This is a genomic window from Rhodococcus sp. IEGM 1306, from assembly GCF_036541985.1.
GTDB lineage: Bacteria > Actinomycetota > Actinomycetes > Mycobacteriales > Mycobacteriaceae > Rhodococcus_F > Rhodococcus_F qingshengii.
In genome coordinates, this window is the sequence record NZ_JAZHFF010000009.1 from 78,051 (window position 1) to 135,495 (window position 57,445).

53 protein-coding genes (1 of these 53 running past the window's edge) are annotated in these 57,445 nt (G+C 63.0%); 28 read left to right on the top strand and 25 right to left on the bottom strand.

Annotated elements, in window-relative coordinates:
- The coding region (locus V3587_RS23610; RefSeq protein ID WP_317829767.1) for an isopeptide-forming domain-containing fimbrial protein at positions 1-1,611 on the top strand (1,611 nt) is incomplete at its 5' end.
- 79 nt (positions 1,612-1,690) lie between these two features.
- Here V3587_RS23610 and V3587_RS23615 read toward each other — a convergent pair.
- Positions 1,691-3,772: a PhoX family protein gene (locus V3587_RS23615; RefSeq protein ID WP_058039323.1), complete on the bottom strand. Its 2,082-nt coding sequence runs from the start codon at positions 3,770-3,772 to the stop codon at positions 1,691-1,693.
- A 234-nt stretch (positions 3,773-4,006) separates the two neighbouring features.
- On the opposite strand from V3587_RS23615, the gene V3587_RS23620 reads away from it, so the two are divergent.
- The 7 genes from V3587_RS23620 (at position 4,007) to V3587_RS23650 (ending at position 9,494) form a co-directional block, all read left to right on the top strand.
- A complete protein-coding gene (locus V3587_RS23620; protein WP_223304396.1) occupies positions 4,007-4,243 on the top strand; it encodes a hypothetical protein in 237 nt (78 codons plus the stop codon).
- The gene (locus tag V3587_RS23625; RefSeq protein ID WP_064442868.1) at positions 4,240-5,178 is read left to right on the top strand and encodes an ABC transporter ATP-binding protein; all 939 of its coding nucleotides are present in this window, start codon (positions 4,240-4,242) and stop codon (positions 5,176-5,178) included. The genes V3587_RS23620 and V3587_RS23625 overlap by 4 nt, the downstream gene beginning before the upstream one ends.
- On the top strand, positions 5,175-5,966 hold the full coding sequence (locus V3587_RS23630; protein WP_003946064.1) for an ABC transporter permease: 792 nt from the start codon (positions 5,175-5,177) through the stop codon (positions 5,964-5,966). Before V3587_RS23625 ends, V3587_RS23630 begins: the two co-directional genes overlap by 4 nt.
- Before the next feature lie 21 nt (positions 5,967-5,987).
- Complete coding sequence (locus V3587_RS23635; protein WP_007735262.1) at positions 5,988-7,130, top strand: sensor histidine kinase; 1,143 nt, start codon at positions 5,988-5,990, stop codon at positions 7,128-7,130.
- Positions 7,127-7,741 (top strand): response regulator transcription factor, encoded by a 615-nt coding sequence (locus V3587_RS23640; protein WP_003946002.1) that lies wholly within the window; start codon positions 7,127-7,129, stop codon positions 7,739-7,741. Before V3587_RS23635 ends, V3587_RS23640 begins: the two co-directional genes overlap by 4 nt.
- Before the next feature lie 152 nt (positions 7,742-7,893).
- Positions 7,894-8,301 (top strand): YciI family protein, encoded by a 408-nt coding sequence (locus V3587_RS23645; protein WP_283377368.1) that lies wholly within the window; start codon positions 7,894-7,896, stop codon positions 8,299-8,301.
- 8 nt (positions 8,302-8,309) lie between these two features.
- Positions 8,310-9,494 carry an RNA polymerase sigma factor gene (locus tag V3587_RS23650; protein ID WP_064113042.1) on the top strand — a complete coding sequence of 395 codons (1,185 nt, stop codon included), beginning with the start codon at positions 8,310-8,312 and terminating at the stop codon, positions 9,492-9,494.
- Here the strand turns inward: V3587_RS23650 and V3587_RS23655 are convergent.
- From V3587_RS23655 to V3587_RS23705, 11 genes are all read right to left on the bottom strand, one after another.
- Positions 9,480-10,226 (bottom strand): amino acid ABC transporter ATP-binding protein, encoded by a 747-nt coding sequence (locus tag V3587_RS23655; protein ID WP_003946070.1) that lies wholly within the window; start codon positions 10,224-10,226, stop codon positions 9,480-9,482. The two genes, V3587_RS23650 and V3587_RS23655, sit on opposite strands and share 15 nt — an antisense overlap.
- Positions 10,227-10,230: 4 nt before the next feature.
- On the bottom strand, positions 10,231-12,048 hold the full coding sequence (locus tag V3587_RS23660; protein ID WP_003946057.1) for an ABC transporter substrate-binding protein/permease: 1,818 nt from the start codon (positions 12,046-12,048) through the stop codon (positions 10,231-10,233).
- 151 nt (positions 12,049-12,199) lie between these two features.
- Positions 12,200-13,114 carry an SMP-30/gluconolactonase/LRE family protein gene (locus V3587_RS23665; RefSeq protein WP_030537653.1) on the bottom strand — a complete coding sequence of 305 codons (915 nt, stop codon included), beginning with the start codon at positions 13,112-13,114 and terminating at the stop codon, positions 12,200-12,202.
- A gap of 31 nt (positions 13,115-13,145) precedes the next feature.
- Positions 13,146-14,345, bottom strand: a complete 1,200-nt coding sequence (gene zigA, locus V3587_RS23670) for a zinc metallochaperone GTPase ZigA (RefSeq protein WP_283377369.1) — start codon at positions 14,343-14,345, stop codon at positions 13,146-13,148.
- A 98-nt stretch (positions 14,346-14,443) separates the two neighbouring features.
- A complete protein-coding gene (gene nthB / locus V3587_RS23675; protein ID WP_042450645.1) occupies positions 14,444-15,082 on the bottom strand; it encodes a nitrile hydratase subunit beta in 639 nt (212 codons plus the stop codon).
- Positions 15,083-15,108: 26 nt separating this feature from the next.
- Complete coding sequence (gene nthA, locus V3587_RS23680; RefSeq protein WP_042450854.1) at positions 15,109-15,732, bottom strand: nitrile hydratase subunit alpha; 624 nt, start codon at positions 15,730-15,732, stop codon at positions 15,109-15,111.
- A gap of 73 nt (positions 15,733-15,805) precedes the next feature.
- The gene (locus V3587_RS23685) at positions 15,806-17,371 is read right to left on the bottom strand and encodes an amidase (protein WP_030537651.1); all 1,566 of its coding nucleotides are present in this window, start codon (positions 17,369-17,371) and stop codon (positions 15,806-15,808) included.
- A 114-nt stretch (positions 17,372-17,485) separates the two neighbouring features.
- Positions 17,486-18,892, bottom strand: coding sequence for a substrate-binding protein (locus V3587_RS23690; RefSeq protein ID WP_054187255.1), 1,407 nt, complete (start codon positions 18,890-18,892; stop codon positions 17,486-17,488).
- A gap of 44 nt (positions 18,893-18,936) precedes the next feature.
- Positions 18,937-19,305: an ArsR/SmtB family transcription factor gene (locus V3587_RS23695; RefSeq protein ID WP_007735244.1), complete on the bottom strand. Its 369-nt coding sequence runs from the start codon at positions 19,303-19,305 to the stop codon at positions 18,937-18,939.
- Positions 19,306-19,420: 115 nt separating this feature from the next.
- Positions 19,421-20,482 (bottom strand): aliphatic aldoxime dehydratase, encoded by a 1,062-nt coding sequence (gene oxdA / locus V3587_RS23700; RefSeq protein ID WP_007735242.1) that lies wholly within the window; start codon positions 20,480-20,482, stop codon positions 19,421-19,423.
- A 204-nt stretch (positions 20,483-20,686) separates the two neighbouring features.
- Entirely contained in the window at positions 20,687-21,667 is a 981-nt protein-coding gene (locus V3587_RS23705; RefSeq protein WP_283377370.1) for a helix-turn-helix domain-containing protein, read from the bottom strand.
- Positions 21,668-21,843: 176 nt separating this feature from the next.
- Between V3587_RS23705 and V3587_RS23710 the strand changes: the two genes are divergently transcribed.
- The 3 genes from V3587_RS23710 to V3587_RS23720 are packed head-to-tail and all read left to right on the top strand — an operon-like array spanning position 21,844 to position 25,723.
- The gene (locus tag V3587_RS23710) at positions 21,844-22,479 is read left to right on the top strand and encodes a TetR/AcrR family transcriptional regulator C-terminal domain-containing protein (protein ID WP_030537647.1); all 636 of its coding nucleotides are present in this window, start codon (positions 21,844-21,846) and stop codon (positions 22,477-22,479) included.
- 36 nt (positions 22,480-22,515) lie between these two features.
- Positions 22,516-24,021, top strand: a complete 1,506-nt coding sequence (locus V3587_RS23715; protein ID WP_030537646.1) for a class I adenylate-forming enzyme family protein — start codon at positions 22,516-22,518, stop codon at positions 24,019-24,021.
- 10 nt (positions 24,022-24,031) lie between these two features.
- Positions 24,032-25,723, top strand: a complete 1,692-nt coding sequence (locus tag V3587_RS23720) for an acyl-CoA dehydrogenase family protein (protein WP_211921817.1) — start codon at positions 24,032-24,034, stop codon at positions 25,721-25,723.
- Here V3587_RS23720 and V3587_RS23725 read toward each other — a convergent pair.
- Positions 25,720-26,598, bottom strand: coding sequence for a LysR family transcriptional regulator (locus V3587_RS23725; RefSeq protein WP_003946037.1), 879 nt, complete (start codon positions 26,596-26,598; stop codon positions 25,720-25,722). The two genes, V3587_RS23720 and V3587_RS23725, sit on opposite strands and share 4 nt — an antisense overlap.
- A 146-nt stretch (positions 26,599-26,744) precedes the next feature.
- Between V3587_RS23725 and V3587_RS23730 the strand changes: the two genes are divergently transcribed.
- From V3587_RS23730 to V3587_RS23740, 3 genes are read left to right on the top strand one after another with little or no spacing between them, the layout of a single operon-like run.
- The gene (locus V3587_RS23730) at positions 26,745-28,115 is read left to right on the top strand and encodes an MFS transporter (RefSeq protein WP_283377371.1); all 1,371 of its coding nucleotides are present in this window, start codon (positions 26,745-26,747) and stop codon (positions 28,113-28,115) included.
- Positions 28,115-29,830, top strand: coding sequence for an acyl-CoA dehydrogenase family protein (locus V3587_RS23735; RefSeq protein ID WP_065456433.1), 1,716 nt, complete (start codon positions 28,115-28,117; stop codon positions 29,828-29,830). The genes V3587_RS23730 and V3587_RS23735 overlap by 1 nt, the downstream gene beginning before the upstream one ends.
- On the top strand, positions 29,827-31,056 hold the full coding sequence (locus V3587_RS23740; RefSeq protein ID WP_261256227.1) for a CaiB/BaiF CoA transferase family protein: 1,230 nt from the start codon (positions 29,827-29,829) through the stop codon (positions 31,054-31,056). The genes V3587_RS23735 and V3587_RS23740 overlap by 4 nt, the downstream gene beginning before the upstream one ends.
- Here the strand turns inward: V3587_RS23740 and V3587_RS23745 are convergent.
- Positions 30,978-31,772 (bottom strand): LLM class F420-dependent oxidoreductase, encoded by a 795-nt coding sequence (locus V3587_RS23745; RefSeq protein WP_030537640.1) that lies wholly within the window; start codon positions 31,770-31,772, stop codon positions 30,978-30,980. The two genes, V3587_RS23740 and V3587_RS23745, sit on opposite strands and share 79 nt — an antisense overlap.
- A gap of 284 nt (positions 31,773-32,056) precedes the next feature.
- Here V3587_RS23745 and V3587_RS23750 point away from each other — a divergent pair, with 284 nt between their 5' ends.
- Both V3587_RS23750 and V3587_RS23755 read left to right on the top strand, forming a co-directional pair.
- Complete coding sequence (locus V3587_RS23750; protein WP_007735229.1) at positions 32,057-32,665, top strand: ClpP family protease; 609 nt, start codon at positions 32,057-32,059, stop codon at positions 32,663-32,665.
- Positions 32,666-32,669: 4 nt separating this feature from the next.
- On the top strand, positions 32,670-33,257 hold the full coding sequence (locus tag V3587_RS23755) for an ATP-dependent Clp protease proteolytic subunit (RefSeq protein WP_003945993.1): 588 nt from the start codon (positions 32,670-32,672) through the stop codon (positions 33,255-33,257).
- On the opposite strand, the gene V3587_RS23760 is transcribed toward V3587_RS23755, so the two are convergent.
- From V3587_RS23760 to V3587_RS23770, 3 genes are read right to left on the bottom strand one after another with little or no spacing between them, the layout of a single operon-like run.
- Positions 33,258-33,626: a helix-turn-helix domain-containing protein gene (locus V3587_RS23760; RefSeq protein ID WP_003946041.1), complete on the bottom strand. Its 369-nt coding sequence runs from the start codon at positions 33,624-33,626 to the stop codon at positions 33,258-33,260.
- 58 nt (positions 33,627-33,684) lie between these two features.
- On the bottom strand, positions 33,685-34,182 hold the full coding sequence (locus V3587_RS23765; RefSeq protein ID WP_042450620.1) for a TIGR04338 family metallohydrolase: 498 nt from the start codon (positions 34,180-34,182) through the stop codon (positions 33,685-33,687).
- Positions 34,179-35,003 carry a DUF2786 domain-containing protein gene (locus tag V3587_RS23770; protein WP_030537724.1) on the bottom strand — a complete coding sequence of 275 codons (825 nt, stop codon included), beginning with the start codon at positions 35,001-35,003 and terminating at the stop codon, positions 34,179-34,181. The genes V3587_RS23765 and V3587_RS23770 overlap by 4 nt, the downstream gene beginning before the upstream one ends.
- Positions 35,004-35,117: 114 nt before the next feature.
- On the opposite strand from V3587_RS23770, the gene V3587_RS23775 reads away from it, so the two are divergent.
- The 6 genes from V3587_RS23775 (at position 35,118) to V3587_RS23800 (ending at position 42,214) form a co-directional block, all read left to right on the top strand.
- Entirely contained in the window at positions 35,118-36,191 is a 1,074-nt protein-coding gene (locus V3587_RS23775; RefSeq protein ID WP_003946073.1) for an ABC transporter ATP-binding protein, read from the top strand.
- A gap of 170 nt (positions 36,192-36,361) precedes the next feature.
- Positions 36,362-37,651 (top strand): ABC transporter substrate-binding protein, encoded by a 1,290-nt coding sequence (locus tag V3587_RS23780; protein ID WP_007735225.1) that lies wholly within the window; start codon positions 36,362-36,364, stop codon positions 37,649-37,651.
- A 20-nt stretch (positions 37,652-37,671) separates the two neighbouring features.
- Positions 37,672-38,847 carry a carbohydrate ABC transporter permease gene (locus V3587_RS23785; protein ID WP_007735224.1) on the top strand — a complete coding sequence of 392 codons (1,176 nt, stop codon included), beginning with the start codon at positions 37,672-37,674 and terminating at the stop codon, positions 38,845-38,847.
- Entirely contained in the window at positions 38,844-39,680 is an 837-nt protein-coding gene (locus V3587_RS23790) for a carbohydrate ABC transporter permease (RefSeq protein WP_003946046.1), read from the top strand. The genes V3587_RS23785 and V3587_RS23790 overlap by 4 nt, the downstream gene beginning before the upstream one ends.
- Before the next feature lie 22 nt (positions 39,681-39,702).
- Complete coding sequence (locus tag V3587_RS23795; RefSeq protein ID WP_019746112.1) at positions 39,703-39,912, top strand: hypothetical protein; 210 nt, start codon at positions 39,703-39,705, stop codon at positions 39,910-39,912.
- A gap of 112 nt (positions 39,913-40,024) precedes the next feature.
- On the top strand, positions 40,025-42,214 hold the full coding sequence (locus V3587_RS23800; protein WP_158171299.1) for a transglycosylase domain-containing protein: 2,190 nt from the start codon (positions 40,025-40,027) through the stop codon (positions 42,212-42,214).
- Between the two features lie 24 nt (positions 42,215-42,238).
- Here V3587_RS23800 and V3587_RS23805 read toward each other — a convergent pair whose 3' ends face one another.
- Positions 42,239-43,537, bottom strand: a complete 1,299-nt coding sequence (locus V3587_RS23805) for a T3SS (YopN, CesT) and YbjN peptide-binding chaperone 1 (protein WP_118605734.1) — start codon at positions 43,535-43,537, stop codon at positions 42,239-42,241.
- A 139-nt stretch (positions 43,538-43,676) separates the two neighbouring features.
- Entirely contained in the window at positions 43,677-44,735 is a 1,059-nt protein-coding gene (locus tag V3587_RS23810) for an SDR family oxidoreductase (RefSeq protein ID WP_042926153.1), read from the bottom strand.
- Between the two features lie 91 nt (positions 44,736-44,826).
- Between V3587_RS23810 and V3587_RS23815 the strand changes: the two genes are divergently transcribed.
- Both V3587_RS23815 and V3587_RS23820 read left to right on the top strand, forming a co-directional pair.
- Positions 44,827-45,138: an ArsR/SmtB family transcription factor gene (locus tag V3587_RS23815; protein ID WP_007735219.1), complete on the top strand. Its 312-nt coding sequence runs from the start codon at positions 44,827-44,829 to the stop codon at positions 45,136-45,138.
- Positions 45,139-45,288: 150 nt separating this feature from the next.
- Complete coding sequence (locus V3587_RS23820; protein ID WP_161120454.1) at positions 45,289-46,680, top strand: amidase; 1,392 nt, start codon at positions 45,289-45,291, stop codon at positions 46,678-46,680.
- On the opposite strand, the gene V3587_RS23825 is transcribed toward V3587_RS23820, so the two are convergent.
- Positions 46,672-47,403 (bottom strand): MBL fold metallo-hydrolase, encoded by a 732-nt coding sequence (locus V3587_RS23825; protein WP_003946042.1) that lies wholly within the window; start codon positions 47,401-47,403, stop codon positions 46,672-46,674. The two genes, V3587_RS23820 and V3587_RS23825, sit on opposite strands and share 9 nt — an antisense overlap.
- A 115-nt stretch (positions 47,404-47,518) precedes the next feature.
- On the opposite strand from V3587_RS23825, the gene V3587_RS23830 reads away from it, so the two are divergent.
- Complete coding sequence (locus V3587_RS23830) at positions 47,519-48,064, top strand: hypothetical protein (RefSeq protein WP_231914970.1); 546 nt, start codon at positions 47,519-47,521, stop codon at positions 48,062-48,064.
- On the opposite strand, the gene V3587_RS23835 is transcribed toward V3587_RS23830, so the two are convergent.
- From V3587_RS23835 to V3587_RS23845, 3 genes are read right to left on the bottom strand one after another with little or no spacing between them, the layout of a single operon-like run.
- A complete protein-coding gene (locus tag V3587_RS23835; RefSeq protein ID WP_007735215.1) occupies positions 48,032-48,691 on the bottom strand; it encodes an enoyl-CoA hydratase-related protein in 660 nt (219 codons plus the stop codon). The two genes, V3587_RS23830 and V3587_RS23835, sit on opposite strands and share 33 nt — an antisense overlap.
- Complete coding sequence (locus tag V3587_RS23840) at positions 48,688-49,347, bottom strand: TetR/AcrR family transcriptional regulator (protein ID WP_003946066.1); 660 nt, start codon at positions 49,345-49,347, stop codon at positions 48,688-48,690. Before V3587_RS23840 ends, V3587_RS23835 begins: the two co-directional genes overlap by 4 nt.
- 43 nt (positions 49,348-49,390) lie before the next feature.
- On the bottom strand, positions 49,391-50,578 hold the full coding sequence (locus V3587_RS23845; protein WP_042450600.1) for a CaiB/BaiF CoA transferase family protein: 1,188 nt from the start codon (positions 50,576-50,578) through the stop codon (positions 49,391-49,393).
- 282 nt (positions 50,579-50,860) lie between these two features.
- Here V3587_RS23845 and V3587_RS23850 point away from each other — a divergent pair, with 282 nt between their 5' ends.
- The 3 genes from V3587_RS23850 (at position 50,861) to V3587_RS23860 (ending at position 55,304) form a co-directional block, all read left to right on the top strand.
- Positions 50,861-51,976, top strand: a complete 1,116-nt coding sequence (locus tag V3587_RS23850; RefSeq protein ID WP_283377372.1) for an XdhC family protein — start codon at positions 50,861-50,863, stop codon at positions 51,974-51,976.
- 102 nt (positions 51,977-52,078) lie between these two features.
- Positions 52,079-53,722 carry a PucR family transcriptional regulator gene (locus V3587_RS23855; protein ID WP_283377373.1) on the top strand — a complete coding sequence of 548 codons (1,644 nt, stop codon included), beginning with the start codon at positions 52,079-52,081 and terminating at the stop codon, positions 53,720-53,722.
- A 148-nt stretch (positions 53,723-53,870) separates the two neighbouring features.
- Entirely contained in the window at positions 53,871-55,304 is a 1,434-nt protein-coding gene (locus tag V3587_RS23860) for a uracil-xanthine permease family protein (protein WP_003946008.1), read from the top strand.
- An 87-nt stretch (positions 55,305-55,391) separates the two neighbouring features.
- Here the strand turns inward: V3587_RS23860 and V3587_RS23865 are convergent, their stop codons facing one another.
- Entirely contained in the window at positions 55,392-56,903 is a 1,512-nt protein-coding gene (locus V3587_RS23865) for a carboxyl transferase domain-containing protein (RefSeq protein WP_007735211.1), read from the bottom strand.
- Positions 56,900-57,445 carry the end of a CaiB/BaiF CoA transferase family protein gene (locus V3587_RS23870; protein ID WP_007735210.1) on the bottom strand. Its footprint extends 681 nt past the window's final position, so the window shows 546 of its 1,227 coding nt (coding positions 682-1,227); its start codon lies off the right edge, out of view; its stop codon occupies positions 56,900-56,902. The genes V3587_RS23865 and V3587_RS23870 overlap by 4 nt, the downstream gene beginning before the upstream one ends.

The following is a 57,445-nucleotide window of genomic DNA, read 5'->3' on the forward strand; positions in this document are numbered from 1 at the left end:
CAGGTGAAGATCAACGATGGTGTTGCCGGCGGGGTTCTGATCAACAACAAGGTCACCGGTACTGCGAAGCCGCCGACGGGTCCGGAGATCACTCCTCCGCCGGTGACGACCGAGCATCCGGTGAAGGTTCCGGGGTTCACGGTCGCGAAGGCTGCGGATCCGGTGTCGGGTACCAATGTTGCTGCGGGTCAGACGATCACGTATACGGTGACCGGTTCCAACACGGGTAACACGACCCTTGATCCGGTGGTGTTGACCGATGATCTGTCGAAGGTTCTCGACAACGCGACGTTGGTGGACGGTTCGCTCAAGGCGACTGTCGACGGTGTCGACGGTGCTGCTCCGACCCTGTCGGGCACCACGCTCACCTGGACCGGTGCATTGGAAGCCGGTAAGTCGGTTGTCCTGACCTACCAGGTGAAGATCAACGATGGTGTTGCCGGCGGGGTTCTGATCAACAACAAGGTCACCGGTACTGCGAAGCCGCCGACCGGTCCGGAGATCACTCCTCCGCCGGTGACGACCGAGCATCCGGTGGATGGCACACCCGCGATCGAGGTACTGAAGTCCTCTGTTCCGTCCACCACGAACCGTGTGGTTGGTGGCCAGGAGATCACGTACACGCTCACGTTCAAGAATGTGGGTACCGCGGATGGTGAGGTCAGCTTCTACGACGATCTCACCGACGTTCTCGACGATGCAGTAATGACGAAGGATCCGGCTACCACTTCCACGCTGGTCGTTTCGGGTGTCGTCGACAACGTCTTCACGGTCACCGGAAAGCTGGCCAAGGGCGAGACCGCGACAGTGACGTACACCGTCAAGGTCAATCCTGAGATCGGAACGTTGTCAGGTCCCGGATTCACTCCGGGTGTCCTGAACAACTACCTGGTGGTTGGTGGCGAGAAGCCGCCAGTGGACTGTGTCCCGGGCGACGCTCTCTGCACCGAACACCCGATAGACCCGCCGGAGACCACCACTACGGTGCCGCCGACGACCACCACGACGCCGCCGGTCACGACGGAGCCCTGTGTTCCTCCGACGACGACCACGCGGATGGTTCCGACGACAACGGTTGCGACGACGACGGCTAGCGCGATCACTGCCGGTGACGCTGATGTGACCGGTACGGAGGAATCCACCACCGCGGAGGAGACCACCACAGAGGAGACCACGACAGAAGAAGTTGTCGCGGAAGAGATTGTGGATCCGTGTGGCGTGACGACAACGACGCCGCCGACGACAACGCCGCCGGTCACAACAGTTCCGCCGACCACGACGGTTCCGAACACGACGGTGCCGGTTACACCGACGATCATCATTCCCCCGATCGTCGTTGTGCCTCCGATCGTCGTACCGCCGACGGTTCCGGGTCAGCCGGTTCCGAGCACGGTTCCGGGACAGCCGAAGCCGCCGACAGCAAACCCGGGTCAGCCGGGTCAGCCGAAGCCGTCTGCTCCTCAGGGCGGGACGATCAACTCGGGTGGTGGCGCTGGTGAGAGTGGCGTGAACACCGGGTTGCTCGCAGCAGGTGGATTGGTTCTGCTGCTGGCGCTGGGAACGGGTGTTGTTCTCCTGACGCGTAAGCGTCGCGAGGACGGTGACAACTGATTCTCTTGAGAATCTGAGGTAAACGACGTGGGGCAGATCGCAGAGTATGCGATCTGCCCCACAGTCGTTTTCGTGTGTGTTACGAGCCGAGCCGAGATCCGTCCTTCTTCCAGGCTGCAACTACCGACGGGCGAGGCTGGGCGGAACCACCGTCGGGCCAATGGGATGCGGGGCTTTCTATGCTGGCGTCGTCGGTCTCGCCGGGGTGCTGGACGCAGACGATGACGCGCTTCTCGTCCACGATGGGGCCGCAGGTTTCGGCGCCGACGGGAACGGTGAGGAACTGCTTTGTCTCACCGCGGTTTTCGCCTTCGAGGACAACGCTGAACAGCCCGTCGTTGGACTTGAGTGCGTTGCCGTCGGTGGAGATCCACAGATTGCCGTGCGGGTCGAAGGCAAGGTTGTCCGGGCATGAGATGGGGCTGACCTTGCTCTTGTCGAACCCGCCGAAGTAAGTATCGGCTGTGGCCGGATCTCCGCAGACGAGAAGAAGATTCCAGCCGAAGGTGGTGCCGGCGTGGTCGTCGGTGATTTCGAGGACCTGGCCGTTCTTGTTGTTGTTCCTCGGGTTCGCCTCGTCGGCCGCGGCGCCACCGTCGACTCCGCGCTTGGTGTTGTTGGTCAGTGCGACGTAAACCTTGCCGCTCTTCGGGTTTGCCTCGAAGTCCTCGGGGCGATCCATCTTCGTTGCCCCGACCTTGTCACCGGCCTGGCGGGTGAAGACGGCGACCTCTTCGGCGCTCATACCGTCTACCAGCGATTCGCCCTTGCCGTCTTCGCCGGTGCGCAGGATGGCTACCCACTCGCCGGTTCCGTCGAACTTGCCGTCCGACGGAAGTTTGCCGCTGCCGTCGATCTCGCCGGCGGAGTTTCCGCTGAGCTTTGCGACGTACAGTGTTCCGGCGTCGAGCAGAGTCATGTTGTGGCGCATGGCTGCTTGACTCTTGCCGTCCTGCATCTTTCGGCTGGAGACGAACTTGTACATGTAGTCGAAGCGCTCGTCGTCGCCGCTGTAGGCGACGACGGTGCCGTCCGCCGTGATGTAAATGGTGGCGGCTTCGTGCTTGAAACGTCCGAGCGCTGTGTGCTTGATCGGAGTCGACGACGGATCCCAGGGATCGATCTCGACGACGTATCCGAATCGGTTGACCTCGTTGGGTTCTGCGACCAGATCGAACCGCTTGTCGAAGCGTTCCCACTTGCGCTCGGAAGCGGCGCCGGCAAGACCGTAGCGCTTCAGTCGCGCTGCGACCGTGGGATCGGTGACACCCTCGGCGTTCGCGAAGTACTGGTTGAAGTTCTCTTCGCCGGAAAGCACTGTGCCCCAGGGGGTGACGCCGCCGGCGCAATTGTTGAGGGTGCCGAGCACTTTGGTTCCCGTGGGATCGGCACTCGTCTTGAGGAAGTCGCTACCTGCAGCGGGGCCGGTCACGACAAATTCCGTGGTTCCGGTGATGCGGCGGTTGTTCGATCCGATCTCCGGTACGAGCTTGCCGTTGTCGGATTCGCCCTTGACCTGGACGACCGACAGTCCGTGGCTGGCGAGGCCGATCTTGAACTGCTCCTCGGTAGGGTTCTCCGCATCGTAGCCGCGGAACATCGCCGGCTCGGTGGAGTATTCGTGATTGACCACGAGTAGGTAGGTGTTGGGCTGCCCGTCGACCGGGAGCAATCCGGCGAAGTCGTTGTTGAATCCGAACTGCAGTTCCTGCGCTGCCGCAGTCTGCTTGTCGAAGTCGAAAGCCGGGGCGCCGGCGAGAACGGCGTCACCCCAGCGAATCACGACGGCTTGATCGTATCCGTCAGGGACGGTGACCTTGTCTTCCTTGTTGGGCGCGACGGCGCCGAAGTTCGTCCCCGCTGGTGTTGATCCGCTGCTGCTGCCGCTCGTCGATCCGGTTCCCGGTTCGGCACTTGCGGATTCGTCCGAACAGGCAACGAGGGCGCTGCCCGCTCCCACCGCGAGCACTGCCATGCCGCTGCCCCGGAGCAAGCCGCGACGACTCAGCGCTGTGCGTGCGATGTCGCGGAAGTACTCGCCGCCCGAGGTGTTGGGGACCTCGTGAGAGCACGCGTTTCCGCACTTGTACTGGCAGGTGATCGACGCGCGTGCAGACACGCCGTCGTGTTTGACGAACAAGGCCAAAGGCTTGATAGCCACCGTGAACTCCCGAGATTCGATGTACGGACTTCGGGAACCGTAGAAGCTCGAAGCAAGGGTAAAGGAACGTAAAAATGAACGGCAAAACAACGAGGTGACCCTTACCCGCGGTTTACGACGCGTCCCCGCGGGGACGTCGCATGACATTTGTCATCGCTGATCCGTGACGGTGTCACCGCAGGTGATGACGCTGTGCACTGTTTTCGGCTCTGACTTCCCGCGAAGCTTGGATGCATGAGAGAACCACATGAGGGAAGCCTCCTGACGGACCTGATGGACATCGGACCCGCACCCACGATGGGCCGCGAACTTGTAGTGATCGTGGTGAACATCGCGATCGTCGGAGTGGTGTTCGCGATCATCGGCTCCAATCCGGTGTTCTGGATCCTTGTTGCCGCTCTCGCTGTCTATGCGGGTATTCGATTCGCGATCGGACTGCGCGGCTGGAACCGAGCGGAGGCGCAGCGATGAAGGGCGATCCCGTGATCGACGTAGTCGGAATGTCGCGGCGTTACGGCTCCGGTAAGGAGGCGTTCGATGCTGTTCGCAATCTGGATCTGAGTGTTCAGGAAGGCGAGCTGTTCGGCCTCCTCGGAACCAATGGTGCCGGCAAGACATCCACCCTCGAAGTGATTCAGGGTCTTTCACGAGCCAGTGCCGGAACGGTGCGCGTTCTGGGCATGGATCCGGTGCGCAACCGCAAGCAGATTCGCCCGTCGCTTGGCATCATGCTCCAGAAGGGTGGCTTGCCCCAAGACCTGACTGCTCGTGAGAGTTTGGCGATGTGGGCCGGAACCTGCTCGAATCCGCTGCCCGTGGACGAGGTGCTCGAGCGCGTGGACATGCGTGACCGTCGTGATACCCGCGTGAAGTTCCTCTCGGGAGGTGAGGCGCGGCGACTGGATCTGGCGTGCGCGATCATCGGCCGGCCACTCGTCCTGTTTCTCGACGAGCCGACTACTGGTTTGGATCCCGAAAGTCGACGTAACACTTGGCAATTGATCGCTGACTTGAAAGCGTCGGGCGTCACCATCATGTTGACGACGCATTACCTGGACGAAGCCGAGTCCCTGTGCGACCAGTTGGCGATCATGCACCGAGGATCGGTGGTGCGCAGCGGAACCGTGGCGGACGTCGTCGCGGATCATCCTGCCCAGATCAAACTGCACCGTCCCGGTCTTCCGCTCCCGGCCCTGGCCGGCGCCGAGGTACGCGTCGAAAACGATCTGGTGGTGATCACCACTCGCACAGTGCAGGAGACGCTGACGGAACTGCTGCTGTGGGCACAGCACAACAACATCCTGCTGACCGGCCTGGATGCCCGCGCGGCATCCCTGGAGACCGTATTCCTCTCCATTGCAGACCAATTCGATCATCACGCAGCTCTCGAAGGAGCGTCGGCATGAACCGCATAGCAACCCTGTCTCGTTCGGAGTTCACGCTCCTGGGACGAAATCGACTGTTGCTCTTCAACGCAATCGTCCTCCCGTTGATCTTTCCCGTGGGGATGCTGTACCTGTCGCGCGATGGCGGGTTGTCCGACAAGTCGGTGTCGGCAGGCCTCGAGGTGTTTGCACTCTTCCTGCTCGTGTTCGTGGTCTTCTACAACCTCCTGTCGGTGTACGCGACGCGTCGTGACGAGTTGGTTCTCAAGCGACTACGGACAGGGGAATGCAGCGACGCCGAGATCCTCGCGGGCCCGGCAGTGCCGTCGTGGGTTCTCACCGGCCTGTTGACGGTGGTGATCGGAATCGCCGTGATGGTTCTGGGCGGTAGTGCTCCGGTCAATCCGGTCCTGGTGCTGGTCGCGGTGATCGGCGGCGCCGCGCTCTTCACGGCGCTGGCGTTGATCACTTCGGCTGTAACGCGAAATGCAGAGGCGGCGCAGATCACCTGCATGCCGATTCTGATTCTGGCGACGGCAGGTATGTCTTCGATCAGGAATGTCGTGCCGGACAACGTTGCTCGCATTCTCGATTTCACTCCGCTGGCCGCGGTAGTCGACCTTCTCAATCTCGGATGGCTGGGGCGGACCACTGGCGAACTGGCTGATCTGGGCGATGCGCCCGGTGCGGCAGCGGGATTTGTCGACACCTTCGGTTCGGCTGCGCAACCGTTGTTGGTCATGCTGGCGTGGATCGTCGGTTCGGTTCTGATCGCGAACGTCCACTTCCGCTGGGAACCGCGTTCGTAGAACTCTGAGAAGGTAGTGGGCATGATCGCGCAGAACTTCGGACGCTGGAATCCGAGACGGACGTGGCGAACCGCGTCGAACGTCGACAAGGTTCGCCTCTACACGCGGCAATCGTTCATCATGGTCGCAGTGGTTTTCGGTGGCTTCGGTGCGGTCACCGAGATAGTTGCGGATCGGTACCTGTCGGGTGTCTTCCTCGGAATCAGTGCCGTTGCGTGCGTCATCGCCGTGTCTCGGATGCCTGATCTGGGCGGAGTCGTGGCCAAGCCCGTCCAGATTCCTCTTGCCGTGATGACGTTGTCGGCGTTCTGCTCGGCGGGAATTGCCTTGGGAAGCAATGGCGAGAACGGCCCGTACTTCTGGCTGGCGGCAATCCTTGTCGTGCCCCTTGCGGGGTTGACGTCGTTGCGCTGGCTGATCGTGGGCTCGGTGGCCGCCGGGGTTGTACTGGGACTGCTTGCGGGTCCGGAAAGCGGCGTGTCTGTCGGAATCGTCGCCGCCTTCATGGGGCTGACCGTCTACATGTCGGTGTGGCTGCTGCGGATGGTCACCGAATTGGACGAGGCACGCGGAGCCGCTGCCGCTCTGTCCGTCGCCGAGGAACGGTTGCGATTTTCACGCGACCTCCATGACGTCGTCGGGCGGGCACTGTCTGCAATTGCGGTGAAAAGTGAACTTGCAGCTACTCTTTCACGACGCGGCGACGATCGTGCCGCCGCGCAGATGGACGAAGTACGCGAACTTGCGCAAGATTCACTCGACGAAGCGCGCGAGTTGGTTCGGGGATACCGGTCCATCGCCTTGGCGTCCGAGCTGGCCGGTGCGCAGTCTCTGCTCGAGGCCGCCGGAATCTCCACCGCGATACGTGGATCGGCAGATCAGCTGCCGGTGGAACTGGCCGAAGCTGCCGCCTGGGTCGTCCGCGAAGGAGTGACCAACATTCTCCGGCACTCGAGTGCCGAGAATTGCAGCATCGAGGTGTTCGCGGACGGCGTCGTGATCGCCAACGACGGCGCACGGATCGCAGAGCCGAACAACGGAACCGGCCTGAACGGATTGCGCGAGCGCGTCGGCGCCGTCGGAGGAATTGTCGAAACCGTGCAGGACGAAGATCGCTTCACCCTCACCGCCCACTTTCCGTCCCGAACGAAGGAGTCTCGGTGACCGAGCCGATCAAGGTACTGCTGGCCGACGACGAGAACCTGATCCGCTCGGCTCTGGCCATGATGTTGTCGCTCGAGGACGACATCGTTGTCGTCGCGGAAGCCGAATCCGGCGAGGATGCCGTGGTCGCTGCTGCAAAACATCAACCTGACGTAGCCGTGCTCGACCTTCAAATGGCAGGTATCGACGGCATCGAGACGGCGCAACAGATTGCGCAGACGGTCTCGGGGTGCGTCTCGATCATCGTGACGAGCCACGGGCGTCCCGGGTATCTGAAGAAGGCACTGTCAGCAGGCGTCCGAGGATTTCTGCCGAAGACGACGCCTGCGGCGACGCTCGCCGAGGTGGTCCGCAGCGTCCACGCGGGCGGGCGGTACGTCGATCCGTCGTTGGCTGCCGAGGCAATCGGCGCCGGCGACTCACCGCTTACTCCGCGCGAAGCGGACGTACTCGAGTACGCGGCCGACGGAGCATCCATCGAGCAGATCGCTTCCCGGGCACACCTCTCGGCGGGAACCACCCGGAACTATCTGTCGTCAGCTGTCACCAAACTCGGTGCAGCCAATCGGCACGAAGCTGCAGTGATCGCCCGCCGGCAGGGGTGGATTTAGGGCCTCCGGCCCCGTGCGCCTTTCTGGTTGCGGGCACTACCAAAAAGGCGCACAGGGCCGAAGGCCCCGCAATGTCGAGAATCCCCGACTTGCTTCGTCCCTGTAGTGAAGTGCGACCAGAATGGGTGGCACCGACACAGAGGAGATTCACGATGGCCAAGTACTTGCTGCTCAAGCACTACCGCGGCGCTCCGGCTGCAGTCAACGACGTGCCGATGGACCAGTGGACACCGGAAGAGATCACGGCCCACGTGAAGTACATGCAGGACTTCGCGGATCGGCTCGAGAAGGCGGGCGAGTTCGTCGACGGTCAGGCTCTCGCTCCTGAGGGCACTTTTGTCCGGTACGACGGTGAGGGTCGCCCGCCGGTCACCGACGGTCCGTTCGCGGAAACCAAGGACCTCATTGCCGGCTGGATGGTGATCGACGTCGACAACTACGACCGTGCCGTCCAATTGGCCGGCGAGCTCTCGGCCGCGCCCGGCGCAGGCGGGAAGCCGATTCACGAATGGCTCGAACTGCGCCCGTTCCTGACCGAGCCGCCGACCATCACGGACTGAAACCTGTCATGGACGACGCCCTGCTTCGGAGTCTGACTCCGAGCGTGCTCGGCATCCTCGTCCGCCGCGGAGCAGATTTCGCGTCGGCCGAGGACGCCGTGCAGGACGCTCTGCTCGAGGCGGTCAGGGTCTGGCCGGACAACCCGCCGCGGGACCCGAAGGGCTGGCTGGTCACGGTGGCCTGGCGGCGGTTCCTCGACGGGATCCGTTCGGATGCGGCTCGTCGCAAGCGGGAGTTTCTGGCGGACGAGCAGCCAGGCGAGCGGCCGGTCAGCGGGTCGGTGCCGGGCGTGGACGACACACTCCAGCTCTACTTTTTGTGCGCGCACCCGTCGTTGACGCCGTCGTCCGCCGTCGCACTCACGCTGCGCGCTGTCGGCGGGCTGACCACCCGCCAGATTGCGCAGGCCTACCTGGTGCCCGAGGCGACTATGGCTCAGCGCATCAGCCGAGCCAAGCGCACGGTCTCCGGCGTCCGGTTCGAGCAACCCGGCGATGTCGCCACCGTCCTGCGTGTCCTCTATCTGGTCTTCAACGAGGGGTACTCCGGCGACGTCGACCTGGCTGCCGAGGCCATCCGGCTCACCCGGCAGTTGGCGGCCGCGATCGATCACCCCGAAGTCGCAGGGTTGCTCGCACTGATGCTGCTCCATCACGCTCGTCGAGCCGCGCGAACTGCCGCGGACGGCAGTCTGGTTCCGCTAGCCGAGCAGGATCGCAGCCGGTGGGACACCGATTCGATTGCCGAAGGAGTCGCAATCCTCCAGTCAGCTCTCGCCCGCGACCGGCTCGGTGAGTTCCAGGCCCAGGCCGCCATTGCTGCACTCCATGCCGACGCTCTCACAGCAGACGAGACCGACTGGGTGCAGATCGTGGAGTGGTACGACGAACTCGCAGCCTTGACCGACAGCCCGATCGTCCGGCTCAACCGAGCGGTGGCCGTCGGCGAGGCAGACGGACCACGCGCCGGATTGGCAGCTCTTGCAGCGCTGGGCGATTCACTTCCACGCCATGCCGCAGTCGAGGCCTATCTGCGTGAACGCGACGGAGACCTGGAGTCGGCGGCGAGGTTGTATGCCGATGCAGCGCACAAGGCATCCAACCTCGCCGAACGCGACCATCTGATGCTTCAGGCGTCCAGGATCAACGCCCGTCGATCTCCTGCAAGCGCCCCTGAGTCAGAGAACCTGTGAGAGGAACGCTTGCAGTCGATCTGTTTCGGGATCGTCGAAAAGCTGTTCCGGAGTACCGGTTTCGACAACGGCACCGCGATCCATGAACAGCACCTTGTCGGAAACGGAACGCGCGAAACCCATTTCGTGCGTCACGACGACCATGGTCATGCCGGACTTCGCGAGATCGGCCATCAATGCCAGAACACCCTTGACCAGTTCGGGGTCGAGAGCTGACGTCGCCTCGTCGAAGAACATGACCTCGGGCTTCATCGCCAGGGCGCGGGCAATGGCGACGCGCTGCTGCTGACCGCCGGAAAGGTTGCCGGGCCGCGAGTCGGCCTTCTCCCTGAGCCCCACCAGATCCAGCTGCTCGAGCGCGAGCGCCCGAGCTTGCTCCTTCGACAAACCCTTGAGCTTGTTCGGCCCGAGTGCGATGTTCTCGGCGACGGTCTTGTGTGGGAACAGGTTGAAGTGCTGGAACACCATGCCGATCCGCTGGCGTAGCTCGTCGGGGTTGTCCTTCAGGACGGACTTCCCGTCGAGCAGCACGTCACCCTGCTCGGGCTCGTGCAGACGGTTCAGCACGCGCAGGAGCGTCGACTTGCCCGAACCGGAGGGCCCGATGACGGTGACGGTGTTTCCGGCGTCGACGTGCAGGTTGACGCCGCGAAGCACCTTGTTGGTGCCGAAGGACAGATGCAGGTCCTTGCCGGTGAGCGACACGGACTTCAGTTCAGAGCTGGTGGTCATGTCCTCAGCCCCTTTCCACGACGATGGCCTGCTCGAGCGGATCCAACGTGCCTGAAGTGTCGGCGCGTCCGGTCCGGAGTCGGTTGTCGATGTAGTTGACGAGGTGCGTCAGCGGGATGGTCAGAGCAAGGTAGAACAAGCCTGCCGCAACGAGCGGGGACAGGCTGCCGGTCTGGGCGTTGAGATCGCGTCCGACGGCAAAGAGCTCCCGCTGGGTGACGAGCAGACCGAGGAAGTAGATCAGCGACGAGTCCTTGATCAGCGAGATGAACTGGTTCATCAACGCCGGCAGAACGCGTCGTACTCCCTGCGGGATGACGACCAGCGACATGGACTTTCGGTAGCTGAAGCCGAGGGCACGGGAGGCTTCGAGCTGCCCGGACTCGACGCTCTGGATTCCGGATCTGAAGATCTCACCGATGTATGCCGACGCGAGCAGTGACAGCGCCGCGACACCGAGCCAGTACGGATTGCTACCGGTGATTCCCTTGACGATCGGTCCGACGCCGAGCCCGATGATCAAGATGATGACGACTGCGGGCAGGCCACGGAAGATATCGGTGTAGACGCGGGCCGGCCAGCGCAGCCAACGGGTGCGCGAGATACCGGCGACAGCGAGCAGCATGCCGAGGATCGTGCCGATGATGCCGGACGCGAGCGCAAGGATCAGGGTGTTGGGAAGACCGGTCTTGAGGAGATCGGGGAATGCCTTCTTGTACAGATCCCAGTCGAAGAACGTGTCCTTGAGCTGTTCGAGCGTCGACTTCGGTTGGTACGACGCGGTATCGCCACCGTCGCCGTTTGCTGCGTTTTCCGCGGCAATGGCTGCGAAGTCGGGCAGTTCCGGAGTGGCCGCGGCCTTGGATCCGGGCTTCCAGCCTTCAGGGAGTTGGCGCGGTACCCAGTCGGCGTACAGCTGAGACCAGGTTCCGTCGTCGATGACTGCGTCGAGGCCGGAGTTGAGGGCGTCGATCAGGGGCTGGTTTTCCTTGTTCACCGCCCAGCCGACGAAGTTGTTGACCGAGAAGGTGTTCTGGATGATCGAGGTCGGATCACCGGGAGCGATTGCACCTTCGGCCTGCTGAGACGGAGCTACCCAGGCGTCGATCTGTCCGGACTTGAGGTTCGCGTACGCCGTGGCGTAGTCGGGAAACTTCACGGGATCGAGCTTGAGCGTGTTCACGACGTAGTCGTCCTGCACGGTTCCCTGTACGACGCCGATGCGCTTTGATGCGTCCAGGTCTCCGAAGCCGGTGATCGGGCTGCCGTTAGGCACGACGAGGGAGAAGTATCCGAAGTCGTAACCGTTGGTGAAGCCGACGGTGTTGCGACGGTCGTCCGTGGTGGTGATGGACGACGAGCCGACGTCGAAGCGTCGACCGGCAACCTGGGCGAGAAGCCCGGCGAACTCGGTGCCGACGAACTCGACCTTCAGGCCCAGCTTGTCCGCGACGGCCTTCAGCAGCTCGTTGTCGTATCCGGTGTACTGATTCTCGGAGTTGACGCAGATGCTCGGGGGCGCGTCACCGAGCGTGCCGACCGTGATGACCCCGGGTTTGATCAGATTCAGCTTCGAGGTGTCGATCTGATCGACCGGGGTGACGGTGGCCGTGGTGTAGCGGTCTTCGGCGCCCGCACCCGCTGCCGCGTCCAGATTGGTGGGCGCCGCGGTTGCAGCTCCCACTCCTGGAGGTGCACACAGGTCTGTGGGGGCTGCCGACGAATCCGAGCCACTCGAGCACGATGACAGAGTCAGCGCCAGGAGGGCAGTGAGGAGCAGTGCCACCACCAGGCGGATCTTCGCTGCGACGGAAGAAAACATGCGTGCAGCGTAAACCTAAGGGTAGCCATTTCTCCGTGTAGAACTGTTGACAGTTTTCGGACAAGGGGCCGTTGCGCTGCGGGCATGCCTTCAAATCAGCGTGATTTTAAGTATCGCCAGGTCGGGGAATCTCGTGCCGAAGAGATCGGCGTCAGCGGACGGGTGCGAGTTCGACGCCCGACGGAGGTACCAGGCGACGCAGCGTTCCGTCGAAGCCGGTGACGTAGAGCGCCCAGCCGTCGCCGTCCTGTCCGATACGCACGGAACTCGGCCCGTTCCACCCATTCGACAGACCCGAAGCGACGACGCAGGAAGTGCCGGTTTCAGGGTGTACGCGATAGATCGAGCCTTCGACGTGAGCAGCGGCGTAGAGCATTCCATCCTGCGACATGGTCAGATCGTCGAGTCCGGGTATCAGGCTCGGGACCGTCGCTACAACTGTCCACGCGTCAGGGGTATCCAAGGGCACTCGAATGATCTGACCGGTGAACAGGTCATCGGTGTACACGGCTCGATGATCCGGACTGAGCGCGAGTCCCTCCGAACGCGGCACTGTCGACCAATTGGGAACGACGGCTCCGGAGTCGTGCAGATAGCGCGAGACGCCCTTTGGCGGACCTCCTTCTGTTCCGACCCACGTGGTCAGCAGATCGCCGTCGGGAAGCCGGAGCAGGCCGTTGCCCGCGAAGTCGACGGGTGCGGACAGCTGATCCGTCGAGGTGTCCAGGTGCCACAGCTTGCCGTCCTGTCTGGTGAGGAAGGACAGCCTCGAACCGTCGAGTTGCAAACCGCCAGGGGCAGCCATGTCGTCGAGGACAGTTCGTACCTGTCCTGCGGCGTCGACGTGATAGATCTTCGACTCGCCGGAGAGGTAGAACCCGCCGTTGTCATCGGGCTCGAGGTTTTCGAGCTGTTCCAACCCTTGCGCTACGGTTTCGACCCGCCACTCGCCGCACATCGGCGCGACTGTCCAGGTGGCCCCCGCCGGCGTCACCGCGGCCACGGTCCCGGCTGCGATCGCCGCGACGATCAACAACGCCCGAGTTCGGTTGCGTGATACCCCCATTGCGCACAACTTACGGCAAACCGGACCAATATCAAACGGTCTGGTCGGTATAGCCGACGCCCAGGGGGTCGCTCCAGGTGGTCCACACGTCTGGCCCGAGTTCGATCTCGGCTGTGGTGAGTAGACACGCGTCGAGTTCTCGGTGCAGTCGAGACGGGTCGATGGCTTGGCCGATGAAGACGAGTTCTTGTCGGCAGTCTCCGACGGGTTCTTCCCACTTGTCGAGGATTCCGTCACGACGGTAATCGTCGGCCGGCCACTCGTCACGGGGTAGAAACTTCCACCAACGGCCGACGTATCCGTGGCGAATGAGATGACCGGCCTGAGAAATACTCCCGATCTCGGTGAACCGGCCGGCATTCCAGTAGTAGCCCTTGGCCCGAAGTAACTTTCCGTTGGTCCACTCGCTGCTGAGGAAATCATGCAGCCGTTGGGGGTGGAAGGGTGCGCGCTCGCGGTACACCACCGAACCGATTCCGTACTCTTCGGTTTCGGGGATGTGTTCACCTTGGAGTTCTTGTAACCATCCGGGGGCCTGTGCAGCCTTTTCGAGTGAGAACAAACCGGTGTCGAGAATCGTGTCGAGTGGGATGCGACCGAGCGTCATCGGAACTATCGCAGCGGATGCGTTCAAAGAGCGCAGGACTGCGATCAATTCGACCAGGTGCTGGTGCGAGACGAGATCGGCCTTGCTCACCAGGATGACGTCGGCAAATTCGATCTGATCGACAAGCAGATCCGCGATGTCTCGTTCGTCTTCCGGGGCATCGGCTTCGACGCGGCCACCAGCCGTGTAGTCGCGCAGAAAACTGTGGCCGTCGACGACGGTGACCATGGTGTCGAGTCGGGCGACGTCGGCGAGGGCGTGGCCGTCGGTATCGATGAATGTGAACGTCTCTGCGACAGGCAGCGGTTCGGAGATGCCCGAAGATTCGATGAGTAGGTAGTCGAATCGGCCATCGGCGGCCAAGGCACTGATCTCGGAAAGAAGATCCTCTCGCAGAGTGCAGCAGATGCAGCCGTTGGTCATCTCGACCAGTTTCTCTTCGGAGCGACTGAGCGAGATCTCACGCTCGACTTCTGCACTGTCGATGTTGATTTCGCTCATGTCGTTGACGATCACCGCGACCCGCCGACCCTCTCGATTTCGCAGGATCTCGTTGAGTAGTGTCGTCTTCCCGGCGCCCAGGAAACCTGACAGCACCGTGACCGGAAGTCGTGTGTCGACCATGATTTCCAGTGTCCTTCCGAATGAGAGAATTGCTGTGATCAGGCGGCGGTCACGCGAAACGCTGTGATCGCGTGACCGCAGCCCGGAATGTTGGACGATCAGGCCGCAGGCTCGAGGTAACCCTCGAAAAGGTCGACTACGACGCTGCCGCCGTCGGTGTCGCTACCGAACAATTCCTCGGCGGCGAACTTCACGTGGTACGTCGGTTCTTCGCCGGCGTCGTTGCGCCCGTGGCCGATTGCGTCGGGAAACGGCCACTTCTCGCTAGTCCGATGAGAGATGGTTCCCACTCGTCCGCGGCAGTACGCAGGCATTCGAATATGCCCCGGAACGTACTCGTCGCGCACGCGTACTCGCTGACCGATTTCGAAGGTGGTCGTCTCGACGGGTGCCGGACGCCCTTCGGATTCGCTGGGCCGCGACAGTGGGAACGGTCCCCCTGCAAGGCTTTCGAGTTCTTCCTGCGTCAGGATTCCCTTTTCGACCATCAGTGTCGCGACGCCGATGACGTACCTCTCGTAGTACGGGGTCATCATGTAGTGGCGTGGTTCCATCCGCTCGACGACGTATCGAACTTCGTCGACGCTGAATGCCCCGAGTTCGGCGACACCGGCGAACATCAGGCTGTACGGCAGGTGTTCCCACTCGGCGTGGAAGGTGGGGCCGATGTCGGCGTTGACGGTATGCGGGACTTTGCCGAAGCCTTGAACTCCGGCAAGATCGTGTACTCCATCCATGGTGTGCTTCTTTCTTGTCGGGGTGATCAGACGGTGGGGACCTGCGGGACTGCGACGCCGATCAGGCAGTCCTTGGTGACGATCTCTTGAAGCTGTTCCTGGCTCCAGCCTTCGGTGCCTGCGGGACGTTGCGGGAGAACCATGTAGCGAGTTTCGGCGGTGGTGTCGTAGACGCGGATCTCGACGTCCGACGCGATCTCGGTTCCCATCTCGGAGAGAACCTTCCGTGGCTCACGCACCACTCGCGCACGGTATTCGAAACTCTTGTACCAGGTAGGGGGCAGGCCGAGAATGGGCCACGCGGTGCATGAACACAACGAGCACACGATCACGTTCTTGAGGGTCGGGGTGTCTTCGACTGCCACGATGTACTCGCCCTGGGGGCCCAGATATCCGTACTGGGCAACCGCGGCGGTACCGTCGGTGAGAAGCAACTGCCGGAACTCGGGGTCGGTCCACGCCCGCGCGACCAATTCCGCTCCGCGCCTTGGACTGAAGTCCTCCTCGAAGGTCTTCTTCCATCCCTCGACGTAACCGTCGGGTACCAATCCCTTACCGTCGAGTGCGCGGAACAGGGCCCACGCCCGGTCGGAGACCGGCGCCTGGGCCGGTGCGGCGTTCTCCGTTGTGTGGTCGATCGTTACTGACATCTGGTTCACCTTTTCTATGCGGGCTGATCATGTGTGAATCGGTGGAATTTGTTGTGCAAGTGCGGATACAGAACTAGGTGAGGCTGAGTTGTGGTGCAGAGTCGGAGATGTGGTCGGCAGGCGTCGGAAACGCGCCGCGAAGCTTTTCGAATGCGCGCCCGACCCGGAGGACCGTCGCATCGTCGAAGGTCTTGCCGGTGATCATCATTCCGACCGGAAGCCCGTTCACCAGGCCGGCGGGAACGGACAGGGACGGATGTCCGGTCACGTCGAACGGTGCTGTGTTGGCGATCATCCCGAGAGCTTTCGTGATGAAGGTTGCACGATCCACGTCGTTCGCCGGCAATTCGGATGCGACGTAGGGCAGTGTGGGCATCACCAGGACGTCGAATTGTCTCAAGGCAGTGTCGTAGGCGGCGCGGGCGAGCGGTACGAGGTTCCGGGCTTTGCCGTAGCTCGCGCCGCCGAGGGTGGTGATGCCGTGGTGGCCGGTCAGAGCCACCAGTTTGACGGTTTCGGACAGAGCGTCGGCGTGCTGAAGGCGTCGAGAAGCAAAGTGTGCCATCAGTTCCGGATCGTACAAACCTTCGGCGTTCATGCCGTATCCGTTGCCGTCCAACATCTGGTAGGCACCACCGTCCGTGGCGATCACGTTCCAGATGTGGAAAGCATGTAGGTGCCACGGGATGTTTACTTCCTCTACCGTGCAACCGATTTCGGCCAGACTGTGTGCCGCTGCGCGGACTGCGTCGTCGACCTCGGGCTGTGAGACCGCGTGCCCGAAACCTTCTCGAACGATCCCGATTCGCAGACCATCCACATCGGAGTCGAGGGTGGACAGATAGTCACCTGCTTCGACGCTGTCGGCTTGGCGTGGGTCGTTACCGTCGCGACCGGCGATGACCGAGAGCATCAGTGCAGCATCGTGGACCGTGCGTGTGATCGGGCCGAGATGGTCGATTGTTCGCTCGATGGGAAATGCCCCGGTATACGGGACGAGCCCGAACGTCGGCTTGTGTCCGACGACGCCGCAGAATGCCGCCGGGATCCGGATCGATCCGCCCTGATCCCCGCCGATGGCAAAATCGACGTCACCGTTTGCGACGAGAGCCGCACTGCCACCGGATGATCCACCTGCTTCACGCTGTGGGTCCCATGGATTGCGGACCGGTCCGCTTGCCGGTGTGAAGCTCGAACCGGAGAAACACAGGTCCTCACACACAGCTTTGCCCGCGACGGTTGCACCGGCCGCCAGTAGTCGAGTGACCACAGTCGCGTCGCGAGACGGAGTGAACCCCTCTACTGTCCGAGACCCGTTCATCATCGGAACTCCGGCCACGGTCACGTTGTCCTTGATCGCCACGCGTCGGCCGGTCAGAACGCCGTCCGACGTCGGCGGGATGCTTGTGGTCACATACCAAGCGCTCAAAGGATTTTCGCTCGCTGTTGGCACCGTGTGCTCACGTGACGTGGTCGGCGGGGTTGCCTCGTCGGCGTACAACTGGTCGACGACGTCGTAGGAGCCCAGTGCTCCGTCGATCAGTGCCGGCCACTCGAGCCGGGCTGATTGGTCGAGAGTGATGCCGTAATGCCTTGCGGCGGTGTCTATTGCATTGTCGTCAGGTCGGATTGTCGCCATGAGAAGTGTGCTCCTGATGTGATCGGCTTCACTTGTCTTTCAGACTAGGGCCGGATCCATAATTGCGTCAATAGGTATCGACATATTGACTCGTTAAGTTCGGGTTACGCGCGCTCAGAGAGAGCGGGGGTACAGGCGCCCACGGCGTGATTCAGCGAGCAGAATCGGTCGATGCAGTGGAACACCGTTGTTCGTAGAGCTTTTCGATGTCGTGACAAGCTGCCGAAGTACTGTTTCCGGATCGCCTGCCGACGTTCGTTCGACGGCGCGTGCGTAAGCGACGATCGCTTCGTACGTTGTCTCCGACAGGGAACTGAGCGGAGGCAGGAGTTCGTTCGAGCTCGCGCTGTATCGCTTTTCGAGGTCGTGATCGCCGGCTGCGGATTGAAAGTAGCCGAATGCCGCCCAGACTCCGTCGGCATCGGAATTGCCGATGAGCTGCTGAGTGGCCTCGTCGAGGACCAATGCAAACGTCCGCGTGGTGGCCCGCAGTCCGTGCTGGGCGCATTGTCGTTCGAAGAAGACCTCGTCATGGCCCACCAGGGTGGAAAGAATCAGTTCGGCCCCGGAGTCGGCTATCGACTCGATGATGCGTGAGAAGTCGGTTGTCCCCAACGGTACGTAGACTTCGCCGGCCACCGAACCTGTGGATTCGGCGATCACACGCCGGGCCGCCCAATGCGCACCGAACGACCACGAATACTGCTGGCCGACCAGGAACCAAGTGCGAGAACCGGTCTCGGACATCATTGCGGGTATACCCGCTCGCGTCTGGTCGAGTGGGCGCTCACCCAATCGAAGGACTCCCGGACGCGATCGACCTCCCTCGTTGAGAACTGTGTGCACCAACAGCACACCGGTGTTCTGCAATGCAGATGCAGCGGCATTGAAGGTCGACGATGTCACGCACGCGAAAACGGCGCGACATCCGCTTTTCACCAATCGCAGTGCGGTCGCCGCTCCGGCCGCCGAGTCGGAAGCGTCATCGCCGATCACCAAGTCGACGAGAACGCCGCCGATGCCTCCGTCGGCGTTGATTTCTTCCACGGCCAGTGCTGCGAGTGTTTCTGTCGCCTGGGCGAATACAGCTGCCGGGCCGGATTTGCTGACCAGCAGCCCGATCCGATGTCGGTCGGAACGCGGAGGTTCGGGTGGAGCGAATCCGCGCTTGTTGGCAAGCCAGGAAATGCCGTCCTGATCGAGGCTGGACTCGAGAACGATCCGGGTCCCGGCGCCGTCGGGAAAGAACCGGATCGTCAGGCGGCCGCGCCACGGTTGGTGGTGCACGATCACGACCGATCGGCCCCGCTTCACGCCGGCGACGTATCCCAACAGCGTGATCGGCATTCCGACTGGATCTGCGCGTGCGCCGTCGCCGACGGGAAGGGAGATGGCGGCAGCGGCCCCGACCGTCAGTTGCTCACATTCGAGTTCGAGCAGTTGCCCCGTTTCGAGGCGCTCGAAGGCTGACCCTGGTGGGTCGGTCGTCACGATCTGTGCCGTTACGGAGAGACCTGGCACGTTCTACTTCCTGCCTGAAATAGGTGCTGGGGCTCAACAGGGCCTCACGCTCGGCGACGCACCGATGCGACGTCTGAATCCTCAGTCGCAGTGGCCGGCAACTCGGAGGCGTTCGAACCTGCTTCCAGCGCTCGCCCGAGGACGTCGCGCAGGAACTGGAGTGCATCGTTGGCGGGCCCCGATGGATCTATCGAGAACAGGCGATGACGTCCTTGACGCCGTTCGACGATCACGCCGGACAACCGCAGCGCCTTGAGATGTGTGGATACCGTGGTGCGACCGACCGTCGAAATTTGATCGCTGATGAAGCCCGCGTTGCACTCGCCGTGGGTAGCCAGCGTGTCGAGAATCTGTCGACGCACTTGGTCGGCCAGCACAGCAAACGCCAACTCTTCGTTTCGTTGAGTAGTCACTGTCTGCTGTCCGCGCTTCCTCGATGGTCTCTACTGAGATATGTCGACACCCGTCAACATATCTCGAGTTGCCTCCGAGGGAAAGAATGTGGCCGAAGATTGCCGGCGACTTCGGTCAGTGCTCGGCGGTGATCACCGCGTCGCGCAGCATTCCGGTCCCGGGATGGCAATTGATGTACTCGTAGAGCTGATCGGCGGCATCGAATACCGAGACCTCATGGTAGAGACGCAATTTCGACAGGCCCTCGGCCACCCGGAAGAACGTCGTGAAGATCCGTAGATGGGTCGGGTGGGATTCCGACCACCGTTCGAGTTGGTCGAGGGAGGCCCAGTGGCCGATGTTGTAGCTCAAGTCGAGGAAGTTTCCGTCGATGTCGATATTGCGTACGAATCGGTTGCTGTAGCACCCGACGGCCGGGCCGTTGTCGCGGAGGAAGTCCATGCCCGATTGAAGAGTGGGCAGGATTTCGTCCAGGTAGAGGCTGCGCTCGTCTGCTTCCGCGTCGGCCCAGTCCTGCCCGGACCTGATCAGTGCGATGTTGTCGTGTCCCCGCACTACTACGCGTCCACCTACGGCGGGGTCACCGGCGACGACCCGCAGTTCGCCCGAGGCCTGCATCCAGTCGGTTTGGGAGATCGGAAACCGCTCGCGCATCGAACCCCAGTAGCCGTGCTCGTTGATTTCGCCGCTGACACCGTCCATGACAGCTCCCACCCCGGGGAGGTCGTCTTGGAACGCGTAGAGCGTTTCGAATTGTTCGGCTCTCGGTGCCACGATCTCGCGGAAGAACCCCAATCCGTCCGACAGGCGGTCTTCGGACTCCCACCAGGAGGACACTGGAGGTGATGTGCTCCAACGATGTTGGGAAGAAACATCTTTCCAGTAACCGACCACGATCAGGTTCTCGTAGCCCTGGTTGTCGATGTGATGGGTGAGATCGTGGTGTGCCGGTCCGTCCGGCAAGTCGAAGCCGGCGACGATATCCCGCATCGCCCGCAGTGCTGCCGGGCGCTGATCCTCGCCGCGGAACTGCACGCCGAGATAGCCCATCACGACCTGGTGCAATGTGTCGTCTGCGCGCCCGACCCACATGGGAAACGGTGGCGTATAGGTATCCGGGACCCGCCTGGTCAGAGTGCGCGGGCATTGAAGGTGTTCGCCGATTGCAGATTCCATGAGTGCTCCCTGTGATGTAGGTGGTCGAATCGGGTGCCTGGCACTTGGCAACGCCGTGCCGAAAATCTACGCCCGCTCAGCCGGGCAAACTTGGCCGTCAGCGCCCGATGCTTGGCCTACCGTGCCAAGAATTGTGGATACGCTTCGGCGACAGAAAATTTTGAACACCATGTTCAATGGGTAAGTGTCCGAAGATGTTACAGATCAGCGGGTAGTACTTGTGGGGGCCGCTGCTTGCGACCGGTACCGCCGCGGGCTGATCCCGAATTCCGCCTTGAAGGCTCGACTGAAGGCGGCCAGGTCGGTGAATCCCCAGCGGTGAGAAATCTGGGTCAGCGACCGCTCTACTCCGTGTCGTTGCACGATCTCACGACGGCAACCGTCGAGTCGACGGCTGCGAATCGACCGTGACACCGTCGTGCCGTGTTCGGCGAAGGCTCGGTGCAACTGCCGAATGGAGACTTTGACCGATCCCGCGATGTCCACCGGAGACAGGGCCGGGTCTGCGATGCGGGCGTCTATGACCGACAGGGCGGATTCGTAGAGGCTGGTTCGCCGCGAGGTGATCGGTCGCGCAGTTGTGTGAAGAACGGACTTGACCAGGTTGCCGATCTCGTTGACGACTTCCTCTTCGTCTCCGCTTGCGTCGGACGTCATGCGGACGGAGGCAAGATCGTGAAGAAAGCGACCGAGCAGGCCACTCAGGCCCGCGTGTCCGTCGAAGGCGATGGCGGTCAGGCTCGTGACCTCCGCGTCGCTGAGCGACAGGTACGACCGTGGCCAGGTGAACACCTCGAGTCCCCAGATGCCGTCGTATGCGTGTCCCTCGATCTGCCAATCGAAGGGGCGCGTGGTGTCGTACAGGACGTAGTCGCCACGTCGCAGGACGCATTCGCGGTCGTCTTGGCGCACTACCGCGCTACCGCGGCGGATCATCCCGATCTGCAGATAGTCCGCGCCGTCGCTTTTGATGAGGCTGTTGCTACGGACTATTCGTTGTTCCATCGATTGAACTGCGGATACCCGAACGTGTGCGAGTTGGGCCGAGTGGACGGCCCCGCTGAATCGATCGCCGTCTCCGATATCGGATACGTCGAGCGCGACAAAATGCTCGCGCAACAAATCTGCCCAGTCGCCCGTGAGAGTCGTGCGTGTGGGCAGGGAGAAGCCGGATCGCGCGAGCATTGCAGGGCGCCTCCTCGCAGAAAAGCCGAAGTTCTCGGGTGCTCGATGTTCAGAGAGTAATCCCGCACATCAGACATGTCGATAGAAGTCGACATGTCATCGCGTCGGGAAGAAATTGTTTGCCATACAAACAACGCCGAGTTATTGTTTGTCGTACAAACAAGTAGGAGTTCGTGATGGCCACCGAGGCAGTTCCCGCAGCGCGCGCGACGCGTGAGTCGGGCAAGCAGACGCGCATGGCGCTGTTCAACGCCGCAACCGAGCTGTTCCTCGAGCACGGCGACAGCGTCTCCATCGCGCAGATCTGCACGGCCGCCGGCGCCCATCCCAACCAGGTGACCTACTACTACGGCTCCAAAGAAAAGCTCTTCGTCGAGGTGGCGTGCGCGGCCGTTCTGCGCGCAGGCAAGCGTGCCGAGGTCGATGCCGCCGACGCCGACACGGTCGGCGATTACACCGAGAAGCTGGTCGGATCCCTCCTGGGCTCGGGCGCTCCCAGCGTCGAACTCTTCGTGGAAGCGATGATGATGACGGGTCGTCGTGGTGAACTCCGCGACCTGATCTCCGAAACGCTTCGCACTCTGCACTCCTCGGGCGAAACCGCCCTCCTCCGTACCTTGATCCGCACCGGCTGGCAGCTGCGCGCGGGCATCGACGTCGAGTCCAAGGCCTTCTGGTCTGCGATCTTCGGCCTCGTCATCCAGAAGACTGCCACCGGCGAGAGCTTCGGCTACTCCCTCGAGGAGGCGGTTGCCGTCATCTTCGCCACCCTCCAGATACCCGACGCCGTACTCAACAGCTCGATGGAATGAACTCTCTTCGAGCGTGATTCTCCGACAAGGACTTCGATGAATATCGTTCGCGTATTCGACAGCAACGTCACCAAGACCCCGGACAAACCCTTCCTGATATTCGACGGTCACGATCACACGTACTCCCAGGTTCAGGACGGAAGTCGACGCGCCGCAGGCTATTTGCAGTCGCTGGGCGTGCAGCCGGGCGACCGCGTCGCGCTGATGTGTTACAACACTCCGGGATTCGTGTACGCGATGCTCGGTGCCTGGCGCTTGGGCGCCGTCGTGGTCCCCATCAACCACAAGATGCAGACTCCGGAAGTTGCCTACGTGCTGGGACACGCGAAGGTGTCGGTGTGCGTCTTCGACGGTGAGTTGGCGCCGGTTGTCGGTCGACTGGAGACAACGGCCAAGCTGATCAGCACGGACTCTGTCGCAGACGGTTTCGACTTCTTCGACGACGCCATCACCCGCCAGGACGGCGTTGACGGTATCGACATCGACGAGAACGATCCGGCCGAAATCCTCTACACCTCGGGGACTACCGGCTCGCCCAAGGGCTGCGTCCACAGCCACCGCAACGTCGTCGGTGTTGCCGTCACCGCGGCCCTCGCCGTGTCGACGACTCGGGACGAGCGACTGCTCATGGCCGTGCCGATCTGGCATGCTTCCCCGCTCAACAACTGGTTCATGTCCACGCTCTACATGGGCGGAACCGTCGTGCTGCTGCGCGAGTACCATCCCGTCAAATTCCTGGAAACAGTTCAGGAACAACGCATTACCCTCTGCTTCGGCCCGCCGGTCATCTACACCACTGCACTCAACCTCGTGCCGAACTTTGCCGACTACAACCTCGGAAGCGTTCGTGCGTGGTTGTACGGCGGGGGACCGATCGGCGCGGATGTCGCTCGGCGACTGGTGGAGTCGTACGGCACCACCGAATTCCGGCAGGTCTACGGCATGACCGAGACCGGGCCAGTGGGCACCGTGCTGTACCCCGAAGAGCAGTTGAGCAAGGCGGGCTCGATCGGCCGCGTCGCGCTGGCCGGCGTCGACCTGCGCCTGGTTGCCGATGACGGCACCGACGCGGAGCCCGATCAGATCGGTGAGATCTGGCTGCGCGCCGACACCGTCATGCAGGGGTACCTCGACGACCCCGCTGCCACGAAGGCTGCATTTGCCGACGGCGGTTGGTATCGCACCGGCGATCTGGCGCGCAAGGATGCGGACGGCTACCTCTTCATCGTCGACCGCGCGAAGGACATGATCATCACGGGCGGTGAGAACGTCTACTCCAAGGAGGTCGAGGACGTGATCTCCGGCCACCCGGACGTCGTCGACGTCGCCGTTGTCGGAAAACCCAACGAAGAATGGGGCGAGACCGTCGTCGCGCACGTCGTCTGGCGTGAACCGGATGTCATCAGCGCCGACGACATCAAGGACTACCTCTCGGACAAGTTGGCGCGCTACAAGATTCCGCGTGAAGTGGTGTTCGCGACGATTCTTCCGCGTACACCGACCGGCAAGATCCAGAAGCACCTCATCCGCGCAGCGAGCTGAAAGGCCTGTCATGACTGATATTTCCGAGAAGACCGTCACCCACCCGGCTCCGCATCGCACCCATGCAGTGCTCAACCAGTCGGTACCGCGCACGGACGTCAACGAGTTCCTGCTCGATACGGTCCTGGCCGAAGGCGTCGCGCGTCACGACGCCGATTGGGCCACCAGTGAACTCACCGATATCGGTGAACTGGTCGGCAGTGCCGGGTTCCAGCACGACGCCGAGCTGGCCAACACGGTGATCCCCGAATTGAAGACCTTCGATCGCTGGGGAAACCGCATCGACGAGGTCGAATACCATCCGTCGTATCACCGGATCATCTCTGCCGCCGTTGCGCACGGTGCTCACACCTCTGCCTGGGCTGACCCCAAGCCGGGTGCCAACGTGGCTCGGGCCGCGGCATTCATGCTGTTCTCCCAGGTCGAACCGGGCCACGCGTGCCCGATCTCCATGACGCACGCTGTGATCCCCTCGCTCGAGCTGCAACCCGATGTAGCCGCCATCTGGACCCCGCGTGCCCTTTCTCGGAGTTACACCCCCGAGTTGGTTGCTCCCGGAAAGGCATCCGCGATCTTCGGAATGTCGATGACGGAAAAGCAGGGTGGCTCCGACGTGCGAGCCAACACGACCATCGCCAAGCCGGCCGGACGTGGCGGCCCGGGTGCGGACTACCTCCTCACCGGACACAAGTGGTTCTGCTCCGCGCCGATGTCTGACGCCTTCCTGGTTCTCGCTCAGGCCGAAGGTGCTGCCGGCGAGGGACTTTCCTGCTTCCTTCTCCCCCGCATCCTGCCTGACGGCACACGCAACGTCTTCCGCATCCAGCGTCTGAAGAACAAGCTGGGCAACAAGTCCAACGCGTCGTCCGAGATCGAACTCGACGGCACCGTCGGCACCATGATCGGCGAACCGGGACGTGGTGTGCGGACCATCATCGAAATGGTGTCCCAGACGCGACTCGACTGCATTCTCGGCAGCACGGCGGGTATGCGTCAGTCGGTGGCCGAAGCGGTGTGGCATGCACGGCACCGCAGCGCTTTCGGTGCCGTCCTGGCAGATCAGCCCGCAATGACGTCGGTGCTCGCCGACCTGGCTCTCGAATCCGAGGCCGCGACCATCACCGCACTGCGATTGGCCCGTGCGCAGGACGAGGACGCGAATGAGCAGGAAAAGGCGTTCCGCCGACTCGCGACAGCTGTTGCGAAGTACTGGATCTGCAAGCGCGGCCCGCACCACTCCTACGAAGCCCTCGAGTGCCTGGGCGGCAACGGTTACACCGAGGACTTCCCGCTTGCCCGTCGCTACCGTGAGCAGCCCGTCATGGCCGTGTGGGAGGGGTCGGGCAACGTCATCGCGCTCGACGTCCTGCGCGCGATGACCCGTGAACCCGACTCCGTTGCCGCCTTCGACCACGAGATCAACCTCGCCCGCGGCAACAACCCGGTCCTCGATCAGCACCTCGATCGGGTACGACGCCAACTCGGTGAGCTCGCCACGATGGCACCCGCCGACGCTCAGCTCCGCGCTCGGACCGTCGTCGAGGCTATGGCGTTGGCGCTGCAGGCTTCGCTCATGGTGCGCCACTCCCCGGCCGCCTCGTCCGATGCGTTCATTGCCGCTCGCCTCGGTGCCGACCGTGGTCACGAGTACGGAACTCTGTCTGTGGGAACAGATTTCGCCGGAATTCTCGCGAGAGCCTAAGGCTGCTCCCTCAGTACCCTGGTGACGGTGTGTACTGCCGGCGTCGGATTGTTCGGTCGCCATGCCATCGCGATTTTCAGCGTGGGCGTGGCCCCGGCGATCGGCAGGTACACGACCCCGTCCATGGACAGATGCGCCGTCGACTCCACGACGACGGCGATCCCGACCCCCGCTCCGACCATGGCCAACAGGCTGTACGGATCGGGGGCTTCGTGCGCGACGGTGGGCGTGAAACCTGCTGTGGCGCACACGGACAACGTCGCATCGCGCACCACCGAGCCGTGCTCGGCGGGATACATCACGAATCGCTCGGTTGCCAGGTCTTCCGGTGACACCGAGTCATGCGCACCGAGGTGATGCCTGGCAGGAACCGCGACCATCAAGGTTTCCTCCCGCACAGTGTGAGTCTCGAATCCGCGCGGAATGGGCAGGCCGACTATGCCCATGTCCAGTGCTCCGCGTCGGAGAGCGTCGAGCACCTCACCCGAGTACATCTGCGGCCGTAGTTCCAGTTCGATTCCCGGATGGGAGTCGGCCAAGGACCGTGTGAGGGCCGACAGGACGGTGTAGCCGCCCGTTCCGCCGAAACCCACTGTGACACGGCCCGTCTCGCCAGTCGACGCGGCCGATGCGATTTCTCGTACCACGGCGATCTGCGCTTCGATGATCCGTGCGGGCGTGACCAAGGCTTCGCCGGCGGCGGTCAGTTGCACTGATCTGGTGGTCCGGACGAACAGGTCGGTGCCCAGTTCACGCTCGAGCGCCCGAATGGTCTGGCTGAGCGGGGACTGCCCGATGTGGAGTCGCTCGGCGGCCCGGCCGAAATGAAGTTCGTCGGCGACTGCGAGAAACGCGCGCAGTTGACGCAGTTCCACGTCGCTCCTCCCGGGTTTCATTATGTGGTTCTCCCACATAAATAAGTCGAACTAAGTCTTGGACTCTACATGGATTTCGGACGATAGTGATTCACGCCTCACATTGCATCCCTTGGTGATGCCCGACGCGAGAATCAGGGAGAACCGTGGATCAACACCCAGGTCAAGACACCAATCCGCCTGAATACAACACCAAACAGGCACGCAAGGCCGGAATCACGGCGTTTGTCGGAACGACCATCGAATGGTTCGACTTCTACATCTACGGAACCGCATCCGCCTTGGTGCTCGGCCCGCTGTTCTTCCCGGATGCGTCGCCGGCGGTGGGGACACTCGCAGCCTTCGCGACTTTTGCCGTGGGATTCGTGGCTCGTCCGGTCGGCGGAGTGGTGTTCGGTCATTTCGGAGACAAGTTCGGTCGCAAGAACGCCGTGATCATCACCCTCGCGCTCATGGGGTTGGGAACTGTCGGTGGCGGTCTCCTCCCTACGTACTCCCAGATCGGGATCTGGGCACCGATACTGCTTGTGGCACTGCGTGTTCTCCAGGGCATTGCCATGGGCGGCGAATGGGGTGGCGCCGTATTGATCGCCACCGAGTTCGCTCCCCCGAAGAAAAAGGTGCTCTACGGTGCGTTTGCGCAGCAGGGTTCACCGGTCGGCAACCTGCTCGCGACGCTGGCCTTCCTCGGCCTGACGTTGATGTCGGATTCCGTGTTCGAGTCGTGGGGTTGGCGTCTGCCGTTCCTCGGATCCGCAGCTTTGGTGATCGTCGCTCTCTACATCAGGTTGCACATCTCCGAGACACCTGAGATGAAGAAGGCTGTTGCGGCACAGGAACGTACACGGATGCCGCTGGTCGAAGTGTTGCGTTCGCATCCCGTCGAACTTGCTCTCGGCGTCGGCGCTGTGGTTGCCGGTGTTGCCATCACGTACGTCAAGACAACCTTTGCGCTCTCATGGGCGACAACGGATCTCGGCTTCGAGCGCAGTGACTTCCTCCTCGTGATCACCGTCGCACTGGTAGCCCAGGCGCTCGTACAGCCTTTCGGCGCTGTGCTGGCCACGCGGATCGATCCGTCGAAAGCGGTCCGTTGGATGCTGCTTCCGGAGATCGTGCTCCTACCACTGATGTTCGTGCTGGTTCAGACGGGTTCCGTGCCCTTGGCGATTCTGGGTATGGTCCTCGCGACGGCGCCTCACGCAATGTATTACGCCGCGTTGGCCGGCATCCTGGCGCAGGTTTTCCCCACCAATGTTCGGTATACCGGCATCTCTCTGTCGTACCAATTGTCGACCGCCGTTTTTGCCGGAACGGCCCCGATGGTCAGCCAGTATCTGCTGACGCGAACCAACTCGATCTGGCCGGTCGTAGCTCTCGGGCTCGTGTATGTCGTTCTCTCCCTTGTCTGTATGACTGCTTTGTTGCGCAGGAGTGCGCTGCACGCGCAAGGGCTGGAATCGACGAGCTCCTCGAACATGACCGATGTTTCCACCCTGAAAGGCGTTGACCACTGATGAACTTTGCACACACCGACCCCGCTCTGACAGCGGTAGTGGACAGATGGACCGCCGGGGCGGACCGAGAGACGTTGAACGGATTGCTCGACCGGCTGGGCCGAGATGCAGCCGGCCGTTTGTCCGAGCTTGCCGACATCGCAGACAAGAACCCGCCGGTGCTGCAGCAATTCGACAAGGCCGGTGACCGCGTCGACCGGATTTCCTATCACCCGGCCTACCTGGAACTGTGCCGGGCGGCGTACAACGAGTACGGCCTGTCCGCCATGTCGCACCGAAAAGGGTTGCACGGATGGGACTCCGTGCATCCGCCACTCGCGAAGTACCTCGCGTCGTACATCTTCGTGCAGGCCGAGTTCGGGCTGGCCTGCCCGGTGTCGATGACAGATGCTGCTGCGCGGACCCTGCGTATGTTCGGTGATCCGGCCGTGTTCGCGCCCTGGATCGACGCGTTGACGTCGACGGACCCCGAGCAGGCGAAGACGGGTGCGATGTTCATGACCGAGATTCAGGCAGGAACCGACATCGCCTGCACCGAAACACGCGCCGAGCGCGACGGCGACGGATGGGTTCTGACGGGCAAGAAGTGGTTCGCCTCCAACCCGGATGCCGATGTGATCATCACCCTCGCAAGATTCCCGGGCGGACAGGATGGTTCGACGCGTGGAGTCGGAATGTTCATGGTGCCCAAGACCTTGGGATCCGGCGAGCGCAACAACCTCACGATCGATCGTCTCAAGGACAAGCTGGGTACGCGTTCCATGCCGAGCGGCGAGGTGACGCTGAACCGGGCGCACGCACTCCAGGTCGGTGAACTCGATCGAGGGTTCCGCCAGATGGCTGAAATGGTCAACACGTCTCGCCTCTCCAATGCGATGCGTTCGAGCGCTCTCATGCGCCGAGCAGTCCGTGAAGCCGTCGAACATTCGAAGAGCCGAGTCGTGTTCGGTAAGAGGCTCTTCGACCAGCCGCTGATGCGGGCGACACTTCTTCCCCTTGCACTCGATGCCGAGGCTTCGCTGGCCCTGGTCGCGTACAGCGCACAGTGTCTTCAGGCAGCAGACGGCGGCGACGAACAGGCGCGCGCACTGATCAGGGTACTGACACCGATCGCCAAACACTTTGTCTGCAAACGCGCGCGGGTGGTCACCGGCGAGGCCATGGAGGTGCGCGGAGGAAACGGCTACATCGAGGAATGGGCCAACGCGCGACTAGTGCGGGATGCCCACTTGGGCTCGATCTGGGAAGGGTCGAGCAATGTCATTGCGCTGGACGTACTTCGGTGCCTGCGCAAGTTCGGCTCGCACCGCACCGTCGCGGGAGCGATGACGGACATCCTGTCCACCGTCGGACCGGACTGCGAGGCCGGTGCCGGAGTTCTGTTGCGGCGCTGGGAGGAACTGGTAGAGGAAGGAGATCGTCTGATCTCCGGATCTGACGATGCCGCCCAGGCCGCCAGCGCAAAGTATGCCGACGAGTTGGCTCGTGCCGTCATGGCGACGCTGCTTTTCGATCTTGCGGACCACGGCATCCGACACGGTAATGGGTACCGGTCACTGCTGGTGGCGAATTCCTACCTGGCCGGTCTTGCCGGGAAGGTGCCGTCGGCCGCCCTCGGCGATCTCGACGTGATAACCGACGGCGGTGACGTCGAGCTGGATGACGCACGTGACGTCATAGCCGAGTTCCTCTCCGTAGCAGGAGGTCAGCGGTGAATTCTCCAACAGGGCCCACACCCTTGGCTGGTGTCCGCGTGCTCGATCTGTCGAAGATCCTTGCCGGGCCGTATGCAACCATGTCGCTTGCCGATCTCGGAGCCGACGTCACCAAGATCGAACACCCTGAAGGCGGCGACCCCACGCGTTCGTGGGGGCCTCCCTTCGTCGGCGTAGATGCCGCCTACTACCTCGCGATCAACCGCGGCAAGAAGTCGGTCACGATCGACCTCAAGTCCACCGAAGGACAGGAGATCATCCACCGCATGCTCGAAGAGACCGATGTAGTCGTGGAGAACTTCAAGCCGGGCAGCGGATTACAGAAGATCTTCGACTACCAGGCGCTGTCCGAGCGATACCCGCATCTGATCACCCTGCACATCTCTGCCTTCGGTGAAGAAGGACCGCTGCGCGACGAACCGGGGTACGACATGATCGCGCAGGCCGCGGGCGGGCTCATGTCGCTCACCGGTGAGCCCGGCGGCGCTCCGATGAAATCCGGATTTGCGTTGGGAGACTTGGGCGCAGCACTTTTCGGACTGGTCGGTGTCCTGGCCGCATTGGTCGAGCGAGGCCGGACCGGACGCGGACAGTACGTGACCACGTCGCTGTACGAGTGCCAACTCGCGATGCACGTCAACTGGGCGACCAGTTACTTCGCCACCGGTGAGCGCCCGACTGCGTTGGGCTCCGGTCATCCGAATCTTGCTCCGTATCAAGCATTTCCTGCCAGCGACGGGTACTTCGTCATCGCTGTCGGCAACGACGCGATGTGGGCGTCGCTGTGCGAGGCCATCGGAAGGAGTGAACTGGTCACCGATCCGCGTTTTGCCCACAACCGCGACAGGGTGGAGAACCGCGAGAGTCTGGAACGAGAACTCGCCAGCGCCTTCGCATCGGAGACCGTCGAACACTGGTGCGCTCTTCTCGCCGAACGCGCCGTACCGGTCTCACCGATCCGGCATCTCGACGAGATCTACTCCGATCCCCACACCGCCGCGCTCGGCATGGTCGGAACCGTCGACCATCCGACGCTCGGACCGTTGAAGCAAGTGGCCTTTCCGGTCAACTTCTCCGGCCAGAGGCCACGTCTGACGTCGGCGCCGCCCGTTCTCGGCGCCGACAACGACGAAGTCCTTGGTACCGCTCAGGCCAGCCCGCTCAACGCAGGCGGCGTGTTGTCGTCGCGCCAACCGATGGCCTCGGCAAGCGTCGTGAGGTCGTAGTCCGGTCCGCTGACGCCGACGGTGAAGAGTGAGACACCGTCGGCGACCAGGTCGGCTGCATTTTCGAGCCCAGGCCACGGAACCGAGTGCTCTACTTCCAGCGGGTTCCGGCCCACGTCGGCGCAGTGGTCGGAGAGGATGTCTGACTTGCGCAGGTGTGTCTCACGGTCGCCGAAGCTGTGCCAGACGTCGGCGTACTCGGCGACCAAGCGCAGGGTCTTCTTCTCGCCGCCACCGCCGATGAGGACCGGGATGTTGCGCGTCGGCGGCGGGTTGCCCTTCGCCAGGCGGCCCGTGATGCGGGGGAGGTATTCGCCCAGCAGTTTCAGCCGTGAACCGGGAGTGCCGAAGTCGTATCCGAACTGGTCGTAGTCCTTCTCGAACCAGCCGGCACCGATACCGAGGATCAGGCGCCCACCGCTGATGTGGTCGACGGTTCGCGCCATGTCGGCCAGCAGATCCGGATTGCGGTAGCCACCACCGGTGACCAGGGCGCCGATCTCGACGCGTTCTGTCTGCTCGGCCCAGGCGCCGAGCATGGTCCAGCATTCGAAGTGGGCGCCGTCGGGATCGCCGGTCAACGGGTAGAAGTGGTCCCAGTTGAAGACGATGTCCACCCCGGCGTCCTCGGACCGCAAGACGGCGTCGCGTATCAACCCGTAATCGGGTGCGTGCTGGGGTTGGAGTTGAACACCGATGCGTACCGGACGAGTCATGCCACGCTCCTGACGAGAGGAATGGTTGTCTTCTCCCATCATGGCCGGGTGTGCGCGGTACCGCTACCGCCGCCGTCGGTGACGGGTTTGCCCGCTCTTGTACCCACCGCTTTTCGAGCGAACGGTACTTTCGGCGCCTTAGATCGACTGAACGTGCCGTTCGCTCAAACAGGGGGCAGGCAAAAAAGGCGGCAGTCAAACAGGGGGGCGGGTAAAAACAGGGGTGGTCTGCCCACAGCAGACAGGCGGGGCCGCGGCACTGCCGCGCCGGTAGGAATGGATTCATGACTACTGAAGCGCCCACCGATACCGGCTACCGTGACCTGTTGACAGACAGGCTCTTCCGACAGCGAACCATTCTGCTCACCGGCGAGGTCAACGACGCCATGGCCGAACGTGTGTGTTCGGAACTGGTGCTCCTCGCCACCACCGACCCCAAGCGCGACGTCGTGCTCTACATCAATTCACCTGGCGGATCGGTGTTTGCCGGTCTGGCCATCTACGACACTATGAAGCTCATCCCCAACGACGTCGTGACGGTCGCGATGGGCTTCGCCGCCAGCATGGGCCAGGTGCTTCTCTGCTCCGGCACCCATGGCAAGCGAATCAGCTTGGCGCACAGCCGCATCATGATGCACCAACCTTCGGCAGGTATCGGTGGCACTGCGGTGGACATTGCGATCCAGGCCGAAAGTCTCGAGCTGATGAAGCGTCAATCGCAGGAAATCCTCGCCGCCGAAACGGGCCGGACCGTCGAAGAGATCGAGACCGACAGCGATCGGGATCGCTGGTTCACCGCCGAGCAGGCGCGCGAGTACGGAATCGTCGACCGCGTCGTGACGTCCTTCGCCGAGATAGCACCGCAAGCCACCTTCCCCAAGATCGGATTGTGACGTCATGTCCCAGTACACGATTCCCAGTGTCATCGAGCGAACACCAACGGGTGAGCGATCTTTCGACATCTTCAGCAGGCTGCTCAACGAGCGCATCGTCTTTCTCGGCACAGAGATCGACGACGGCGTCGCCAACGTCGTGATGGCTCAGATGCTGCATCTGCAAGCCGACAACCCGGATCGCGAAATCGGTTTGTACATCAACTCTCCCGGCGGTTCCACCACGGCGATGCTCGCGATCTACGACACCATGCAGTTCTTGAAACCGACGATTTCCACGTACTGCATGGGTCAAGCGGCTTCGGCTGCTGCAGTGCTTCTGGCCGCCGGCACTCCAGGCCATCGGCATGTTCTTGCCCATTCGCGGGTGCTGCTGCACCAACCGTCGACGCAAGGTAGCGGCACCATCTCGGACCTCGCGCTTCAAGCAGCCGAGATCCTGAGAATCCGGGAGCAGACCGAGGCGATTCTGAGTAAGCACACCGGTCAGAGCGTCGAGCGGCTCCGTAAGGACACCGATCGCGACAGGATCTTCACCGCCGACGACGCTATCTCCTACGGACTGGCTGACACCCTCATCGAAGGGAACTGACTAGGCCGCCATCAGGACGGGACCCGAGATCGGTGCGGGAGAGTGCCCGAAGGTGAGGGAGTTGAGCGCAACGATCCGGTTGCCCGCTCGGAACAGCAGATGCTCGAGCGGCATCCCGAGCGCTTCGCAGATTGCGCGCAGAATTTCCGACGACGGTTCCTTCTTGCCCCGTTCGATCTCGGAGAGGTATTGCTTCGACATCCCGACCTTTGCGGCTACGTCGTCGAGAGTTCGGTCCTGATCGCGTCGAACCTCCCGCAGCACTCGTCCGTAGGCTTCACGAATCAGTGGGGGTTTGCGCACGGCAACAGCCGGATCGGGGAGTTCCGACTCACCCTTGACCAGGACCAGTCTGCGCGGCGCATCCATAGGCCGAGTATTCCAGCCGACCGGTACGGACACCACCGGGTTCGCCGAGGGCTGACATCTAGTCCGTTCGAACACCACCGGCAAGGAACATCGCTCGAAGAACGAAGGCCGCCTCGGGCCCGATGATCTCGCCGACAAGGCTCGTGTAGCGGTCGACGAACTCGGGCCCGTGGGAAGCCTCGTCGGAGGCGGGGTCGCCGAGGTGGTGCGCAAGTTCGTGCAAGACAACGAATTCGCGTAGCGCCCACCGGCCGTCACGGTCGTCCGGGACGGCGATGACGTCGTTCGAGTAGTGAGCGGCGGCATTGCCGCCGCGGGACCGTACGGACACCGGAATGGTTGCGCGAGTCCAGGTCTCCCGTACCCAATTCAGCCCGAGTAGCTGATCGCAGTACGCCTGGACCGACTCCACGGAACCGAATTTGCGCTCGACCGGCAAGGTGATGGTGGAACCCATGACCTCGACGCTCCGAAGTCCACGCTGGTCGGCGCGATCGAACATGGTGCGCACCAAGGTCTCTGCCTCGTAGACGGCGCTCCGCTGCGTATCCCTCACGAGTCCAGCTGCCCGCGCACCCCGCCGATCTCCGGAAGGTTCCCCAGACGTGCGGAGCGCGCAGCCCGATCACCCGCTCGTCGAGCATGCGAGGAATGCCCGGCGCTTGCGCGGCCGCCGCCCCGCCACGTCCCACGCGCTTTGGAGTTGGACGAGTAGTAGTCCTTCAGCTCGATTTCCTTGTTACGCAGCACGAGTGCGGTTTCGGAAGACGACGTGGCAGATTCTGCGATCGCGGTCTTCTCCGTCTCCTGCTTCGTCTCGGCCAACCGAGCGCCGATGCGGGACGCGTACGCCATCTGGAAGTTCAGGCGTGCCGTCACTCCGGCCACCGGCTTGCGGACCTGCGTGCTGACGCGTCGTCGTCCACGAGTTTCGACGACGGTCCGCACGGACGTTTCGCCGCGGTACGCCCCGGAACGCACGTACGCGTCGGAGTCGCGCACCATCTGGAAGAGCAGGCTCGAATACAGGGCCTCGCACACGTCGATGTCGCCGGCGAAGCCGTAGGCGTAGATGACGGCCGACGTCTGCGCGATGTCGCATTGCACGTCGTTGGCAGCGGCGATGGCGATGAACAACTGGGCGTACGTTCGCAGTCCGCGCTTGCCCGGTTCGCCGATGGTGATGAGCCGTTGAGTGGGCGTCGCACGCTTTTCCGAAGACGCGGTGTGCGCACGCGCGACCGCCAGGTCGATCGCGGAACTGGTGGCCAACCGCTGAGCGGCAGCCATGAAGGCTTCACCTTCGTGTGGATTGTCGGTGGATTCCGCTTGGCGAAGCAGCGCACCGATGCGGGTCAGCATCTTCTCCGAACTCACCGTGAAAGACTACGCTCGCGCGCCGACACGGACGTTTATGCTGCTAGCGCACACGCTCACCCTCGACTTGGATCGTCCGGCACGTTCCTGCCGGTAGAAGGGATCAACCCCGTCATGGCTTCAGTGACTTTCGAGAGCACCACCTGCCTGTTCCCCGGATCGAACACTCCGGCAGTGGACAAGCTCGACCTCGAGATCGAGGACGGCGAGTTCCTCGTCCTCGTCGGACCCTCCGGCTGCGGAAAGTCGACCACCCTGCGCATGCTCGCCGGGCTCGAAGACGTCCACAGTGGACGCATCCTCATCGGCGACCGCGACGTCACCGGTCAGGAGCCGAAAGAGCGCGACATCGCGATGGTCTTCCAGAACTACGCGCTGTACCCGCACATGTCGGTGGCCGAGAACATGGGTTTTGCGCTCAAGCTCGCCGGAACCAACAAGACGGAGATCCGCGCCCGCGTCGAAGAGGTCGCGAAGATGCTCGATCTCGAGCCGTACCTCGATCGCAAGCCCAAGGCGCTGTCCGGTGGCCAGCGTCAGCGAGTGGCGATGGGCCGCGCCATCGTTCGCCAGCCGCAGGTCTTCCTGATGGACGAGCCGCTCTCGAACCTCGACGCGAAACTCCGTGTGCAGACACGTACGCAGATCGCTCAGCTGCAACGACGCCTCGCGACGACGATGGTTTACGTGACCCACGACCAGGTCGAGGCCATGACGATGGGTGACCGCGTGGCCGTCCTCGAAAAGGGAATCCTGCAGCAGTGCGCCTCGCCGCGCGAGCTGTACAACAAGCCGAAGAACGTCTTCGTCGCCGGCTTCATGGGTTCACCCGCGATGAACCTCTTCACCCTCCCCGTCGTCGACGGCGGCGTCGCATTCGGTGACGGGATCGTTCCGGTTCCGCGCGAGACGATGAACGGCGTCGTCGAAACCGAGGTTGTTCTGGGTATTCGCCCCGAGCACCTCGAGATCGCCGCCGAAGGCCTGCCGATGGAGGTCGACGTCGTCGAGGAACTGGGCTCGGACGCCTACGTCTACGGCCGGACCACGATCGGCGGACGGTTGCAGCAGATCGTCTCGCGTGGTGACTGGCGCAATCCGCCGCAGAAGGGCGAGCGCGTCAACCTGCGCGTCGACCCCGAGAAGGTGCACATTTTTGCCACCACCGACGGGCGTCGCCTGGGTTAGGTCGACCTGTCAAACGACACATGACCGATTCAGGTTCGGCGTAATACCCACAAGTACGGGTGTCTCGTGCCACAGTAGGGGCCGATGCCGGGAGCCGGCACTCATGGCGCATGCCGTGAGCAGGCTCTCGGTGACCGTCTATTTGTCATACACATACGGGGAGCGAATCCATGGTTCTGAACTCGAAGGCGATGCGCCGCGCTGCAATTGCAGCCACGGCAGCGTCCATGCTGGTACTGGCAGGCTGTTCGTCCGATTCGGACAAGGACAGCGGAACCAGCACCACGGCCGCATCCGGGGGATCGTCCTCGAGCGAAGGCCGCGGACCCATCACGATCGTCGAGGGGCAGGATGCCCTGAACGAGGCGCTCGAAAACATCATCTCCGACTGGAATGCCGAGCATCCGGACGAGAAGGTCACGCTCAAGCCGCTGGCGAAGGAAGCCAACGCGCAGGTCGACGACATCACCCAGCGCATGCAGGCCAAGAGCGACGAGTACGACCTCATCGGCGTCGACGTCGTCAACACCGCTCAGTTCGCCGCAAACGGTTGGCTGCTGCCGCTCGAGGGTGACCTCGCGATCGACGAGTCCGGCCTCCTGCCGTCGACCGTCGCTTCGGGCACCTACAACGGCAAGCTCTACGCAGCGCCGAAGAACACCAACGCCGCATTCCTGTACTACCGCAAGGACCTCGTCGAGAAGGCTCCCACCACGTGGGCCGAGCTCAAGGAAAACTGCCCGAAGGCTGTCGAAGCCGGCATCTCCTGCTACATCGGTCAGTTCAAGAACTACGAGGGCCTGACGGTCAACACCACCGAGATCACCAACGCCTTCGACGGACCGTGGGTCGGCCCGGACGGACTCACCCCGGCCATCGACGACAAGACGAAGGCAGGCGTTCAGTCGATCGTCGACAACTTCGCCGACAACACGATCCCGCAGGAAGCGCTGACCTACTCCGAGGGCGAGTCGCAGACCGCGTTCGGCGACGGCAAGGCACTCTTCATGCGCACGTGGTCCGGCTTCTCGGTCGACGGTGAGAAGACCTCGGTTGCCGGCAAGTACGGCTACACCGTTCTTCCGGGTGTCGACGGACCGGGCGCTTCGACCGTCGGCGGCTACAACGTCGGCATCAGCGCGTACTCGGACGCACCCGCCACGGCTCGTGACTTCCTCGAGTTCATGCAGACCAAGAAGTCGCAGACGTACTTCACCGAGGTCGGCGGCGCACCCGTCCTCTCGGCTGTCTACGACGATCCGGCAGTGCTCGCTCAGTTCCCGTACTTCGCGACCCTGAAGGAAGCACTCGCCACCGCTCAGCCGCGCCCCGTCACGCCGTACTACACGCAGGTGTCGAAGTCGATCTCCGACAACACCTACGCTGCTATTCGCGGCGAGAAGACCGTCGAGCAGGCCTTGGCGGACACCAAGGCCGGCATCGAAACCGCCGGTAACTGATCTACCAGGAGCAATAAGCAATGGCAGAACCGCAGGATCCTTCCGCGGCTGTGCCTACCAACCCCACGGTCGGGGCCGGTTCAACCGGTCCCGACCGTTCGGGCGTTGGTGGGAGACACCGTGCACCGGAACCGCTAGAAGAGCCGTCGGCATCCGAGGCAGCAGGGACATCCCTGACCAAGGTTCTGCCTGACCTTGCAGCTACTCCACCCCCGCCGACCTCGCCCCCGCCTGCGTCGGCCGACAAGCCGAAGAAGCGTCGACGAGTTCCGGTGTGGGCGTTCGTCGCACCGTCGCTGATCGTTCTCGCCGTCATCATTCTGTATCCGCTCGGACGAGCGATCTGGATGTCGATGCACAGCGACGGCAAGAAGCTCGATCCCGAGACCGGCATGTTCGTCACCGGTCAGTTCACGTGGTTCGACAACTACAAGAACTGGATCACCCAGTCCTGCAACACCGCCAACGGCTCGATTCCGTGCCCGCCCGGCACACTCGGATCGCAGTTCTGGCAGTCGATCGGAAATACGTTCGGCTTCACCGTCGTCACCGTCCTGCTCGAGACGGTGATCGGTCTGTCGATGGCGTTGATCATGGCCAAGACGTTCCGCGGACGCGGTTTGCTCCGCGCTTCCGTGCTGATTCCCTGGGCCATCCCCACCGCCGTCACCGCGAAGCTCTGGTTCTTCATCTTCGCCAACGACGGCATTGCCAACAAGATCCTCGGCACCAACATCCTGTGGACGGCGGACCCCTGGCCGGCGCGATTCGCGATCGTCGTCGCCGACGTCTGGAAGACCGCGCCGTTCATGGCGTTGCTGATCCTCGCGGGTCTTCAGATGATTCCCGCCGACGTCTACGAGGCCGCCAAGGTCGACGGTGCGACGGCGTGGCAGCGGTTCCGCATGATCACGCTTCCGCTGGTCAAGCCCGCACTCATGGTGGCGGTGCTCTTCCGCACGATGGACGCGCTGCGCATGTACGACCTGCCCGCGATCATGATGGGATCCAATCCCGCCACCTCCACCATCTCGGTTCTGGTGGTCGATCAGATGCGCGTCGGCGCCAATTCGGCGTCGGCACTGTCCACCATCACGTTCCTCATCATCTTCGCTGTGGCCTTCATCCTGGTCCGATTCCTCGGAGCAAATGCGGTCAGCACGCAGGAAAAGCAGCGGAAGGGGGAGCCGGTATGAACAAGGCACTACGCGGCAAGATCGGCACCTACATCGGCGTCGTACTGATCATCGTGTGGGGACTCGCTCCCTGCTATTGGATGATCGTGACGGCGCTGCGCGACCCGGCGGACACGTTCTCGACGTCGCTGTGGCCCACCAATCTCACGCTGTCCAACTTCACCGCGGCGCTCGATCCCGACGCGAAGGTGAACTTCACCCGTGCACTGATGAACAGCCTCATCATCGCGGGCGCGACCACGCTGATCGCCTTGGTCATCGGCGTGTTCACGGCGTACGCGCTCTCGCGTTTCGATTTCCGTGGCAAATACTTCGTCACCGGAATCATCCTCGGCGCGTCCATGTTTCCGGTCGTCGCCCTCGTGACCCCGCTGTTCCAGTTGTTCACCGACATCGGCTGGATCGGCAGCTACAAAGCGCTGATCATCCCGAATATCTCGTTCGTGCTGCCGCTGACGGTCTATACGCTGACGTCGTTCTTCTCCGAGCTTCCGTGGGAGCTCGAGGAGGCGGCGCGTATCGACGGCGCCACCCGTGGCCAGGCCTTCCGTCTGATCATGCTTCCGCTCGCCGCGCCGGCACTGTTCACCACCGCGATCCTCGCCTTCATCGCAACGGTCAACGAGTACCTGCTCTCGCTCCAACTCTCGAGTGACAAGACCGCACCCGTCACCGTGGCGATGGCCAAGTTCTCCGGAACGGACCCATTCGTCACGCCGTACACCTCGATCATGGCCGGCGGAACCCTCGTGATGGTCCCGCTGGTCATCATGGTTCTCATCTTCCAGCGACGCATCATCGCCGGTCTGACCGCAGGCGGCGTCAAGTCGTGATGCGCGCTTGCGCACGGTTTCGATGAGGCGGGCTTCGCGCGCCCAGCGTATGGAGCTGATTGCCGGCTTCATCTCGGTCTTCGCCCTCATGGCGTTGATCGGCGCTGTGGTCGCGATCGTCAAGGGAGACCCCGGCGTGATGCCGTCTTTGGTGCTGCTCGGTTGCGTCGTCGCTCTCGGGCTCGCGTTCCGCGGATATCGGAACGCGGTCCGAGCAGAACGTCGCGAGTAGCCAGCCCGGTAGGGTGACATTTCGGTATCGCAGTTGCCGGGAGTTATCTGATCGAGATATCACCCTGGTGGAATGGTGCCGGTAAGTCCGGATCCACGACCGGGAGTGTTGAGTGAGTCCATCGAACAGATCGAGTGCGACGGGTGGCGATCAGTCGTCGGCTCGATCGGGCAAGTCGGCTAATTCGCCCCGGTCGAACAAGTCGGCCAAGCCCGCGAAAAAGCAGCGCTCGAAGTGGCGGTTCGTCCGGCGGACCATCTACGTGCTCGTGCTCCTGATGGTCATCGTGCCCGCGTCGGTTTTTGCTGTCGCGTACAGCCGGACCGACGTCCCGCGCCCCTCTGACATGCAGACCAATCAGGTGTCCACCATCTACATGGCCGACGGCACGACCGTGCTCGGCAAGGTAGTGCCGGCGGAGGGAAACCGCACCGAGGTCGCGTTGTCGGCCATCCCGATTCACGTCCGCGATTCGGTGCTCTCGGCGGAGGATCGTAACTTCTACACCAACCCCGGATTCTCGATCTCCGGATTTGCTCGCGCTGCCCGCGACAACGTGATGGGCAAGGAAAGCGCCGGCGGTGGTTCGACGATCACTCAGCAATACGTGAAGAACGTCTTGGTCGGTGACAAGCGCAGTATCGACAGGAAGCTGCGTGAGCTCGTCATCTCCGCCAAGATGGCGCGCGAATGGTCCAAGGACGACATTCTTGCCGCGTATCTCAACACCATCTACTTCGGTCGCGGTGCGTACGGCATCGCCGCCGCGTCGAACGCGTACTTCGACAAGCCGGTCAGTGAGCTGAGTGTCGAGGAAGGCGCAGTTCTCGCGTCCGTCATCCAGAGCCCGTCGTTCCTGGACCCCGAGACCAATCTGTCCGCGCTGCAAGCGCGCTGGGACTACGTTCTCAACGGCATGGTGGAACTGGGCAGCCTGACCAAGACGGATCGCGACGCGATGCAGTTCCCGGTCGTCGCCCCCGCCAATCGGCCGACCGATCTGAACCAGGCGCCAGGACCCGAAGGCCACATCAAGACCCAGGTACTCAAGGAACTGGCCGAGGCCGGTATCAGCGATCAGACGCTGAACACCGCTGGTCTGCAGATCACGACGACCATCGACCCGGTTGCGCAGGAAGCTGCGCTGAACGCCGTCAGGCGGAATCTCGAGGGCGAGCCGGAAGACCTGCGGACCGCAGTAGTGTCCATCGACCCCAAGACCGGTGGCGTCGACGCCTATTACGGCGGTGACGACGGAGCCGGCTTCGACTACGCCCAGGCGCCGCTGCAGACCGGTTCAGCGTTCAAGGTCTTCGGCCTGGTCGCAGCATTGATGGAAGACATTCCGCTGTCCGCACGGTTCGACAGTTCACCGCTCACGATCAACGGTGTGACCATCGGAAACGTCGGCGGCGAATCCTGTGGTCGATGCACCATCGCCGAGGCACTCAAGCGTTCGCTGAACACCAGCTTCTACCGGTTGATGCTCTCGATGGAGAACGGTCCCCAGAAGATCGCCGACGCCGCCCACCTGGCCGGCATCCCCGAGCACATTCCCGGACTCGACTACCCGACGCTCACACAGGAGGGTGGTCCGCCGGAGAACGGAATCGTGCTCGGCCAGTATCAGTCTCGCGTTATCGACATGGCGTCCGCTTACGCGACGCTCGCCAATTCCGGTGTGTACCAGCAGCCGCACTTCATCCAGAAGGTCGTGACGGCCGAAGGTGAAGTCCTGCTCGATCGCCCGGTTTCTCCCGGTGAGCGTCGTCTCGATGCTGCCGTTGCCGACAACGTCACGCAGGCGATGCTGCCGATCGCGTCGTACTCGAACGGTCACGCGCTTGCCGGTGGACGCCCGTCTGCAGCCAAGACCGGTACCGCGCAGTTGGGTGACACGGGCCAGAACAAGGATGCGTGGATGGTCGGTTACACGCCGTCGCTGTCCACCGCGGTGTGGATCGGAACTTCCGACGCTCAGGCCATCACCAACTCCTACGGTGGTTTGATCTACGGCTCCGGAGTGCCTGCGGACATCTGGAAGAGCACGATGGACGGCGCGCTGAAGGGATCCGACTGGGAGAGCTTTCCGTGGCCGGACCCCATCGGCGGGCAGGCCGGCGTTCCCGCGAACTCCGGCGTGACCTCGGGGGACGGGACGGGCACGCCCACGACGGGCGCGGTCGCTCCCCCGGCGCCCATCGAGGTGCCCGGCCTACCGCCGATCGAAGTACCGCCGCTCCCCCAGTTGCCGCGTCAGATCGAGATCCTGCCGGGCATCGTCATCCCACTACCGGGCTGACAAGCAGCGCCCGATTTCCGGTTCTCAGGCCTGATCGTCGAAGAGACCGAGTTGGGTGGGCGCTGCATCCTTGGCGGGCAGTACGACGACGCGCAGTCCGCGCCTGAGGTTGCGGATCGCGTGCGTCCACGCGCGCTTCTCGCCCGCACACAGGTCGGTGTCGTCGTCCTTGCGGCGGATGGACTCGGTCAACGCCTCGTGCCAGGCAGTCTCCTGCTCCTGGCTGATCCGCAGGTAGTCGAGAATGGTGTCGCGGTCGTGCTCACAGATCACGGCAACCTCTTCGGCGCTGAGCTCGCCCGTTCCGTCTGCGTCGAGTTCGAGGAGCGCCATGAGAGCCGGAGGAAATTCGTGGCACTCGTGTGACTCGTATTCGGCACCGGGATCTTCGTGCTCGGAGGCCATGCCGTCGTTGAAGGCGGTGTCTCCGGTTGCGCGGATGGGTTGCCCGCCCAGTTCTTCGGCGAGTTCGTCGGATGCTTCGGCCAGTTCGGCGAACGAGCGCAGAGCCCGCAGCAGGTGCTCGGCGACGAAGGGTGCGCCGTCCACGCGGACCACGCCCAGCACACTCTGCTCGACGAGAATGAGCTTGATGGTCGGCCATTGCCGATTGAGCTGAGCAAGAATTACAGCAGCGTTCTCGAGGTTCTCCACCGAATGCACGACCCGCGAGAACACCTCTACGTACTCGTCGTCCTCGAGGACACGAACATAGGTGACCTGCTCACCGCGGACCAGCGGGATGTCGCCGTCGTCGTCACGCTTGGGCGGATGACCGAGAAGGCGCTCGACGGCCCCGTCGACCAGGATCCGCAGCATGTCGCCCGAACCCGAGGGAGCGTGAGACGGCGTCGTGGCGAAGGCCGGCGTCGACTCGCGCCCACTGGTGCTGGCACGCAGGAACGACGGGTGCGCAATGCTCCACATTTCACGGAAGACGCGCAACACCTTTGTCACCAGTTCCTCGGGACGAGCGCGGTCGACGTCGATGTAGAAGGACATGGACCCATTGCCCTCGGGTACGTGCTCGCACAGATCGGGAGCGTTGAACCCCATGTCGAGCAGCGCTGAATGGTCTTCCGGTTCGAGCATCCGCAGTGGATGCAGAAACCTGTTGGAAGGAACTTCACAGCGCACGGAGGTCTGGTTCCATGCGAAGAACTGGATGCACGCGGGTGCGTCGGCCAGTTCGTCCATGCTGTCGTAATGCGACTCCACCACGAGGGTGTCGTCGTCCTCCATCACGGAGATGTAGCGAGCGAGATGAGTCTCGAAAGTAGTCCAGGCACTCAGGATTTCCAGATCGAAAGTATTGTCCGACATCGTCGCTCCTCTGGTCCGGGGGCGCATGGGGCCCTACCGACGACTCGCCGAAACCCCTGCTTTTCAAACCCCGCCTACGACGTTAGTCGTGGGGTCCGACAGTGACAGTGTTCGTAGGATCCGAGTGACCGTGTTTCAGTCAGGGGATTATCTTCCGAGCCTGCAGATTGGCGAAGATGTCGAGGAACATCGCTTCGGTGTCGACGTGGCGGTGAAATCCGAACCGCCGAGCTTTCGATCCGTCAGCGAAAAAGTCGTAGTCCCATCCGAATACGAAGTCACCGAACCCCCAGGACGAGACATCGGAATACGGGGTCCGAGCAAGTTGGTGTTCCTCGACGAGTTCATCCCACACCGACTCCTTGTCCGCCATTGCGACATCGAGGGACATCGGGAGCGGAGGTGCGACGTCCATGTCGAAGAAGGCTGCGATCTTCGGCCACATCTCCTGCCAGCGGAACAGGTCGCCGTTGTTGATGTTGAACGCCTGATTTGCGCACTCGGGGTTGGTCGCGGCCCAGACCGTCGCTTCGGCCAGGAGTCCGGCGTCGGTCATCTCGATCAAGCTGGTGTACGCGCCGGGTTTGCCGGGGAATCGGAGTGGGACACCCAGTTTCTTCGAGATGGTCGCGTAGACGGCGATGACCATCGCGAGGTTCATCGGGTTACCCAGTGCGAATCCGGAGACGACCGAGGGTCTGATCGCCGACCATGTCCACGACTTGCCGAGCTGCCTGCGTTCGAGGAACTGCTGTTGGTCGACGTTGAACTCGGGTGGCATGTGCGGTGGATCGCTCTCGCGGGCCGGAGTTTTGAACGGTCCGAGGTGTGCCCCGTAAACCTTGTAGCCCTGCATCAGGCTGACGTGCTCGAGTCCGCCCGCAACGGGCTCGATGGCGTCGAGAGTGTTGACCAGCATCGCCAAGTTGGGCGGAACCAGCTCGGCCCATGTCGGGCGGTCTTGATAGGCGGCGTAGAAGACGTGAGTGACGTCGCCCAGTCCGCTCAGTGCCGCTGCAGTCCGGTAAGGATCGAGCAGGTCGACTGCGATGTGTTCGACCCGGTCGGTGTCCGTACCGCCTCGCCGCGAGAGTCCGATGATCTTCCATTCTCCGGTCGACTCGAGGTGATCGATCAAGTTCCCACCGATCACGCCTCGGGCTCCGACCACGAGTGCCACTTTGTCGTGCTGCACCATTTCAGCCTCCCATTGGTATATCGCGATGTTGCGATATAGGGAGTGAACCACACATATCGGCATTTCGCGATCTAGCGGTATGCTCACGAACATGGAAGACGCAACAACCGAGTGGGAAACGGCGTTCAAGGCGCTGGCCAACCCGATGCGTGTGCAAATCCTGCAGTGGTTGAAAGACCCCGGGAGCTTTCCCCCTCAGCTCGAGCCTGCTGAGGAGGTCGGAGTGTGCCTCAAGCACATTCAAGCGAGGGCGAAGGTGTCGCAATCGACGGCGTCTCAGTACATGGCCGCACTCCAGGCCGCGGATCTGGTGACCACCACACGAATCGGTCAGTGGCGGCATTACAAGCGAAACGAGCAACAGATCGAGAAGCTTGCTGCATTCATCAGGCAGGGTTTGTAGGTACCAGCACCTGACCGATCCCTCCGGGGCCGCCAACGTTGTGGCAAAACCTCACATCGCCGGCGCCGTCGGTATGTGCATTGTGGTCGTTTCTCGGGTTGCTCGTTGTCCTTACGCTCGGCAGAGGGTACTGGCAAGGAGAGGCGTGCGATGAGTCGTGAGAGCTGGGTGGGCCGTGATGCCCGATCCATCGCCGAGGCCGTGCGGTCGGGTCAGGCGTCGGCGCGGACCGTCGTCGAAGACCACCTCGCACGGGTCGACGAATGCAATGACGAACTCAACGCACTGGTCACCGTGTGCGCCGAGGAGGCTCGCACGGCCGCGGATGCCCTGGACGAACGACGCCTTCTCGGTGAGACACTCGGCCCCCTTGCCGGGGTTCCGTTCACGGTCAAGGACCTGATCGCCACTGCCGGCGTGCGCACCACTGCCGGTTCTCGCACCCTGGCGGACAACGTCCCGGCCGTCGACGCCCCGGCCGTCGCGGCATTCAAGGCTGCCGGTGCGATTCTGATCGGCAAGACCAACACCCCGGAATTCGGCGCGTGCGGCCTGACTCGAAACGAACTGTTCGGAACCACGGCCAGTCCGGTGCGACCGGACGGCGTCGTCCGGTCCCCCGGCGGGTCGAGTGGCGGCGAGTCCGCGTCGGTTGCTGCCGGAATGAGCGTGCTCGGACTCGGTACGGATTTTGGTGGCTCGGTGCGTTGGCCCGCCCACTGCACCGGCCTCACTTCGGTTCGCCCGACGCTCGGACGTGTCGATCCGGAAGGTCAGTATCCAGGCGTGCTTTCGGATGGACGGGTACTCGCCAACCCTGCGACGATGCACGGCACGATCCAGACCATCGGCCCACTGGCCCGCAACCTCGGTGATGCGGCGCTTGCGTTGCGCGTCCTGTCGATGCCGCATTTCTCGTGGAGCGAGCCTGATTCGGTCGACGTCGATGACCTCGACATCCGCTGGGCCACCGGCGAGGGAACGATTCCCGTCGACGAAGAAATCCGGTCAGCGGTTCGGACGGTGGCGATCAGCCTGGACGCGAGCGAGTACGACGGTCTGGCTCTGCCGCGGGCCAACGCGCTTTTCGGCGCGTTGCGATCGGTCGAGACCCACGCGGACATCCACTCTCTCGCCGCAGGTTCAGCGCACTCTTTCGACGCGGACATCACCGCCATGCTTGCGGCAGGCCGTGATCGCAGTTCCGCCGAGGTGGAAGCGCTGTGGGCGGATCGTGCGATGTTGATCGCCGAATTCCTCGACGAGATGGGCGACGTCCTGATTCTGCCGGTTGCGTCGGTGCTCGCTCCGCCGCTCGGTGTGGAGAGCTTCGAGGTGGGCGGTCGCAAACTCACGTGGATGGACGCGCTCGCGAGTTGCCGGGCGATCAGTGTGCTCGGCCTTCCGTCGGTCGTGGTTCCGGTAGGACTCTCCCGCAACGGTTTACCGGTCGGAGTGCAAGTGGTGGCCCGGCCGTTCCACGAGCATGTTGCGCTGTCCGTGGCGGCGCGAATCACGTCGAATGCGCAAGCTCTAGTCTGACTTCCATCTTTCGGTTTCGGCTGCGAAACGTGTTGCGTACGAGTCGGCCAGGTCGTGAAGCGTGGTGACGCAGTCGCCGTAGTACGTCGGTGCATGCATGGTAGCCAGAATCCGCGGCTCGAGGTCGGCCAGGGCGCGGATCGTGGGTTCGAGATCCGGGGTGAGGCAGGTGGCGTGGCCCAAGTCCTCGGCTTCCAAAGCGGGACCGACGATTTCGTGCTCGGTGGTCGCGGGGTGGTGCCCGAACGCAGTGAAGAGATCTCCGCAGAACAGCGTCGACGTCGTCTCCTCGAACATCAGACCCGCGTCCCAACCGTGTGGGACGTGTGGGGTGTCGATGTGCCGGACTCGGCGGCTGCCGGTTTCGAGTACGTCGCCGTCCTGCAAGGGAAGTGGCGCCCGATCGGCCAGATCGTTGACCTGGACGAAGCACCCCATCGCACCGTGTGCAACTTGCGCTTCGGGGGCCGCCGCAAGCCAGGAGTTCATGGACCCGCATTCGTCGGCCTCGACGTGACCGAACGTGATCCATTTCAGACGGTCGATGTCGATCAGCGTGGAGAGTGCGTCGGAAGCCGAGGTGAACAACGCTCGCTGCCCGGTGTGGAAGAGCAAGGGTTCCTCGCCGTCGACGAGAAACTGGTTCATCGTGAGGTTCGCTTCGTCCACGAAGGTCGACAGTCGGTAGATGTCCGGCGCGATTTCGGTGATCGTGGTGGTCATCGCTGTGCTCCGATCAGGGCTGTTGTACATGTCGAGCTGTCTTCTCCAGCCTTCTCGCCGCCCCGCGCCTGCACAAGGTTCTGGACGTGCTTACGGCTCTGCAATAGTGGAGGACGTGTTCGTACTGCTGCTGACAGGCCCGCCGGGCGCGGGGAAGAGTTCCGTGCTGACCGCGCTTCACGATCGACTCGGCGAGGCCGGGGTGAGCAACGCGATGATCGAGGTGGACGAACTCGAGCGGTGCTATCCGCCGCTGGGGACCGAACGGGCAATCGCACACGTCGGGATGCTGTGTGCGTCGTACCGGGAAGCGGGGTACGAACTCCTGTTCCTCACGGCTACCGTCGAAGACGACGACTACGGGCGCGCCCTGCTGGCCGCGACCGGCGCCGAGGGGCACCTGCTGGCGCGCCTCGAGGCCGATCCGGATACGTTGCGTACCAGAATCATCGAACGTGAACCGGCCGGCTGGGCCGGGTTGGACGAGTTGGTGGAGGCGTCACAACTGCTGGCCGGTTCGATGCCGACGCTCAGTGGAGTCGACGTGGTTCTGAGCACCGACGGCCGCGATCCCGAAAGTGTTGCCGACGATCTGGAAGCGGCTCTGCGAGAACACAGTCCGTCGCTTCTAGCCGTCGGTGTTCAGAGCGGTGACCACTGAAGCGAACATCGTCGACTTGATTGCCCCCAGTGTGCCCGCATTCTTCGGGCCGATCGGTGCAACCATTTCGATGGCCTTGGCGGTCAAAGCGTCGACGGATGCGGTGAAGTCCACCAAACCGGCTGCGAATGCGTCACTTCCGCCGTATCGCCGCCCCGTGGTCATGGCGACGATTGCCGACGCCGGGCTGAGTTTGGCCTGGATGAGAGCTGCCATTCCTTCGGTGAAGGGGATGTTGATGTCCACCTCCGGGAAGCAGTAGTAGCCGCGATCATCGCGCATGACGCGGTAATCGTGCGCGATGCCGAGCATGGCGCCGGCTCCGAAGGCGTGGCCGTTGATCGCCGCGACGGTGGGCATCGGGAACGTCAGCATCCGGGCGAACAGCGACTGCACCTGCTGCACATACCACTTCGCCTTGTCGCCGTTCGCGCCCAGCCAGTCGAGGTCGAGTCCGTTGGAGTAGAACTTGCCCGTCGCCGTGGTGACCAGGGCATGTGCGCTTTCGCTCAAAGCCTGGTCGAGTAGCTTGTCGACGGAATCGAGCCACTCCGGCGAGAATCGATTCTCGTCCTCGCCGAGATCGAGAACGGCGATCTTGTCTTCGAAGCGCAGAGTTGCGGTCATGATTGGCCTTTCCTGTTGCGTGGCTTGGGCAGTGGTGGGTCGAGATGCAGAACCGCTCGAACGGCGGCATCCAACCGCGCGCGTGCTGCGGCGTCGGGGACTCGCCAACCGTCGGCGCGTTTGGCGGGATGGATGAGCAGTCCGGTAGGCAGGCCGACAACACAGGCCTCGATTGCCTCGACGGCTCTGCCGTCCTTGCGGCCCCAGAGCGCGGTCGACAACCGGATGAACAACTCGACCAGAGACCGGTCGAGTTGTGTGAGTTGCTCGGCGATGTCGGCAGGGACGTCGGTGCCGAGCAGTTCGTCGCGCTGGATCGTCAACAGCAGCAACGCGGATTGTGGGTAGTCGAGCGCGAAGACGGCCGGAACTTCGGCGGCCGCGACGACGGCGGAAACCGCCGAAGTCGGCGACGGGTCCGCGAGAGCGTCGTCCACTCTCGATTGTTGAAGCGCGAGAAATCGTCGCGCAGCACGCAGCCACGCGCTACCGACCAGTCCACTGCGAGAGCCGAATGCGTGATAGATCGCCCCGTTGGATACACCGGTGGCGTCGGAGACTGCCCGGACCGTGACAGCGCTCGGCCCGGCAGTGGCGGCAAGTTTTTCGGCAGCGTCGAGCAGGGTGTCGAGGTCGTGGACGCGTGGCCGAGGCATGAACGCACAGTAACAGAGCGTCTGCTCTGTTACTAGTGTGCGGTCAGATCACCGAATTTGCGCGAAGATCCTCGATCTCCTCCGGGCGCAGGCCGAAGTCGGTGAGTACGTCGTCGGCGTCACCGCCGAGAGTCATGGGTGGCGCATTCCTGACGGGAAGGGTCTTGCCGTCCACCCAGAACGGTCCGCGGACAACGGGAATCGACGTTCCGTCGGCGCTCTGGGTCTGCTCGACCATCTGCAATGCCTCGACCTGCGGGTCGGAGAACACCTGATCGATCGAATGGATGGGGCCGCAGGGGATTCCGGCACCGCGGATCTCGGAGATCCATTGCGCTGCGCCCTTCGTGGTCAGTAGGTCCTCGAGTTCTTTGGTCAGTTGGTCTCGGTGCACCAAACGTTCTTTACCCGTGGCATATTCGGTACGGAAGGCGAGCTCGGGGTCACCGAGTACCGAGCACAGTGCGATCCAGTGCTTGTCCGAGCCGGTGGCAATGTTGATCGGGAAGTCGGCAGTGTCGAAAGCGCCGTACGGCGTGATCGTCGGGTGCGTATTGCCGTTCGGCGTCGAAACCCGCCCGGTGCTCAGGTAGTCCTGCGCCTGGAAGGTCATGATCGAGATCGCGGATTCCAGCAACGAGGTCTGCACGCGGTGCCCACGACCGTCGCGTCCGCGCGAAGCCAGTGCCGCCGTGATGCCCAGTGCCGCGTAGATGCCCGAGACCGTGTCGATGATGGGGATACCGACCCGCATCGGGGTCTGTTCCCCGGCACCGGTGACCGACATCAGCCCGGACATGCCCTGGGCCACCTGATCGAGTCCGGGCGCGAACTGGTCAGGGCCCACCGGGCCGAAACCACTGATGCTCATCACGACGAGCCCTGGATTCTCCTGCTCGAGCGAGTCGGGATCGAGCCCCATGTCGGCCAGTACTCCCGGACGGAAGTTCTCGACCAGCACATCTGCGTCGAGGGCCAGGCTGCGAAGCAGTTTCCGCCCGCGGTCACTGCGCATGTCGATGGCGATCGACCGTTTGCCGCGGTTCACGGAAGCGAAGTAGAGGCTTCGATCGCCGTCGAACGGAGGCCACTGACGCGAACTGTCGCCGGAGCCACGGGTTTCGACCTTGACCACGTCGGCGCCGAAATCCGAGAGTAGTGACGTGCACAGAGGCCCCGCGAGAGCACGGGTGAGGTCGAGAACTTTGATACCGCTGAGCAATTGGTCCATGGGAGAAACCTCGGTTCTGTGGTGTGCAACGTCGCCCACTCGATCCGTCGCACCATCTGCGTGAATTGCCGCTGCAGTGATCGTCGGAGAGGGGAAGAATGAAGGTCAGGCCTGCTTTCGGCTGGGCTCGGTGACAACACTGGTCGAGAGCGCAAGGTGATGCGACGGCGACATTGCACAACTGCAGGGCCCGGATTTAGGCGCATTGTGTGACAGGCAGGATTGCGGTGGGCCGATACCGTGAACTCTCTACGGACGGCGATGCAAGCGGGAGGCGAGGCGATGCGCGACATTTCCACTCAGCTGGCGCAGTGGCACGCCCGCGGCGAGGATTTTGCACTGGCGACGGTTGTCCGTACCTGGCGATCCTCACCGCGCATGCCCGGTGCTTCGATGGCCGTCTCACGCTCCGGCGAGGTGGTCGGCAGCGTCTCGGGTGGGTGTATCGAGAGTGCACTGTACGAGATCGCCCAGGAGGTTCTCGCCGACGGCACCAGTCGCGTCGAGGTCTTCAGCGTCTCCGACGACGACGCCATCGGAGTAGGGCTGACCTGCGGCGGAACCATCGAAGTGTTCGTCCAGGCCGTCGGAGCCGATTTCGTCGAGTTCGGTCAGGTTTGTGAACGGATCGAGGCCGATACGCCCGTCGTCGTGGTCACCGAAGTGCGTCCGGGAGCACCGGCACGGCACCTCGTCGTCGAGCACGGCCGACGCAGCGGAGATCTGGATGCCACGGAGGACGAGGTGTCCATCCTGCTGCGCACGATGGACACCGGTGAGTCCGTCGCTTTTGTCGCGCCGGCGGGAACTCTCATCGATTCGCAGCACGACCTGCTGGTCGAGATCTTCGCGCCACTACCGCGGATGTACGTGTTCGGGGCCATCGACTTCGCGGCCTCGATGTGTACGTTGGGCGCCTTTGCGGGTTATCGCGTGACCGTCGTGGACGCACGGCCGGTCTTCGCGACACGGGGGCGCTTCCCCGACGCCCACGATCTGGTCGTCATGTGGCCACACAAGTTCCTCGAAACCGCACCGATCGACAACAAAACCGTCCTGGCCGTGCTCACGCACGACGAGAAGTTCGACATCCCCCTGCTCGAGATCGCGCTGCGTTCGCCGGCTGCGTACGTCGGCGCGATGGGAAGTCGTGCGACGCATGAGCGTCGGGTGGCGCTGTTGAAGGAGCGAGGCGTCACCGACGCCGAGTTGGGGCGTCTGCACTCACCGATCGGGTTGGATCTCGGCGCGAGGACACCGGAGGAGACTGCAGTGTCGATCCTCGCCGAGATGACCAAGACCCTGCGCAATGCCTCCGGTTTGGAACTGCGGGATCTGCAGGGGCCGATCCACCCGCCACCTCAGGAGAATCCGACCGCCCTGCATCGAACGGCCTGAGTCGACTGCGCTGAATTCGGACATCTTGTGTTCGGTGGGGATAGGATCGTTTCTTTCGTGAACCATCTTCCGTGATCCGAATGAAATCGAGGTGCCTGCCAAGTGGCAAACCCGGCCGTACCGGCATCCGAGGTGAATGCTGTTCTCTCCGAACTTCTCCGAACCCAGCTCCTTCCTGGTGTTCGAAAGGTCGCCGGCGGCTGCGAAGACCCGACGGTAGCCCGGGTGGGATTCATGGCGGTTCCGGACATCGGACCGTGGCTGCGGCACGGACAGTTGCTGATCACCACGCCGGAAACCCTCGCCAGGGTCACCGAAACCTTCAAAGCATTTGTCGGACGGTTGTCGACGCGAGGTGTTGCGGCACTTGCCGTCCAATTCGGCGCAGACGGGGACACTCTCGCGCCGGAGCTGGTCGACGCGGCTGAAAGCGCCGGCTTCCCGCTCCTGGTTTTTCACGGTGCGTGTGATCACCCTGCGGCGAGAGACCGTGAGCAGACGGAGTCGGCCCAGATCGACGCCATGTTCGGGGCCGAGCGCTTGCGACGGCTGCTGGTCGACGTCGTGATGGGCGGCGGCGGCCTCCCGCAATTGACCGAAGTCATCGCTCGGGAGATGAAGGGCGCCGCCCTGATCACCACCTCGGACGGACGCGAGATCTGCCGCGCCGGGGACGCCGCGGAGCGCAAGCATCTGTCTGCCTGTCCCGCCGTCGATTCCACCGGTCGTCTGCGGACCGACACCGTCGAGGGCGGATTGGGTCTGCACGAGTTCGACGGTCAATTCATCGCGGTGTCCGCGATTTCCGCCAATCACATCGACCACGGGCGTCTCGCGTTGTTCACCGGTGAGCGCGTCATGACGAGTTACGACCAGTACCTGGTCGAGCGGGCCGCGTCGGTGTGCGCGTTGGTCATCACCCGTGAGCAGGCCGTTGCGTCGGTGGAAGAACGCCATCGCGCCAACTTCGTTCACGACCTGCTCCTCGGCCGGGCCGGGGACCACGATCACGTTGTCTCCCATGCCAAGACATTCGGTTGGGACTTCGACCGCCCGCTGGTGATCGTCTCGATCGAGCCGGACCCGATCGACCAACCGGCCTCTGCGGCGCCCGCTCGGCTGCCCGTCGTCGATCGCCAGGCGATGGCGTTCTCCGGCGCGATCGCCCACCGCGATCCCGGTGCGGCGGTGACCGCGCTGACGGGCGAGACGGTGATCGTGATGGGCGTCGGCACCGACACGATGGCATTGGTGCGGGACCTCGTCACGGTCGTTCGCGGTGAAGGTGGCGGCGGGAGAAGGCCGTTCAGTGTCGGGGTGTCCCGGCCGACAGCGGCGATCGACGCCGTTCCGGCGCTCTACAGTCAGGCGCGCACCGCACTGACCGTCGGGCGACGGATCTCCGGTCCGTGGACGGTGACTCAGTTCGACGATCTGGGCGTGTACAGACTGCTCAGTCTGGTCGAGGACGAAAACGAGCTGGAGACGTTCGCGCGGGAGACACTGCGGGAACTGACGGAGGAAACTGCCGAAGCGCAGGACATGCGCAAGACATTGGAAGTCTTGCTCGCGACCAACATCAACATCGCCGAGACAGCGCGCAAGCTCCACTTCCATTACAACACACTGCGTTACAGGGTCGTTAAGCTGGAGAAAATGCTGGGACCCTTCACGGCGCAACCCGAACTCCGGCTGGATCTGTCTCTAGCACTGAAGATAACCGCGATGCGCGGCATCAATCACTAATATTGCCAATCCGGGTCGGTGGGTTCTGGCAGATTGTCATCACGTCGATACCCCTGCGCTGTAATAGCGTTTCACTCCAGTCACGGTGTTTTGTGAGCTGGAGCACACTCAGCGTTCGGACACCTTCCTCTGCACGAAAGGTCCCATCATGCCGATTTGGACGTTGCACGGAGATGGAAAGAACATCAAACCGGGTGAAGTGGTCGCTCCCGGCGAGCGGCTCAGCTGGGGAAGAACCATCGGGCTGGGCAGCCAGCACGTGGTGTCGATGTTCGGCGCGACGTTCGTGTTCCCGATCATCATGGGACTCAATCCTCAACTTGCCGTGATGATGTCGGGCTTCTGTACGCTCTTCTTCCTGCTGGTGGTCAAGGGACGCATTCCCAGCTACCTCGGAACGTCGGCGGCCTTTGTCGGTGGTATCGCCGCCATTCGCGCCCAGGGCGGAACGTCCGCCGAGGTGACCGGCGCGATCCTGGTGTCCGGACTCGTCCTGGCGGCCATCGGTATCGCGATCCACTTCCTCGGTGGCCGGGTCGTATTCAAGGTTCTTCCCCCGGTGGTGACCGGCGCGGTGGTGATGTTGATCGGATTCAACCTGGCACCCGTCGTCGCGGGGCTGTACTGGCCGCAGGACCAGTGGGTGGCCCTGATCGTCATGGTGGCCCTGATCGTCATGAGTATCGCGCTACGCGGCTTCATGGCGCGCATCGCCATCTTCCTGGCGCTGATCTTCGGCTACGTCCTCTCCTGGATCCTCGACCGGGTCTCGGGGACGATCACCTCCTACGACGCAGGCACCGGTCAGATCACCGAGCACTTCCGCGTCAACTGGGATTCGGTGCAGTCGGCGTCGTGGTTCGGGCTTCCTCCGTTCTCGGACGAGGCCAACGGAATCGTCGGCATCCACGCTCCGTCGTTCAGCCTCACGTTCATCATCCTGGTCCTTCCGGGTGTCATCGCGTTGATCGCGGAGAACGCGGGCCACGTCAAGGCCGTGGCCGAGATGACCGGGGACGACCTCGACCCGTACATGGGACGTGCGCTCGCCGGTGACGGTTTCGCCACCGCTATCGCCAGCAGCGTCGGCGGTTCGCCCACCACGACGTACGCCGAGAACATCGGTGTCATGGCAGCGACCCGTGTGTACTCCACCGCCGCCTACGCGGTTGCCGGCATCGTCGCCATGATGCTCGGCTTCTCCCCCAAGTTCGGTGCCGTCATCTCGGCGACGCCCGGCGGTGTTCTCGGCGGAATCACCGTGGTGCTCTACGGCATGATCGGTCTGCTCGGCGCGAAGATCTGGAAGGAGAACGGCGTCGACTTCGGCAATCCGCTCAACCTCATGCCGATCGCGGCCGGCCTCATCATCGGTATCGGCGACACGGCTCTGAAGTTCAGTGACACGTTCTCGCTCAGCGGGATCGCGCTCGGCACCATCGTCGTGATCGGGATGTACCACCTGTGCCAGTTCATCGGTTCGAAGAACCCGGAACTGAATGCGAAGAATCCGGAACCGAACAAGCCGGATTCGAAGACTCCCGGCGGCGATCGGGAGGAACCCGCCAAGCAACTCACGTGACGCTTGGCTGAGTGTGCTCGATCGACGAAGGCCGGACATCCTCCGCGGGGGGTGTCCGGCCTTTCCGGTGTTCTGGGTACTGATCGATCAGACGGAGGTACTGGCTTCGACCAGGCCGATACGGTCGATGCGTTCGGTGCGGGTGTTGAGCCGTTCAGTCGCATCGGTAGCACTGAGCACGCTCAGCTCGTAGTGCAGTACCGCTCCGACGCGAGTGCAGAAGGCGGCGGATTCGTCCGCGGCATCGGGAAATTCGGGGATGACCCGATCGACGATGCCGCCCGCGAGCAGATCGAAGGACCTGATCCCTTGACTGGCTGCCATGTCCGGCGCGTGCGTGACGTCGTGGAACATGATCGCGCTCGCACCTTCGGGAGGTAAGGGCGAGAGCCAACCGTGGCGGGCCGCCAGCACTCGATCGGCCGGAATCAGTGCCAGGGCGCCGCCGCCCGTGCCCTGCCCGAGCAGGAGGGAAATGGTGGGGACCTCGAGTGAAATCATGTCGGCTATGCACCGAGCGATCTCGCCCGCCAGTCCGCCTTCTTCGGCCTCCTTCGACAGTGCCGCGCCCGCTGTGTCGATGATCGTCACCAGCGGCAGGTCGAGTTCTGCGGCCAACCGCATACCTCGCCGAGCCTCCCGCAGAGCGCCGGGGCCGAGTGGGGAGTGAGCAGTCTGTCCGCGCCGGTCCTGTCCGAGAAGGACGCAGGGCATGTCGCCGAAGCGAACGAGCGCGAGCATGATGCCGGGATCGTTCTCGCCTTGGCCGGTTCCGTTGAGCGGGAGCATGTCCGAGGCGGAATTGAGCAACACTTCCCGTATCCCCGGTCGGTCTTCGCGCCGGGATGCGACGACGGATTCCCACGCCGACGTATCGGGTGGGCAATCGTACGAGCACGGGTCACTGGGCAATAAGTACCCACGATGCGCCCCGGTGATGATGCGCAATGCGCGTTCGACGATTTCGGCGAGCTGGTCTGGCGGCCTCACTGCATCGATGAGTCCGTGCTCGTGAAGGTTCTCCGCTGTCTGGACACCGGCGGGGAAAGGTGAGTTGTACAAGGCCTCGAACACTCGGGGGCCGAGGAATCCGACGAGGGCCCCCGGTTCCGCGATCGTCACGTGACCGAGTGATCCCCAGGACGCGAATACGCCTCCGGTGGTGGGGTTTCGGAGATAGACGATGTAGGGCAGGTGCGCTTCTTTGTGCTTGATGAGCGCCGCGGTGATCTTGACCATCTGCAAAAACGCCGTCGTCCCCTCCTGCATACGCGTTCCCCCGGACGTGGGAAGCGCAAGAAGGGGCAGCTGCTCCTGCGTGGCTCGACGGATGGCGACGACGAGGCGTTCTCCCGCCGCCACGCCGATCGATCCGCCGAGAAAGCCGAACTCGCAGACGATGATTGCCACACGGCGGCCTCGGACGGAGGCGCTTCCGGTCAGGACGGACTCGTCGAGTCCGGTCTTCTCCTGGGCCCGCAGAAGTGCTTCGGCGTAGTCGGAGTCGGTCGCGACGGGAATCGGAGGGGTATCCCACGATTCCCAGGTGCCGGCATCGATCACCAGGTCGAGCAAGTCGCGAGCCGTCAGGCGGTTCATCGGGTGAATCCTTGTAGCCATGACATGATTTCGTCAGTGTCTTCACCGAGAACCGGAGGTGCAGTGTGGCGGGTCTCCGTCACTTCGGTTCCGTCCGGATCGAAAAATCGTAGCGGTGGACCGGGCAGTGTGATGTTTCCGAGCGTGCTGTGGTCGACGTCGACGAGCAATCCCTGTGATCGGGTCTGCTCCCATTCGTACACTTCGGAGATCGTCCGAACCCGTCCTGCTGGTACTCCGATGCGGTCGAGTTCGGTCAGAAGCTCGTCACGCGAGTACGGCTTGAAGGTACGTTCGATCAATTCGACGACCTGGAAATGATTTTCGACGCGTTCGGCGTTTGTTGCCATACCCGGGGCGTCAGGGTCGAGGTCGAATCCTTCGCAGAATCTTCTCCACAGGCTTTCGCTGCCGACCGAGATCTGTACTGCGCCATCGCCGGTACGAAAGAGTCCGTACGGTGCGATGGAGGGATGGTGGTTGCCCTGCGCTGTGCCTACCTCACCGGCGACGGTCCACTTCGTTCCTTGAAACGCGTGAAC

Excerpts from the sequence above, each read along its gene's own strand:
- V3587_RS23650 (WP_064113042.1), top strand. The coding sequence starts at position 8,310 with ATGGACGACGCCCTGCTTCGGAGTCTGACTCCGAGCGTGCTCGGCATC.
- V3587_RS23795 (WP_019746112.1), top strand. The coding sequence starts at position 39,703 with ATGAGGCGGGCTTCGCGCGCCCAGCGTATGGAGCTGATTGCCGGCTTC.
- V3587_RS23745 (WP_030537640.1), bottom strand. The coding sequence starts at position 31,772 with ATGACTCGTCCGGTACGCATCGGTGTTCAACTCCAACCCCAGCACGCA.
- V3587_RS23645 (WP_283377368.1), top strand. The coding sequence starts at position 7,894 with ATGGCCAAGTACTTGCTGCTCAAGCACTACCGCGGCGCTCCGGCTGCA.
- V3587_RS23835 (WP_007735215.1), bottom strand. The coding sequence starts at position 48,691 with ATGACCGCAACTCTGCGCTTCGAAGACAAGATCGCCGTTCTCGATCTC.
- V3587_RS23660 (WP_003946057.1), bottom strand. The coding sequence starts at position 12,048 with ATGTTTTCTTCCGTCGCAGCGAAGATCCGCCTGGTGGTGGCACTGCTC.
- V3587_RS23775 (WP_003946073.1), top strand. The coding sequence starts at position 35,118 with ATGGCTTCAGTGACTTTCGAGAGCACCACCTGCCTGTTCCCCGGATCG.
- V3587_RS23625 (WP_064442868.1), top strand. The coding sequence starts at position 4,240 with ATGAAGGGCGATCCCGTGATCGACGTAGTCGGAATGTCGCGGCGTTAC.
- V3587_RS23735 (WP_065456433.1), top strand. The coding sequence starts at position 28,115 with ATGAACTTTGCACACACCGACCCCGCTCTGACAGCGGTAGTGGACAGA.
- V3587_RS23630 (WP_003946064.1), top strand. The coding sequence starts at position 5,175 with ATGAACCGCATAGCAACCCTGTCTCGTTCGGAGTTCACGCTCCTGGGA.
- V3587_RS23825 (WP_003946042.1), bottom strand. The coding sequence starts at position 47,403 with ATGACCACCACGATCACCGAAATCGCGCCGGACATCTACCGACTGTCG.
- V3587_RS23755 (WP_003945993.1), top strand. The coding sequence starts at position 32,670 with ATGTCCCAGTACACGATTCCCAGTGTCATCGAGCGAACACCAACGGGT.
- V3587_RS23785 (WP_007735224.1), top strand. The coding sequence starts at position 37,672 with ATGGCAGAACCGCAGGATCCTTCCGCGGCTGTGCCTACCAACCCCACG.
- V3587_RS23820 (WP_161120454.1), top strand. The coding sequence starts at position 45,289 with ATGAGTCGTGAGAGCTGGGTGGGCCGTGATGCCCGATCCATCGCCGAG.
- V3587_RS23710 (WP_030537647.1), top strand. The coding sequence starts at position 21,844 with ATGGCCACCGAGGCAGTTCCCGCAGCGCGCGCGACGCGTGAGTCGGGC.
- V3587_RS23860 (WP_003946008.1), top strand. The coding sequence starts at position 53,871 with ATGCCGATTTGGACGTTGCACGGAGATGGAAAGAACATCAAACCGGGT.
- oxdA (WP_007735242.1), bottom strand. The coding sequence starts at position 20,482 with ATGGAATCTGCAATCGGCGAACACCTTCAATGCCCGCGCACTCTGACC.
- V3587_RS23810 (WP_042926153.1), bottom strand. The coding sequence starts at position 44,735 with ATGGTGCAGCACGACAAAGTGGCACTCGTGGTCGGAGCCCGAGGCGTG.
- V3587_RS23750 (WP_007735229.1), top strand. The coding sequence starts at position 32,057 with ATGACTACTGAAGCGCCCACCGATACCGGCTACCGTGACCTGTTGACA.
- V3587_RS23635 (WP_007735262.1), top strand. The coding sequence starts at position 5,988 with ATGATCGCGCAGAACTTCGGACGCTGGAATCCGAGACGGACGTGGCGA.
- V3587_RS23720 (WP_211921817.1), top strand. The coding sequence starts at position 24,032 with ATGACTGATATTTCCGAGAAGACCGTCACCCACCCGGCTCCGCATCGC.
- V3587_RS23845 (WP_042450600.1), bottom strand. The coding sequence starts at position 50,578 with ATGGACCAATTGCTCAGCGGTATCAAAGTTCTCGACCTCACCCGTGCT.
- V3587_RS23840 (WP_003946066.1), bottom strand. The coding sequence starts at position 49,347 with ATGCCTCGGCCACGCGTCCACGACCTCGACACCCTGCTCGACGCTGCC.
- V3587_RS23865 (WP_007735211.1), bottom strand. The coding sequence starts at position 56,903 with ATGAACCGCCTGACGGCTCGCGACTTGCTCGACCTGGTGATCGATGCC.
- V3587_RS23760 (WP_003946041.1), bottom strand. The coding sequence starts at position 33,626 with ATGGATGCGCCGCGCAGACTGGTCCTGGTCAAGGGTGAGTCGGAACTC.
- V3587_RS23685 (WP_030537651.1), bottom strand. The coding sequence starts at position 17,371 with ATGGCGACAATCCGACCTGACGACAATGCAATAGACACCGCCGCAAGG.
- V3587_RS23665 (WP_030537653.1), bottom strand. The coding sequence starts at position 13,114 with ATGGGGGTATCACGCAACCGAACTCGGGCGTTGTTGATCGTCGCGGCG.
- V3587_RS23805 (WP_118605734.1), bottom strand. The coding sequence starts at position 43,537 with ATGTCGGACAATACTTTCGATCTGGAAATCCTGAGTGCCTGGACTACT.
- V3587_RS23850 (WP_283377372.1), top strand. The coding sequence starts at position 50,861 with ATGCGCGACATTTCCACTCAGCTGGCGCAGTGGCACGCCCGCGGCGAG.
- V3587_RS23780 (WP_007735225.1), top strand. The coding sequence starts at position 36,362 with ATGGTTCTGAACTCGAAGGCGATGCGCCGCGCTGCAATTGCAGCCACG.
- nthA (WP_042450854.1), bottom strand. The coding sequence starts at position 15,732 with ATGTCAGTAACGATCGACCACACAACGGAGAACGCCGCACCGGCCCAG.
- V3587_RS23705 (WP_283377370.1), bottom strand. The coding sequence starts at position 21,667 with ATGCTCGCGCGATCCGGCTTCTCCCTGCCCACACGCACGACTCTCACG.
- V3587_RS23620 (WP_223304396.1), top strand. The coding sequence starts at position 4,007 with ATGAGAGAACCACATGAGGGAAGCCTCCTGACGGACCTGATGGACATC.
- V3587_RS23815 (WP_007735219.1), top strand. The coding sequence starts at position 44,827 with ATGGAAGACGCAACAACCGAGTGGGAAACGGCGTTCAAGGCGCTGGCC.
- V3587_RS23715 (WP_030537646.1), top strand. The coding sequence starts at position 22,516 with ATGAATATCGTTCGCGTATTCGACAGCAACGTCACCAAGACCCCGGAC.
- zigA (WP_283377369.1), bottom strand. The coding sequence starts at position 14,345 with ATGGTCGACACACGACTTCCGGTCACGGTGCTGTCAGGTTTCCTGGGC.
- V3587_RS23790 (WP_003946046.1), top strand. The coding sequence starts at position 38,844 with ATGAACAAGGCACTACGCGGCAAGATCGGCACCTACATCGGCGTCGTA.
- nthB (WP_042450645.1), bottom strand. The coding sequence starts at position 15,082 with ATGGATGGAGTACACGATCTTGCCGGAGTTCAAGGCTTCGGCAAAGTC.
- V3587_RS23655 (WP_003946070.1), bottom strand. The coding sequence starts at position 10,226 with ATGACCACCAGCTCTGAACTGAAGTCCGTGTCGCTCACCGGCAAGGAC.